Source organism: Vibrio sp. TRT 1302 (assembly GCF_050113875.1).
GTDB lineage: Bacteria > Pseudomonadota > Gammaproteobacteria > Enterobacterales > Vibrionaceae > Vibrio.
On the sequence record NZ_JBNJOF010000004.1, the window covers coordinates 1 to 57,671 of the forward strand.

The window sequence follows — 57,671 nt, forward strand, 5'->3', positions numbered from 1 at the left end:
TTGAGCGAGGAGTGGTTGAACGAGCATGGGGTGAAATTAGATGTGCCTCAGTTACTTGAGGCAACAAAACAACCCATAATCAAACGAACTGAAACGGAAAAACCAGCCAAACCACAACCTCAGCCCGTTAAGCATATCGTTCAAACTGATCTCGAAACGGGTATGCGAGAAACGTGGATGAAGATTGCCACGCAGTATGATCTAGCGCCAAAAGCTTTGTTGGAACTTAATCCACAGTATGATGCAGATCCCATGTCGCTATCGGTAGGGGATTCTCTGAATGTAGAAAAACAGCAACCGCGAAGCATTCAAAAAGAGCCTGTTTACGAGATACCACCGGAGAGCCCAAAGCGATTTAATCAACCTTTAAACACGTTCTATAACTACACAGAGCGATGTTTAGTTGATACGTCGATAGTCTCAATTAATAACGAAAGGTTGGTCGAAAAAGACATCCCTGTGGTAAATATCAAAACAGTCTCTGACGTTGCGACAGAATTTGAACTTGGTTTTACCCAAGTAGATCAAACCCAACCTCTAGAGGATTTTTGGTCAAGCTTTTTCTCTCCAGATACAAGCGAAGATACTCAAAAACTATTAAAAAAATACAACGCACACTTGAACAACCCTGTACGGCAGGGGGAGATTGTAGTTGTCCCGACCAAAGAGCCGATTAATGAAGAGCAGACAAGTAAACTTGATGCTCTTATAGAGGAAGCGAAAACAGCCAGTGTTGAGTTAGCGAAACTGACTGAGGAACAAGTTGCTACCGTTTATCGCCATTTTGAAGTGCTAGATTATTATGCTGATGAAACAATTAAAAAAGTCGGCTCAGATGGCCTTCCAGGTGACTTATACGCTTATGCTTCATTGGGAGTCGGTGCTATAGCCACAGGTGTTGAGCGACATTTAAAAAACATCAATGGTGTGCTTCTTGAAATTAACCAGCTTTACGTCTCTCAAGTTGCGATGGCAAGTCGTGTTGGTGGTGTTAACTATGGTTCTTTTGTTGCAGAACGTGCTGCGCTATTTAAAAAGCTAGATGGTAGCTTTGCTGCATTATCGAAACGTTCTGTTCAAATTCCTATTTACACTCAGATTCGACGTAACTTAAAACTCTCTACTCATTCTGTTATCCATAATGCTGATGAAATTATTGCAAAAGGTATGGTACCGAATTTGGGTAAGCGAATAGCAAATGTGGCGATTGGTATCGCGACATCTCGTGGAGTCGGTTACGTAGGGCTAGTGCTTGGTGCAGCAAGTGGCGTGAAGAATATTTATGAAGCCTGTTCTGTTGATGGTTCAGGAGAATGCGGCAAAGTTACGACTCGTGAAATTGGTGGCTTTCTTGGAGGTTGGCTAATTGGAGCACAAACGGGACAATGGGCAGCTTCAGGAACATTGTTAGCACTTGGTGTTGTCGGGATTACATCTGCCCCTGTCCTTGCTATAGCTTCAATTAGTGCATTCGTCGTTGGAGGAGCTGCCGGAGGTGTTATAGGGGCAACTATTGGTAAAAGCACAGGAGATATTGTGTATGAAAAAGCCATCGAGTATACAGAAGCAACTGAAGCACTAGTAGAGGACTTATTTTGAGTGATTTTCTTAACGTTATAAGTGGAGTTTTTGCAATTTACGCCATAATCTGGGGAATCCCTGGCGTGCTCATGAGTGCTGTGGTTGGTTTAGGTAACGTACAACGCATTGTTTTTATTGATAAGCAACTAGCTAAAGACTTAGACAAGCTTTACGATGAAAAAGGTTATCTAAGATGGCAATTCCAAACCTCTTACTCAATAGTCAGTCGTCTAACAAGGTACTGGATAGCTTACCCTTTTATAAGATATCGAGTTAAGACTGAATCAAAAAAATTTAGATTGTTTATGTGGATTAATAGTATTGGGATATGGAGTTGGCTTCTAGTTCCTTCCCTATCTTTTGTAGAAAAACTCATGTAATTATGGTTTAGAAAGCAGTAACGATTTAAGTTGGCAATGTAGTGGTCAACTAAAATTGGCCACAGTTTTGTAAGTTTCCCAGTAAAGTCTTTCCGACTCATTCGGACTCAATAAACAAAATGGATGTTATTAAATGAGCCACTCTTATGAATACTTAGTAGGAAATACGTATCAAACTTTATTAAAAGATGCATCCTTTCTTTCACTTATAGGGGGGAACGTACCTGAAATTGTTGATGAGAGTTTGAATAGTTTCTATATCGTTTCGGATAGCAGTCAAGCTGAGTTGATCTTCAATAAGCATACTCAGATACTCGAAGTTATTATCTTTAAGAAAAGAGTTGATGGGCGTTTCCCCAAGTCATTGAATAGTCGTATGGAGGCGGATGAAGTTCGTAGTATTCTTGGGGACCCAATTGAAATAGTTCAAACGCGAAAACTACCTGTTTTAGGAATGGTTCCACCTTTTGATAAGTTCGAAGGCAATCTGGAGGTGACTTACTCTATTGATACTGGCTTGGTTGAAGAAGTTCGATTTGGTTCATAGTGATAGTTTTACACCATAGCGCGTTATCCTGAGCAAAAATGGCTAGACTGCGCTTTAATGTAATTAGCATATCCGCTTTTTATAGTGGTTTGCGAATAACTGGCTAAAAGACTTGTCGCCTCAAGGCGTTATCTAGTAAGCTTCTCGCTCCATTCTCACTATCTGTACAGGTTCACCCTAGACTATGACTTTGCCAAAAATTGCTGAAATCAAAAACCAATGGCTTTATCAGCAAGTAGATGTCGAGTTTCCTACCAAAGAGAGCATCGCGGGTATGGAACTGTACAAAGACGCCGTATCTAGCCGTCAATACCAAACGTTGTCAGAGATACCGGTAGCGGATAGCCAGATGGCACCAGAAGATATCTTTCTGGTCGACTTCCATCGTCTTACGGTGATGTTTGCATTATTGCAGTCTAGTCGCTGGAGTAATGAGTCAGATCAGCAACTGATTGTTGAGTTTTTAACCCAAATCATCTATTCAGAACCTTGCTCACTCTATCTTGGTTTTAAAGAAGGTGAGGCGGTAGCTGCGGCGATAGTCACCATAGACCAGCAAACGGTTCTCATTTCTGATGTTGTATTGAAAAGCAGCGGCACTGAGGTGACTGAAGAGGGATTTCTTGCTGCGCTGTACACCAAACTCGATCTGCCACTTGGCGATAGCCACACCTTCATCATTGAGCAGTGATGACTTCATCATTGTGCCAACGATAAAATGGTGACATGGTCTAAAAATCTGACATAAACTTCTATTTATCAAGGGAAGTGTTAAGCACATCATTCCATTTAATACTCACTACCTTATTATTTCTCTTGGCGAATTAACAAGGTAATGAGCATGACAGAGTCCCAAGTTCAGTGTGTAATCTTCGATTGTGACGGCACGTTAGTTGATAGTGAAAGACTTTGCTGCCAAGCACTGTGTGACACGTTTGCTCTATTTGGTGCTACCCTCACTTATGAAGCAGCAGCCAGCCATTTCGAAGGCGGTAAGCTTGCTGATATTCTTGCGGCTACTAAGAAGCGGTTAGATGTCAACGTTTCTATCGACCAACTCGAACCCGTTTACAGAGATATATTGGATCGACTGTTTGAACTACAGCTAAAGCCAATGGACGGGGTCTTTGATTTATTACAGTTCCTCGATGACAAAGGCATTGAGTACTGTGTCGCGTCAAATGGTCCTAAAGATAAAATCGAGCGTTGTCTTGACCTAACTGGTCTGTTGCCTTACTTCAGCGGTAAAATTTTCTCTGCATTTGATACCAATAGTTGGAAGCCAGAGCCCGATCTTATTCAATACTGTGTGATGAATATGGGTTTTACCCGTGAACAATGTCTCTATATCGACGATACGCCTAAAGGTTTAGAGGCCGGTGTAAGAGCAGGCGTCCGTTCTATTCATTTAGCCGGATTAAATGATCGTCAACATGTTTTTGAGCTAAGGAAAATCAACCATCTTACTGAGCTCGAACAGATGCTATAAAGATAGCTTAGTGACTTACTGAAGATATCACGCGACATTGCAGCTTGACTGTAGGCAGAGCGCAGTTTGTTGTGAGTTGTGTGACATCTTCAAAGAATGAACCACACTCCGCACATAACATGCTATCCGATTCGGAAAGCAGGTATTCTTCACTGCCGCATAACGGGCAGCACAGTATTTCGTTGAGCTTGTCATTGTTATCCATAACGGGATCTCTCAGCAGCAAAAATCAGACTGGATACTTTTATTAGTTTATTTCTTATTCACCCACAGAGTAGCGATATAAGATAATGCTTACAATTGGATTTTGGTCTAAAGCGAGACTATGGATGGGATGTGGGCATAGATTTGGTAAAGAATGGGAAGCAATTCATATAATCGAGTAGGTGAGAACCGCCATAAATTGAAAGCCCGTGATATTCACGGGCAAGAATAGATGGCATTAAGTACGATTGGCTAGATACGCTTGGTAGTCGGGAATTTCGATATCGACTTCCTTTTCAATCAAATCTGACTCAATAATAAATTTTGCCGTTGCACGGTTGGTCGCTACTGGAATGTTCCAAACGCTCGCGATACGCAGTAAGGCTTTTACATCTGGATCGTGGGGTACGGCGTTTAGCGGATCCCAAAAGAAGATCAATACGTCGATCTTTCCTTCAGAGATTAGCGCACCAATTTGTTGGTCGCCGCCCATTGGGCCGCTAATCATGCTTTTGATCGCGAGCCCGGTCTCTTTGCTGAGCATTGTGCCGGTGGTGCCTGTTGCATAAAGAAAATGGCGTTGTAGCTTCTCTTTGTTTTCTTTTACCCAGCGTAATAGCTCTGGTTTGCAATTGTCGTGAGCGACAAGCGCCACATGTTTATGTGCAGGCAGGGTACGAGTCGTTTTTTCCATTTAGACTTCCTAATTGTTTTCGTTATAGACGTAAAAAGTGGGTCGATATTCCGAGGGGGAAAGGGATTGTGCAATCACCTTCGGATTGAGTTTGTTTGGTGTCAGTGGTTCTATGATAGGCGCTTGGATCTTTTCGTAAGGTTCGCCTTTCAAATAGTGGACAGCCTGAAGGACAGACAGACGACCTTGTTCGACCATCTTATCTGTTGGGGCAAACTCAACGCGATTTCTCAAAAGACCACGGTAGACTCCATGACTGAGATATGTTGAAACTAATCCAATTTGCCCAACTTGGTCTGTGCTGCGTAATTCACTGATTGCAGCCTCGATGGCTACTGCGCTTCCTACAATGTAATCCAACTCTGTATTGTCTATGGCGTGCTGAACAAGGTTACGTTGTAACTCTTTATCATTGTCTGCCCATAATGTTTCTACGATATGGATATCACTGCCTTTAAGCGCAGAATAGAGGCCTTTAATGACCGGTTTGGTCCCGCCACTCGATTTCGGGCCAGGTAGAAGCGCGACGTTCATTCGACCGGAACCTTGTGGGTGTTTGTTTTTTAAATACTCACCGGTGTAGTAGCCCATCCAGTACCAATCAACACCCACTTCACCCTTCAGAGCGGAGCTGTTTTCTTTGTCCACAATCAGCTGATTTACCGTTGCAAACACAGGGATCGAACCAACACTCTGACGAAGTGAGCTATAAAAGAGATCTGGGGCGACTGTGCCGAGAATGATCGCGTCGGCATTCCAACGCACACACAGAGACATGTGTTCGCGTTGCTTTTCGAGGTTAAGATAGCCTCCCGCTTCCAATACTCTGAGATCGACGTGTTGTTTCTTTGCCTCATCAACCATCCCGTAATTGACCGATAACCAGTATGAATCTTTTAAATGCGGGTAGATGGCACAAATTCGTAGCGGTTGTTCCGCGTGGGCATTAAATGCCGCTGCGAGGAGTAGCATTGAACTTAACAGTGTGGCTCGCTTTTGGATAGCTGAGATCAAAGACATGCAGTATTTCGTTGGTAAAGGCGGATTAAACACTGCAAAATATAGCGCATTATAGAAGACTTAAGAAGTGAAGATTCTCGATGTTACTAGCTAAAGCCAGTATTGGACGCAAACTGCTGTTGGCATTCCTTGCGATGGCGTTATTGGTTTTGATTTCTGCGTTAATCGGGGTATTCGGCTTTAGTTCTGTGGCAAAAACAGAGCGAAATGTGGTTAATTCGGCGATCCCGTCAATGATTGAAGCAAGACAGGTGTCCGAATTAAGTTCACGCATCATTTCTTCAGTACAGACGCTTTCCAATGCGAAGAGCGAAGAGCAGCGTCAACGTTCGGGAAAAGAGTTGTTTTCTCAGCTCGAATCTTTGCTGACTCATATCAAACAGTTAGGTTCTGATTCGTTTGACTCTGGATTACTGACTCGGTTGGAGTCGGATGTTCAGATCGTCATCGATACTCTTGCTAAGTTCGGAATTGTGGTCGAGAAAAGGCTATTTCTCAGTCAAGATATTGTGGTACGAACAGGTGAACTTCGCGACCTTGCTCTAGAGCTGGAACAGCTTACTCGTACTCAAGTCGCCAACACATCTACCATTGCTGTTGCCAATGTAACTCACATCTACGCCCTCCTTGATAAACGCCAGATAGAGCAGGCGTATAACGCGCTCGATGCTCTGGTTGAGGTCGATCTTGATCTATCCGAACGATTACACGAGCTTCATCTACTGGCGTTCAAGCTGCTTAACCACATAGAGGAAGCACGTACGGTATCGGATATCAATCGTATTCAAACCATTAGAGAAGAGTTCAGCAGTAATCTGAATATTATGAAACGAAGGGTACAGGCTGTAGAAGATCCTACTCGATCGCAACAGATGGCGGAACTTCTCAAGAAACTTGAACTTCGTGAGGTGGTCTTTGATGTGCTCACTCAACGATATGAGAACGAACGTTCAGCGCAGCAATTGATGCAAGATACTCTGACTCAGTTTTCTACACTGAATGCTACCGTAAACAAGCTGGTCGACGAGTCTAATGCTTCCACGACACGTGCGGTTGAAGAACTAAAAACGACCCTCGATTACGCTCAGCTAACACTGACGATTATTACGGTTTTGGGTATGGTGATCGTGGTGTTGATCGTATGGAAAGTGGTCTATATATCCGTAGTAAAACGTCTTGCAGAATATTCCTCGGCGTTGCTTTCAATCGCTAAAGGACAGTTGCAAGTCGAACTTACCGTTAAAGGTAACGATGAATTGGCACATATGGGGCAAGCGATCATTACTGCGCGTAACACGGCAAAGGCGTTAAAGGTGGTCGCAGAAAGTGAAGCCAAGGCGAAGCGCGAACTCGAACAGCATAAGGGTCATCTAGAGGAGCTAGTGACTGAGCGTACTCATCAGTTGCAACTCGCCAATGTCAGGTTAAATGAGGAAGTAGAAAATCATGCACGCGCCCGTCAAGAGGCCGAGCAAGCCAGCCGCGCCAAGTCGGCGTTCTTAGCGACGATGAGTCACGAGATTCGCACACCAATGAATGGGGTACTCGGGACGGCTAGGTTATTAAAAGATACCGGATTGGACAGTCAACAGGGCCACTATGTCGATGTTATCAATCGCAGTGGTAACGGCTTGCTTGCCATCCTCAATGACGTGCTCGATTACTCAAAGATTGAGGCGGGGCATTTAGAAATTCGTCCAATCGACTTTAATCTGCACGCAATGGTGGATGACACCAAGCAACTACTAAATGGAAGAGCTCAAGAAAAGTCGCTGCAACTTGAATATTGTATCGAAAGTGATGTGGATAAATTCTGGTTTGGTGACATGACGCGAATCGGTCAAGTTCTTAACAATCTTGTCGGAAATGCTATCAAGTTCACTGACAAAGGCCATGTCGATATCTATGTTGCTCATGACCCTGACAATGATGGACATGTGTTGTTCGAAGTATCGGACACGGGTGTAGGTATCAGCGAACAAGAGCAGCTCAACTTGTTTGATGCGTTTACTCAGGCATCGGGAGGATTGAGCAGTAAAGGTGGCACAGGTTTAGGGCTGGCGATTAGTAAGCGATTGGTTGAGGCGATGGGGGGAGAGATCCACCTTGAGTCTTCACTTGGCGAAGGGAGCCGTTTTTGGTTTTCTGTTCCCCTACAGTTAGGTCAGGAAGTAGAGCAACAAGATACGGTAACCAACTGTAAAGTGACCGCTCGCGTTTTACTGATTGAAGACAATCCGGTGAATTGCATGGTCGCTGAAGGATTCTTGGCGAGTATGGGACATCAAGTCATGACGGCTGTTGATGGAAAGAGCGCTAAGAGTGACTTCGAGCAGCATTCGTTCGATATCGTGCTGATGGATATCAACCTGCCTGATTGTGATGGAATTGCGTTATTGGGTGAGTTGAAACAAATAGAAACTGAGTCGTCCAACCGAATGCCGACGCCAATGATCGCGGTATCGGCGCATGTATACAATGAAGAAGTTGAAAGTTACATCGCGGCGGGTTTTGATGGATATCTGCCTAAGCCGCTCGATAAGGACGCACTTAGCCAGATGATCCAAAATAGTTTAGAGGGCAAGTCGTTATTGTTAGAACAAAACGATTGTCATAAAGAAGACACGTCAGTGCGACAAGTTAATCAAACCATTATCGACCCCAAAATAGTGATTGCGGATATGGCTGTGTTGGGGCAAGCCAAAATGGTGGAAATCTGTGGCTTGTTCAGTGATGGTGCTCAGGAGATTCTAACGCAGTTAGATAGCGCGGCTGGGCAAAATGATCAAAGAGAAATTAAACAACTTGCTCATAAACTCAAAGGTTCTGCGGGCAGTTTAGGCTTGGGGGCACTGTTCGACTTGTGTCTCGAGATAGAAAAAGCTCAGCAACCGTGTGAGATTTATTTGAAGCAGCGAAGTGAGCTTTGGTCATTGGTCGAACAATCAAAGCATGCACTCGATGAGATATTAGGTTAGAGGAATTAAATGTATCCAATAGAATCAAAACAATTATTGATGGATCAAATCACGGAAAATGATTGGCAGCTCTTTGAACGATTGCACCAAGATGATGATGTGATTCGTTATGCGTTTGATAAACCGACGACAGAGCAAATTCGTCAGCGTTTTGAATCTCGTCTTCCCAAGTGGAGTTGGCCTAACAGCCATTGGTTGTGTTTAGTGGTTAAAGAGAAAAAATCGGGTAATGCCATTGGAGTGACGGGGCTATGTTTGTCTGAAGACAATCAACAGCATATTGAGGTTGGCTATTTGCTGTTGCCGGAATTTCATGGACGTGGATACGGGACAGAGTCATTGGTTGCCTTGATCGATCATGCTACTCACAACTATCCAATTCAAACGGTTAATGCGATTGTAACTGATGGAAACGTTGCATCGTGTAAAGTGCTGGAAAAAGCGGGTTTCAGTCTCGCGGAAAGAGAAAAAGACGCTTACCAAATTGGTGGTCAGTTTTACGATGACTTGATCTATCGTTATCAGGTTAAGTAACAGCAGAAAGGGTTAAAAGCGCTTGTGCTGTGTAATAGGTAATCATCACAACATGGCGGGAAAACGCGGAGCTACTTCTGAAACGATCAATGGCTAGAACAATGTCGGAAATGACAAATATGAATGCGCCAAACATCGCATATCCGGCTGAAGGAATGCGCACCAATGTCCAGAATTCGATCGCACTCCATACCATCAATAGTATTGCTATGGTGTAGATGGCAACAGGGAATTTTGAGCCGCCCAATCCTGGTAATAGCAAGAGATAAACGAGCATCCCGAGTGCCATCAATGTAAACAAAGTCCAGTAACTGGAAATGTGTTCAATCGGATATAAAAATGCCACGCTGTAGACGATATGAGCACAAAGGAAGGCGACCAAGCCTGGAATAAACTTGTCTTTTGGGTGCATTAAGAACAAGTCACCAACAGACGAGAGCAGTAAGGCAATACCGATAGCAAATGAGTAGTGGTCTAGAGCGGTTACAGATTGGCTGAAGACAACCAAAGACATAAGTAGGATAGGTGTGGTTTTTGTAAAGTAAAACAGCCATTTATTCGACCGGTCAATACTCCAAATATGAATCGTACATACAACGACGATCAGTAACCACATAAAATCCTTCTTATAAAAAAAAGCAGCGAGCGCTGCTTTTTTAGAGTAAATATTTCGCTAGGGTTAAGCAATAGCTAGATCGAGAATCTTACGGCTCTCATCTAAATTTATCGCTTGATGTTCACCTAAAGCAACCATCCCATGCATTTGGAGCTGACTCAATACTGCATCAACAGCTTCTTGCTTAGTGCCATGATAATCAGTGAATTGTGTCTCAACGCCAAGTGATTGATAAAAGGACTCAATAGCGGTGATGGTCTGTTCTGCCAAGTCTTTGCTTGGAGCAAGGCCAAAAACATTGCTACCCATCTGCTCTAATTTAGCGCGCTTAACTTCAATTTGGTTTCGCAGGAGTGAAGGTTGCACAATGGCCAATGAGCGTGCGTGATCAACACCCCATAGAGCGGTAAATTCGTGGCCAATCATATGCGTAGCCCAATCATGAGGTACACCAGAGCCAATTAAGCCATTCAAGGCTTGGTTAGCGCTCCACATGAGGTTTGCACGCCATGCATCGTTATCACGTGACTTGTACGTTTCACCGAGTTGTTTAAGGTTTTTAAGCAGGGCTTCAGCGTAGCCATCCTGAACCATCGCTTGGTGCTGAACGGTAATATACTGTTCACAGACGTGAACCCACGCATCGACAATACCATTGATGAGTTGTTTCTCTGGCAGAGTCTTCATCACGTCAGGATCCATAACCGCAAATTTCGGTTGGACATGCGGCGTCATGAACGGAAGTTTGTCGTGTGTTTCTGCTTTGGTAATCACAGCACCCATGTTCGATTCTGAACCTGTTGCTGGCAACGTTAAGATAGCGGCAAGAGGAACTGCCGAAGTCACCTTGTGCTTACCAGTAAAAATATCCCAGCCATCACCATCATAATGAGCGGCAGCTGCAACATACTTAGAACCATCGATGACTGAACCACCACCAACGGCAAGAATAAAGTCGATTTGCTGTTCTTTAACGATTGCAACTGCTTTATCCATTGTTTCTTTGGTTGGGTTAGGCTCAACTCCTGAAAACTCGGACCATTGATGACCTTCTAGTGCTTTCACGACTTGATCATATACGCCGTTGCTTTTAATAGAACCGCCACCATAAATAACTAAAACTTTTTGATCTGAAGGGATTGCCGAACTGATGCTTTGAATCTGACCTTGACCAAAGTGAATCTGGGTTGGGTTTACGTAGCTAAATTGCATTGCGACTTGCCTCTTGTTTGCTATGTAATGACATGTTTGCTTCGATTTAATGCATAATAGTCTTGACAAGAGGTCTGTTAAAGACCAGATTCTCTAAAAAAGTTGCCTATTTCTATAAATGTAACGGTTATGGAGAAATTATGACCTTAGCTGAACTAATGAAACAGTATGTGGAGTGTAAACAGTTGCACCATCTTGAAGGGATCATTGAAACGGCGATAAAAGGTGTTCATTTTTATCGCAGTAGCCGTGGTAACGCTAGACAACCCTTTGTCTATCAGTCTGGTGTGATTGTATTGGGGCAAGGTTCTAAGAACATTTATCTGGGTAATGAACCCGTACGCTATGGGCCTGAAGACTATTTAGTTGTTGGGGTACCCATGCCGCTCGAATGTGAAGCATTTGTCGAAAATGGTGAACCATTACTGGGGCTTAGCATCGATATTGATTCTCAACGCCTGCATCGTTTGGTCAATCAGCTTGAACCCCTAAATTGCTTTAAAGCTCGTAGCGACGTCAATGCAAGCACTGGCCTTAAATCGGTATCAATGGATGCAATGATGCTTGATGTGTGTAAAAGATTAGTACAAGCATTATGTAATCCAATAGAGACAGATATCCTTGCTGAAGGGTTGATGGAAGAGTTAGCGTTTCGAGTCTTGATGAGCCAAGAAGGCTATGTGTTGTTTGATTTGGCAAGACACGAGGGTCACTATGCTCGTGTCGCTAAGTCTTTAGATTATTTGCATAAGAATTATACAGACACAGTTACCGTTCAAGAGCTTGCTGAACAAGCCAATATGAGTATTTCCGCATTTCATCAGGCATTTCGTAGCGTAACCCTTGAGACACCAATCCAATATATAAAAAAGGTCAGGCTGAACAAAGCAAGAGAACTGATCCAGCTTGAAGGGCTTAAAGCGGCAGATGCTGCGAGATTGGTTGGATACAATAGTACTTCTCAGTTTTCACGAGAATTTAAGCGCCACTTTAATGAAACCCCGAAGGCAAATGCTGCTTAAAAGGGGAAACTGACGCTTACATCTTTACAGTGTTTTTTGACAGCCAATTGGGCAATACTGTTTTCAGAAAAAGAATTATTCTCTTTCTTCCCTATAGGAGATCTAGTCAATCTTCTGCAATAAACCTCTTCATGCTAAGCGTGGAGAGGTTTATTTTTTTCTGGTGAAATAAATCAAAAATTAGTTATCGATGCAAATTAAGTGTCGCCTTGTTGCACGTACAACATTCCATATTGCGAGTCAATTTGGAGTATTACGATAATCTTCGTGCGAATTTTCCAATCTTATCTAGTGTTATTTTACTGAGGATTTTAAGTCCTTCAGCATTAACTACAAATAAATCTAATTGTGAAACAACAAGTTAAGGATTACGGGAAATGCATACATCTAAACCGAACACAATTAAACGCGTGTTCACGCTTAGCTCGTTAAGTGCGTCATGCTTAATGGCGTTTAACAGCTACGCAGCGATAGATTGTACGACTCTAGTTGGTTGGGACTCTACCGTTGCCTATTCAGGCGGCGACCAAGTTGAGTATCAGGGCAAAGGATATCAGGCTAATTATTGGACGAGGAACAATGACCCCGCGTTAAACTCATCGAGCCAGTGGGACTACTGGAGTGAGTTAGGCAGCTGTACTTCAGGAGGAGATAATCAAGTTCCAACTGTGGAATTAACTCAACCGCAAGCGAGTGATGTGATTACGGAAGGTGACGTTGTCACTCTGTCTGCCAACGCAGCAGATCCAGATGGAACAATCAGCAAAGTTGAGTTTGTCGTCGATGGCGTAGTAGTGGCAGAGGTCAGCGTTGCTCCTTATACATCAACTTGGGTTGCAACATCTGGAGTGCACCAAATTAACGCAGCATCTTATGATGACGCTGGCGTTAAGAGCCAACTTAGCAGCGTTCAAGTTAACGTCAGCTCAACCACGCCAGATAATATTGCACCGACAATAAATATCTCATTGTCGAATGAAGTTGTTGATCAGGGGGCACAAGTTTCCCTTACCGCCAATGCTGCTGACTCAGATGGTACGATCGATAAGGTAGACTTCTTTGTCTCTGGGACACTTGTAGGAACTGTCACTACTGAACCATATGTACTTAACTACACCGCGAGCCAAGCGGGTAGTTTGCCTGTTTATGCTAGGGCGACCGATAACCTAGGCGCCACAACCAATTCAACAACGACTTCGCTGGTGGTCAACGGTGAACCAACGGTAGCGAACTGTCGACCTGACGGTTTGTATCAAACGGAAGGCATCAATGTGCCATATTGTACCAAGTACGACGAGGATGGACGCGAATTAATGGGCGCGGATCATCCACGCCGAGTTATTGGCTACTTTACCAGTTGGCGCGCGGGAGATGATCCTCAATCCGCTTACTTGGTGAAAGATATTCCGTGGGAACAGCTTACTCATATTAACTATGCGTTTGTAGGGATTGGCTCGGATGGAAAAGTCAATCTGGGTGATGTCAACGATCCGAATAATGCCGCGACTGGTAAAGAGTGGGAAGGCGTCGATATTGACCCAACTCTTGGCTTCAAAGGCCACTTTGGTGCACTAGCTACATACAAGGAACGCTATGGCGTTAAAACCTTGATTTCGATTGGTGGTTGGGCAGAAACTGGCGGTCATTTTGGTGCTGATGGAAATCGCGTCGCTGACGGAGGTTTCTACGCGATGACCACGAATGCTGACGGCTCAATTAACCACGCAGGTATAGAAAAGTTTGTCGACTCTGCGGTGGCAATGATGCGTACCTACCGTTTTGATGGCTTAGATATTGATTATGAATATCCAACCTCTATGGCTGGTGCAGGTAACCCATATGATAAAGATTTTATGGAACCACGCCGTCCATACTTATGGGCATCGTACCAAGTATTGATGAAGGTGCTTCGTCAAAAACTCGATGCAGCTTCAGCTCAGGATGGTACGCACTACATGCTCACCATTGCCGCGCCTTCCTCTGGGTACCTGCTACGCGGCATGGAAACATTTGATGTGACCAAGTACCTCGACTACGTCAACATTATGTCTTACGACTTGCACGGGGCATGGAATGATCATGTAGGTCACAATGCCGCACTGTATGACACTGGTGAAGATTCAGAGTTGGCGCAATGGAACGTTTACAACACGGCTCAGTACGGTGGTATAGGCTATCTTAACACCGATTGGGCATACCACTATTTCCGTGGTTCAATGCCCGCTGGCCGAATCAATATCGGCGTACCTTACTATACACGCGGTTGGCAGGGTGTAACTGGTGGGACGAATGGTCTATGGGGCCGAGCAGCACTGCCAAATCAGGCCGAATGTCCTGAAGGTACCGGTGAAGGTGAAAGCAACAATTGCGGTAACGGTGCTATTGGTATCGATAATATGTGGCACGATACTGACCCGAAAGGGAATGAGATGGGGGCAGGCTCAGGTCCAATGTGGCACGCTAAAAACCTAGAAAATGGTATTTTAGGCAGCTACGCATCGGCATACAACCTAGACCCAAATAATCCGCAGCATCAACTGGTTGGTACTTATACACGCAACTATGATTCGGTTGCCGTTGCTCCTTGGTTATGGAACGCAGAGAAAAGTGTCTTCCTCTCAACCGAAGATGAGCAGTCGGTTTCCGTCAAAGCTGACTACGTCATAGATAAAGAGATCGGTGGAATCATGTTCTGGGAATTAGCAGGGGATTACAACTGTTATAACCTAGATGCGAATGGTCAACGTACTACCATCGATCTGACTGAGCAAGCGTGTGCTAACGGTAGTGGTGAGTACCATATGGGTAACACGATGACTAAGGCAATCTACGACAAATTTGCAACAGCGACGCCTTATGGAAATAAAGTTGCGACGAGTTCAATGCCAGCAGAAGCCGTCGATATAGCGGTAACGGTGGGCGGCTTTAAAGTCGGGGATCAAAACTACCCAATTAACCCTAAATTGACCTTTACCAACAATACTGGTCAGGTCATACCTGGGGGAACGGAGTTCCAGTTTGATATTCCTGTCTCAGCGCCGGATAACGCCAAAGATCAATCGGGCGGTGGACTCGCGGTTATCTCTTCTGGACATACCAGAGCGGACAACATTGGGGGGCTTGATGGTACCATGCATCGCGTGTCGTTCTCTTTACCAAGCTGGAAAAACATGGCCAATGGTGAGGTTTATGAATTAGACATGGTTTATTACTTACCAATTTCTGGCCCTGCTAACTACACAGTGAAGATCAACGGGGTTGAATATGCATTGAAGGCTGAATACCCTGATCTACCTCTTGCAGATCTTTCAGCGGGCGGAGACGGTAATGGTGGAACTGGTGGTGACAATGGTGGCACTAACCCAACTGGCCCAGTAGAGCAGTGGGAACCCGGTGTGACCCAAGCTGTAAATGGCAATACATACACCTATAACGATAAATGTTTTATCGCGAAAAACAGCCCTGGAACTTGGGAATCACCAACCCAATCAAACTGGTTCTGGGAAGAGGTGAGTTGCCCACTATAAACAAAAAAAAGGCCTTGGATTATTCCAAGGCCTTATACGATCAATCTAACTAAAATTTGTAACTTTCAGGAACGACCACAATACCCTTGTCTGATATTTGGAAACGCTTCGCGTCTTCTTTTGAATCAACACCAATCTCTGTATTGTCGGGGATCACAACGTGTTTATCGATGATGCAGTTTACTAACCTACAACCCTTGCCGACTTTAACACTGTCAAAAAGAATACTATCGACAATGGTTGCGCTATCATCAATGCGAACATTGGATGAGATGATCGAATGCTGTACTGAACCACCAGAATTGACCACACCATTGGCGATAATCGAATTGATGAAAATGCCTTCATTACCGGTGGCAGATGAGACGGTTCGAGCCGGGGGCAACTGAGGTTCGTAGGTACGAATCCCCCAGCTTGGCTGATACAGGTTCATTGGAGGTATAGGCTCAAGCAAATCCATATTGGCCTGATAAAACGAGTCGATGGTGCCAACGTCACGCCAGTAACAGTCTTTTGCAACACGTCCACGATCAGAGCAGAAATTATAGCTATAGACTTTACGCTCATCGATCAGTTTGGGAATGATGTCCTTACCAAAATCATGGGACGAGTTTTCACTGGCCGCATCTTGCTCTAGAACTCTTTGCAAAGTTTCCATCTCAAAAATGTAAATACCCATAGAGACAAGACTTTTATCAGGATCACCTGGCATTGGATCAGGGTTTGCAGGCTTCTCACTGAATGTGTCAATCAGTCCATCGGGATTCGCCGAGAGGACACCAAAAGCAGACGCATCTTTTCTCGGCACTCCCATACAAGCGATGGTGAGCGCGGCATTGTTTTCAATATGATCTTTAAGCATTTCGGCGTAATCCATGCGATAGATATGATCGCCAGATAGCACAATCACATGCTTTGCATCGCTGCGCTCTAATAACCACAGATTGTGATAAATCGCATCTGCGGTTCCTTCGTACCACTTGCCACCGCCGCGCATTTGAGGGGGAACAACGGTGACAAATTCACCCAGTTCAGGATTAAAAATCGACCATCCATCACGTAGATGTTTATGCAGTGAATGCGATTTGTATTGAGTAAGCACCAAAATTTTACGCAAACCTGAATGGAGGCAGTTAGTCAGCGTGAAATCGATGATACGGTACTTGCCACCAAAAGGAACGGCGGGTTTAGCGCGGTGATCCGTGAGTGGGCTAAGTCGAGAACCCATTCCCCCTGCGAGTATAACGGTGAGAGTGTCTTGCATTCTAATCTCCATATTAGTGCAATAAAGGCGATATAGAGAGTAGTACAAGAATTAAGCCAAGAAGGAGACGCCAGTTAGATCAGTGAGTTAGAGCTGGATTATAAAATCAATGTTGCGAATTGGTGCATCATAGGTCAAATAGATGCACCAAAACTAAGCAATCGTGCTAGCTTCACAAGCAGGGAGTATTGATACACGGTTACGCCCAGAAGACTTAGACTCATAGAGTGCAATGTCGGCTCGTTTGTATGACTGTTCTGAGCTATCAGATATTTCAGTCAAACCAGCACTAACTGTCACCTTGAGTTCATTTTCTAGATGGATCGCAGTACGGAGTCGGTTTACAACCACTTCAGCTTCTCTTAGAGAGGTATGGGGCATGATGATAGCGAATTCCTCACCACCAATTCGAGCAATAATGTCGGTTTGACGCAGATGATGCGTCAGTGACTGTGCAACGGATTTAATGACCTGATCGCCGCGGTCGTGGCCGTAAGTGTCATTAATGCGTTTGAAATGATCGATATCGAGTAGGGCGAGTGCAGTCACTTCATTCTTTTTGTAACGCTTTGTGCGCTGAACTTGTGTCTGCATTTCAGAATCGAATTTACGGCGGTTCCAAAGTGACGTCATCGCGTCTTTTTCACTTAACTCTCTTAGGCGGTTCTCAAGTTCCTTACGGTGCGAAATATCGACGAATGAGGCAACATAGAACTGGATGATGCCGTAGCGATCCTTAACGGTTTGAATACGCAGAATTTCAGTAATTAGCGAGCCATCACGTCGTTTGTTAACCACTTCACCTTCCCAAAGCCCTTTAGTTTCGAGGACTTTCCACATGTTCATGTAGAACTCTTGTTGGTGTTTACCAGACGCAAACAGTGACGGTGGCTGGCCTTTCACATCTTCGAGTTTATAGCCACTAACGCGGGTAAACTCATCGTTGACCTGAATGATTCTATTATTGCGGTCAGTGATGACCATCGCAGACATCCCGTTCATCGCAGCACGAGCGATTTTACTGTCGATACTGTTCTTTTCGTGGTTGTGATTCCAAGTAACGAAAGTAAACGTAAGTAGCAACAGAATTATGGTAATAAACGTGGCCTGTAAGTAAAGATCGTTGCGTTGCTCTGCGGTAAAAGAGTGTGCCTCTGCCAAAGATGTCTTGGTAAAGAAGATTAACGTGTCGATCTTATCAATGCTGTCGAGTTCAACCGTTGTATAAGACAGCCAGACATTCTTGTCTTTGATAGTGCCAATGCTGTTGGACTTTAAACTGTTCCATAGGCGAGGGTATTGAAGCGCGATATTCGAACTGGCGTTAGCTTGAACGAGGTTGCCCAACAACTTATCGTCACCTGACGACATCAGATAATAGCCTTCTGATGTCACGATATTCGGTAGGTTCACTGAATTGCGTTTATACGCGAGTGAACGATAAATACGCTGTAAATCGAGGTTAGCGATAAAGTAACCTTTACGCTCACCATCAAGTGTAAGCGGGTAAATGATTCGGTAAGCAGGAACAAGCGGAGATACAGGTTGACCATTTTCTGACTCTATATCAATGCCATAATGGCCAATGTCATTGTTAGCTAAGTTCTTTGCGTAACGAAAGTAATCGCGGTCGCCTTTATATTGGAGATAATTTTTATCGACAATCTCGGTAAAACGTTCGCCGATGTTGATACGAACAATTTCCATACCTGAATTGTCCATTAGGCGAAGTCGCGAGTAGTAGCTTTGCGTACGTGCGATAAGAAGCCAAAACTGTTCGAGAGAATCAATATTTTCGTTGCTTGGGTCGGTAACGGTCTGGTTGAGCATGCCGTTATTTGACAAGTAACGGAGCGATGATGTCATCTGCTGAAGCGAGGTTTGCAACTCTGCTTTTGCATATTCAAGCTTATTACGGTTTAACTGTTCTACAAACTGTTCAGTTTTGCTATTTAACTGGTTGAATTGCGTGTAGAAATAGAGAAAAGGAACTAACGACATAGCACAAAAAACAAGCGTGAATTGAATAAAGAGTTTGCTACCGAGTTTGTGCATTCAGAAGTACATAAGCTAAGTTAATGGAAAAACCCGTACACTATACAACAAATTAGCACTGCGTACTGTGCACAGGTCAAAATATGCATGCAATTAGTATGTAATTGCATATGGCTATGTTATTGAATTGTAGATTGTTAACTCAATCCATAACAAAAAAAGCACCTCGCATGAGGTGCTTATGCCTAGTATGGGGGAGGCAATGAATCGAGTTAAGCCGTTGCTGATGTCGCTTGCTTTGATTCTGAGCGATTCTTGAGGAAAGCGTAACCTAGGCCTGTAACCGCAGTACCTGCTGCAATCGCCACAAGATACATCACAACCGGAGAAATCGCGTTAGGGATTAGCAATACGAATAGACCGCCATGTGGTGCCATTAACTTTGCGCCAAACAGCATAGATAGGGCACCTGTTAATGCGCCGCCAGCCATACATGCTGGGATAACACGCATCGGATCCTTCGCCGCGAATGGGATCGCACCTTCAGAAATAAAGCATAGACCGAGTACGAATGAGGCTCTACCAGCTTCACGTTCACTTTGATCAAACTTATTCTTAGCAACGAAAGTCGCAAGTCCCATGCCTAGAGCCGGAACCATGCCCGCTGCCATAATCGCCGCCATTGGCGCATAAGTTTGTGAGGCAAGCAGACCAACACCAAACGCGTAAGCCGCTTTATTCACTGGACCACCTAGGTCAAAACACATCATTGCGCCAAGTAGAACACCAAGCAGAACGGCACTGTCTGAGCCCATGTTGTTGAGGAAATCAGTCAGACTGTTCATGATGCCGGCAACTGGGCCTCCGACGATGTAAATCATCACCAAGCCAGTAAATAGCGTCGCAACGAATGGGATGATCAAAATCGGTTTAAGTGCTTCCATCGACTGAGGAAGTGATACTTTATCGGCTAGGAACTTAGCGGCATAGCCTGCAATAAAACCTGCTGCAATACCGCCTAAGAAGCCTGCACCAGTAGAGCTTGCCAACATACCACCGACTAGGCCTGGGGCGAGTCCCGGACGGTCAGCAATAGAGAAGGCGATATAACCCGCTAAAACAGGGATCATCAGTGCAAATGCTGAGCCACCACCGATTGTCATTAGGGCAGCGGCAAGAGTGCCTTCCTCTTTAAATGCTTCGATACCAAATACGAACGATAGGGCGATGATCAAACCGCCAGCAACCACGACAGGCAACATATGTGATACGCCGGTCATCAAATGCTTGTACGCCCCTTTTTTCTCATCAGTAGCAGAAGAAGTTGCATTACCAGAATGGTGGTAGATAGATGCTTGCTCAAATGCATTATCCATTTCTTGCGCGGTTTTCTTCAGTGCAGGTCCCGTTTTGGTGCGGTACATCATTTTACCGTTAAAGCGATCAAGGGGAACCTCAATATCCGCAGCGATAATAACCAAATCGGCTTCAGCAATTTCTTGGTCGGTTAATTGGTTCTTTGCACCCACTGAACCACGAGTTTCGACTTTAATTTGGTGACCACGACGTTTGCCTTCTTCTTCGAGTGCTTCTGCGGCCATGAAAGTGTGCGCGACACCCGTTGGGCAAGCGGTAATAGCGACGATCTTTTTGCCAGCCGAAACATAGTCTGAACTCTCGACCACTGTTGTAGGCTGAGAAAGGGTTTGCGCATTGTTGAGTGCGGTTTGCAAAAATGCAGTTGCGTCTTTAACAACAGAGCTTATTTCGGCTTGGTAAACTTTTTTACCTACAAAGCGCGAAGTATCAACAGGCGTATTCGACGCGATGATAATGGCATCGGCGTGAGCAATATCATCACTGCTAAGTAAGGTTGGCTCAATCACGCTTGACTGGCATTCAATTTTTGCTTTCCAGCCCAATTTCGCTGCAGCTTGTTCTAATAGTCCTGCCGCGAGGATGCTGTTTGCAACACCGCTCGGACAAGCTGTAATAATAGCAATATTCATACTGATAACCTTCTGTTCCTTAGTGTTTGTCTAAGTGCGTATTAGGGTAAAGTTCGCTGACTTCAGTTTGCAGCTTGATGTTTTCCAGTTGTTCCTCACTGGTTAGTCCTACGCCCACCTGGCTAACTGCCAAAGCTGATAGCGCAGTTGCGAAGCGAAGTAATTCTTGTTTTTCCATTGATTGCATATGTCCCCAACACAAGCCAGCCACAAGCGTATCGCCTGCACCGACGGTGCTAATCACGTCCATTTTGGGAGGTTGAGCTCGAAGCCACTGGCCCTGATTGAGCCACATCACACCATCGGCCCCCATTGAGACGACGATGTTTTCGATGCCCTTATCGCTTAGAGTGTGAGCGGCATTTTGGCATTGCTCCGGTGTAGTGAGGTGCTGGCCGATGAAATCACCTAACTCCTCATCGTTTGGTTTGATTAGCCAAGGGCGCGCATTGATACCGGCGCGAAGTGCAGATTTACTGCTATCAAATAGAACTTTCTTACCTTTTTGTCGCAATTGTTCGATCCAAGTAGCGCATTGCTCTGCACTTACACCACCCGGCAAACTACCCGCTAACACAAAGTAGTCATGGGTCTCAGCGAGCGAGAAAAGTGTTTGCTCAAAACGCATCACATCGGCAGGGGTAACTTGTACGCCAGGAAAATTGATGTCGCTGACTTGACCATTGGATTCAACAAGTTTTACGTTGATACGCGTAGCGCCTTCGACTTCAATGAACTGATTGTCCACACCGATCTGATCAAAAAGTTGTTGAAAGAGTTCAGGATTGTCTTTGCCGAGGAAGCCGGTAACAGTGACATGAGCTCCGAGGTCGCTAAGTACTTTTGCGACATTGACACCTTTACCAGCCGCATGGAGGTTGCTTTTTTCAACAAGACTTACCGAACCAGTATTTAATCTGTCTAGTGTGCCAGTCAGATCTAGGGCAGGGTTTAGCGTGATAGTTACCACTCGGTTAGTTTTCACTTGATTCATACCGTTTCCTTAGCCTTCACCTAGGCCAGAAGCGATTGCTTTACCGATGGATTCCAATGCGACTGATGCGTCAGCACCTTCAGCCGAAAACTTGAGCTGATGACCGTGTTTAACACCTAAAGCGATAACTTTCATCAGACTCTTGGCGTTGACTTCTTTACCATCACCATCAAGGTTTGCGACACGAATGTTTGACTCAAATTTCTTAGCTTCCGCAACCAACATAGCGCCTGGACGTGCATGTAGACCGTGGGTATTTTTGATCTTAAATACCGCACTATTTGTCTCTTCGACATGCGATGAAGCCTGAGATTCACCAGTTAGCAGCGACAGCACTTGTTCAACAGAAGCGTCGATAAGCTGACTTTGTTGCTGGTTGAATACGATTTGTGAAAGCTGGTTAAGGATAGGTCTATGGGCGCTATTACATGCACTAAAAGCAACCAGTGCGCGGACCTTTAGCCCTTCAAACTCACAGTCATTTGCCGTCGAAACAAACGATACGCCAGTTCGTGTGACTTGCTTATTGCTACCTACTAACCATAAACCTTGGCCAAGGTGCGTAGGCTGTTTTGATACGATGTCTGCAACAAACTCAGGACCCGCGCAGCCGGTGTTTTTTAGTAGACCCGCAGCAACAGCGCTCATCTGAACCATGTCGCTAGCAGGGAACTGCAGTTGTACTAATGAAGCGTCGAAGTCGGCCTCAAGTTGAACATCACCATTGAGTAACGCGATAATTTCTTGTGCGCTTTTAGCATCGCGTAGACGTTCTTCGACACCATCCGAGGATAGTACTTTAGTCAGCTGTTTAAGAATGCCGAGATGTTCGTCTGATTTAGCAGCAATACCAATCGCTAGGTAAACTTTGTTACCGTCTCCCCATTCAACGCCTTGAGGGAAGTGGTGTACAGCAACGCCTGTTGTTTTGACCATTGATCGTGTGTCAGTCGTCCCGTGAGGAATCGCGATGCCGTTACCTAAAAATGTCGAGTTCTGGTTCTCTCGGTTCAACATGCCTTCAACATAGCCTTGTTCTACAAGACCTGCTTGAGTGAGGCTTGCTGCGATGTTTTGAATCGCTTGAAATTTGTCACTTGCTACTTGAGCCAGTGTGATGTCGCTATTTGCTAACTTAAGCATGGTGCTTCTCCAGCCTTAAGGATTTTAAAAGGGTCAATCGTGCCCAAAAAGTCACTCGCTTTTTGCTGATATTAGCTGAATCGATTCAGCAAAAAGGCAAAAATATGTGGATTCAGCATTATTTAACTCTAACTCATTGAGCTATAAGGAACCTATTACATTCACTATCGATATATTTGAGTGATTTGGCTCACTTTATGAGTGTTGCTGAATCCTTTCAGCTTTTATACTGAATCGTTTCAGCATATAATTCAACTCATCGAGGGATCCTTTATGAAGTATTATGATCTCGCGCACAGAACAAAGGTTGGTGATATGACACTGGATGAGATAGCCAAATTGGCAGGGGTTTCGAAAACCACCGCTAGCTATGTAATCAATGGTAAGGCTCAAAAATACAGAATTAGTGAGAAAACACAGCGTAAAGTCATGGCTGTGGTCGATGAGCATAACTATCGTCCAGATCTGGCGGCCAGCACGCTTAGAGCAGGGCAAAGCCGTTCGTTTGGCCTGATAATTCCTGATTTAGAAAACACCAGTTATGCACGTTTAGCCAAACTCTTGGAGCAAAACTCTCGCTCAGCGGGCTATCAGATTTTAATCGCATGTTCTGATGATGATCCAGAAACTGAAAAAAGTGTTGTCCATGCGTTAGTCAGTCGAAAAGTGGACGCGTTGTTTGTTGCTAGTGTCATACCAGAAGCAAGCGATTATTACATCGACTTGCAGAACCGAGGGACTCCCGTTATTGCACTTGACCGTCCTTTAGACGACGAACATTTTTCTTGCGTGATCAGTGAGGACTTTGGTGGAGCTTTCGAATTGACGAAGTCTGTCTTAAGTGACGGCGTAACTAACGTCGGCCTTATTGGCGCGTTACCTGAGTTGAATATATCTCGTGAACGTGAACTTGGATTCAAAAAGGCGATTAAACAACATCAGGCTCAGTACACCATTGGCTATGGTGAGCACTTTAATCGTGCGGATGGCAAAAAGGTGTTGAGTGATTGGTGTGATAGTGGTCAGTTGCCAGATGCGATTGTTACTACGTCATATACCCTGCTTGAAGGGGTTCTTGATGTACTGTTAGAGCGACCGGAACTTGCAAGTAAGCTTAAAATCGCTACGTTTGGTGACAATCGTCTCCTTGATTTTCTTCCAATGCCAATTAACTCATTGCCGCAGCAATTTGAACTAATTGCTGACAGCGCGATGGCACTTGCCCTTAATGCCGCGTCAAAGCGTTATCAGCCAGGGGTTGAGCTGGTGCCAAGAAAGATTGTGGTTCGCTAACGTTGAGACTCGAAATAGAACGCCCAGCATTAAGCTGGGCGTTGTTATTCTGGCAATTGTATCGAAAGGTTAGTACTGGAAACGCACTGACATCGTGATTTGTGGGCCATATAAGCCGTTATTGCGCGTTTCAGCAGAAAGCGAAAGTTGCTGAGTCGAATGGAAACGAACACCAGCGTGCGCAACGGATGAATCGTCGTTACGGCCAAGTCTTGCCGTTGCTTCGACTTGATCAGTTAGCCAAAGACGAACACCAATATTCACTTCAGCTTGAGTTTCACTTTCACCGCCAGCTTCTTTAGTGAACTTTACTTGGTGAAGTAATAGCTGACCGTAAACATCGGCAAACTGACTAATTGGACCGTTGAAGCCAATACCGCCAGCTAAGTCATAGTCCTTATCGAATTGGGAATCGGCACGGAGTATAAAATGCGAGTTTTCAGTGAAGAAGGTACTGAATTCTGCACCTGTCATTTCAGGCCCAATCGCAGTACGGACTTCGAAGAAGTTGTAGTTGAAATTATTTGCTTGGGCGCTTCCACTGATACCTGCGAATGCTAAGGCACTGGCCAAAATGATCTTTTTCAAATGTAGTCTCCGACTAACAACAATAAATTGACTAAAAAAAATGGCTTGCAATAAGCAAGCCAAATAATAACTTAATCGAGAGACTAATTCATTTAATTATAGAATTTGGATATGATCCACTTCAATTTCTGGAGTTCTACCACCTTCATATTCACCAAATAGACGAACTTTTGTGGTTTCGTTAATTGGCTGGGTCATGATGATGTCATCATCGAGTTCCACTTGAATCTCACCTTTACCGTCGGAGAAGATAAACGTATCGCCTTTAACTTGACGTAACAATGTACCTTCTACGACCACGTTTCTCTCAGTAAACATGCTCGTGTCAGCAAGCAAGGTATCAACGCTGGTGATTTCTACAGGCCCAGTGTATGAGAGGCGGTTTGATTGTTTTTGGTGTCCGTCGTTTGCCATTGCAAAAGTAGGAGCAAGGATTAGAGTGGCTGCCGTTGCTAGAATCATTTTTTTCATTTTTGTGTTCCTTGTTTAACTAGTAAGTATCAAATCGATGATGCTATTAAAGCAGGCGCTTCTTGAACCATTGCTGAGTATGAGATTCATATTCCGTTCATTTTTTTGAGGAAATAGTTAAAAAACGTTTATTATGACTCCACGCTAAACCACGATTGATAAAACAAATGCAGTCCAATTCAAAAGCTCTTATGGTTCAGGGAACCACCTCAGATGCCGGTAAAAGTGTCCTTGTGGCAGGTCTATGCCGAGTGCTCGCCAGAAAGGGCGTCAACGTCGCCCCATTCAAACCACAAAACATGGCACTAAATAGTGCAGTAACGCCGGACGGCGGTGAAATTGGTCGTGCACAGGCGGTTCAAGCGTTGGCGTCAAATATTGAATCAAGCGTGCATATGAACCCAGTGTTACTCAAACCTCAAAGCGATACTGGGGCGCAAGTCATTTTTCAGGGTAAAGCGACGACCACTGTCGATGCGATCGGTTATCAGAGCTATAAGAAAACGGCTTTACCGATTGTTATGGAGTCTTTTGCCATTCTCCAGCAACAATACGACACAGTGCTTATTGAGGGAGCAGGGAGCCCTGCTGAAATTAATCTTCGAGAAAACGACATTGCTAATATGGGATTTGCTGAGGAAGCGGATGTCCCTGTCATCATTGTCGCTGATATTGATCGTGGTGGCGTCTTCGCTCACCTATACGGAACGTTGGCACTGCTATCGGAATCAGAGCAACAACGGGTGAAAGGCTTTGTGATTAACCGCTTTAGGGGTGATATTTCATTATTACAATCAGGTTTAGACTGGCTAGAACAGAAAACGGGTAAACCTGTTATCGGTGTCTTGCCATATTTGCACGGCTTTGATCTTGAGGCTGAAGATGCGATTAATGTGGAACAAGTGATTGGAGAAACGAGCCGCTTAAATGTTGTTGTCCCGATCCTGCCGCGCATTAGCAACCATACTGATTTCGATGCGTTAAGGGTAAACCCTGATATTAACTTCCGCTACGTGGCAAATGGTCAGCGGATAGACAATGCCGACTTAGTCATATTACCCGGTTCAAAAGCGGTACGTAGCGATTTGGAATACTTGCGTAGCCAAGGCTGGGATACTGATATTCAGCGCCATATACGTCTTGGTGGTAAAGTCATGGGGATCTGTGGTGGTTATCAGATGTTGGGTGAGTGGATACACGACCCACTTGGTATCGAGAGTACGGCAGGCTCAAGTGTTGGGCTTGGCTATTTGCAGGTAGATACAGAGCTAAAGCCACATAAGACGTTAACGAATGTCCAAGGAACGCTGACTTTAGGTGATCAAACATCGACGGTTAGCGGTTATGAAATTCATGCAGGCATCACTTCTACGTGTGGTTCAGCACCAATCGTATTGGACTCATCGACAGTTGATGGAGCGATTAGTGATTGCAATCAAGTGTTTGGTAGCTATTTGCATGGTATCTTTGATGACCCGCAAGCGGCCAACACCATATTCCGTTGGGCAGGAGCTGGCAATGTGGCACAGGTCGATCACAAAGCGAATCAGCAACGCGCGATTGACCGAATTGCGGATGCAATTGAACAACATCTCGATCTCAAACAACTTTGGCCTGAACTGTATAAGTAATGACAATAAAGAACCTCCTAACAACATTTGGCGTGAGTTTGCTTCTATCCGCGAGTGTGTCAGTACAAGCGCAAGACAAACTCCGCATCTATGCGGCTTCATCTATGACCAACGCGGTGAACGAATTAGTCAGTGAGTTTGAAAAACAGTCGTCGTTTTCGGCTACCTCTGTTTACGCCGGCACCTCGTCTCTCGCTCGACAAATCCATCAAGGAGCTCCCGCTGATGTGTTTATAGCGGCAAATGAAAAATGGATGAATTACCTGACAGAACAGAAAGTTATATCAGGTGACGCTGTAACTAACATCGCCCGAAATCAGCTCGTCGTCGTGACGCCGGTTGACCACCAAGGTTCACTGAACATCAATGATAGCGCCTCATGGTTAAACTATCTTCAAAAAGGGCGTATCGCCATAGGGCAGACCAACGCGGTTCCAGCAGGAATCTATGCTAAAGAGTCTCTAGAGAGTCTAGGTATCTGGACCGCCGTAGAGCGATCCCTTGCACCGACCAATAACGTTCGCATTGCACTTGCTCTGGTTGAGCGTAATGAAGTGCCTTTGGGAATCGTCTATAAAACGGATGCGTTAATGAGTGAGGGAGTTAAAATTATTGCTCGCCTCCCTGAATCGAGTCACTCGCCGATTGTCTACCCTATGGCTCAACTTAATACTAAGCCGCAAGTAGAGGCATTCGTGAAGTTTATGAGAACACAACAGGCGCGAAAGGTTTTGGAACGCTATGGATTCGAAGTCGATAATCAATAGGAACTGAATGTGCTAACAGAATACGAATATCAGGCACTTTTACTCAGCCTCAAGGTGGCACTTTTTGCCATTATCTGGCTCATCCCAATGGGTATTGGTATAGCATGGGTTCTTGCTCGCAAACAATTCGTTGGTAAAAGCGTTGTCGATAGCTTAGTTCACCTGCCGCTGGTTTTGCCGCCCGTTGTGATCGGTTATCTGTTACTGATCTCTATGGGTAGGCAAGGGTTTATCGGTCAGTGGCTATATCAACAGTTTGATATTGTCTTTTCATTCAGTTGGAAAGGGGCGGTATTGGCGTGTATCGTTGTCTCGTTACCATTAATGGTGCGCTCCATTCGTTTGAGTTTGGAGAGTGTCGATGTCAAGTTGGAGCAAGCTGCGGCAACGCTGGGAGCTTCGCCAGTGAGAATCTTCTTTACCATCACTCTTCCGTTAACGATTCCTGGGATTATTACAGGGACGATGCTTTCCTTTGCGCGCAGTCTTGGTGAATTTGGCGCTACCATCAGTTTTGTATCGAACATACCCGGCGAAACGCAAACTATCCCGCTGGCGATGTACAACTTTATCGAGACTCCCGGCTCTGAAACGGAAGCGATGCGCTTATGCATTATTTCTATTGCGATCGCGTTGAGTTCTCTGATGGTCTCCGAGTGGTTAAGCCGAATCGGTGCTAAGCGCTTAGGGGGCAACTTATGAGTTTGGAAATTTGCTACCAGCAGTCATTGGGTGATACCAATTTTGATATCGATATCGATTTACCAGAGAAAGGTATCATCGCAGTGTTTGGCCGTTCTGGAGCGGGTAAAACGTCATTAATTAATGTCATTGCAGGGCTAACCACGCCTTCGCAAGGTCGCATAGTGATAAATGGTGAAACACTATTTGACTCCTCAAAGGGGTTGAATAAGCCGGTACACAAACGCAACATCGGTTATGTATTTCAAGATGCTCGGTTGTTTCCACATTTTAAAGTCAGCCGCAATCTTACCTACGGAGTTAAGTCGGCAGACCCCGCGCATTTTGATGACGTTGTGGAACTATTAGCGCTCAGAACCTTGCTTGACCGTTATCCTCACCAGCTTTCGGGGGGCGAGAAGCAGCGCGTTGCCATAGGCCGTGCGTTATTGTCTAAACCGAGCATTCTATTGATGGATGAGCCACTCGCATCCCTTGATTTACCGCGCAAACGCGAGGTGTTGCCATATTTGGAACAGTTAGCCCACAGTATTGAGATCCCGATTATCTATGTCTCGCATAGCTTGAACGAGGTTTTGCGTTTAGCGCACCATCTGGTTGTGGTAGAACAGGGGACAATTGCGGTAGCGGGTCCAATTGATCAAGTCTGGTCTTCAAAGGCAATGAAGCCATGGCAGTCCTTTTCAGAGCAAAGCTCATTGTTCGAGGGGCGCCTTATTGAGCACAATGCCAAATACGCTCTATCTAAGGTAGAACTTGCTCCAAGTATCAATTTGTGGGTGCAAAAGGTTGATGGAACCATTGGCGCGCCTGTTCGCCTACAAGTTAGGGCAAATGACGTGTCATTGATGCTTGAAGAGCCGAAACGAACGTCAATCCGCAATATCTTTTTGGCGACGATATCCAGCATTGAAACATACTCAAGTGGGCAAGATCGTCAGAGTGTCTCTATCCAGTTAAAGTTAGCTGAAAACTGTTATTTAGGTGCAACAATCACCGCTTGGGCGAGAGATGAACTCGCGTTGACCGTAGGTATGAGCGTTTATGCGCAAATCAAAGGTGTCAGTGTTACGCAGAGAGACATTGTGTTATCGAACTAAAAAACGCCGCATTTAGCGGCGTTTTTTTAACTCTATTATTTCGCGAATACGTCAGTAAAGTCGCGTTTTAGAATAGGGTCACGGCGTGCTTTCTTAATTTGCTTCACCATATCTTTCACGCAGTTGTGAAGGACTTGATCAAGCAGCTGAGCACGGTACTCTTCTTTTTGCTCTTCAGTCATCTCTTTCGGTAGGTTTAATGAAGGAAACTCTTCCATTACATTAAGACCAGCAAATGCCTGACTTACTGAAACAAGTGCATGAAACTGTTCAAAGTTATCCAAAACGTTTTGTGCGCTGTTTGGTAGCTCATTCCAAGATTCACGAACGGCTTCTTCAGAAACTTCATGGATTGACGTCACCATGTAGTGCATCGCTTCCGGAACTTGGTCAAACTCAATTACTTGACGAAGTTCTGCTGATACTTCTGCTAAGTCTACTTTTGGTTGTTCTGTTTGATTAACGTCAGACATGTATGATTTCTCTTAAAATGTATTTAGTAACCGCGCTATCGTAAAAAAATGGCGCTAAAAGTCAACCTTCAATGGATGAATAACCCGTGGTAGAGTATGCTTTTATTAAGCGTGTGATTTCTTGATTGTTTTTCCGGCGTAAACGAAGATTTGACGATTTATTAGCGGATCCCAGCACTAGGATATTGATAGAGTGGAAATAACCGGTTCTTCCATGAAGATATTGTTGGTTGATGATGTTCAGATGGAACGTATTCAACTGGCAATTCGTCTCAAGCAACTTGGCCATACGGTTGAAATGGCTGACTCTGGTACCCGTGCACTTGAGCTCTATCCAGAGTTTGAACCTGAATTGATCCTTTTAGACATCTCCATGCCTGACATGAACGGCTTTCAGGTATCTCGGAAAATCCGCGAACTCTATCCTGACTGGGTTCCCATCATCTTTCTTAGTGGGCATGATGAGCCGAGCATGGTGGCCAATGCCATTGAGGCTGGTGGTGATGACTATCTAGTTAAGCCCGTTGATAAAATTGTCCTAAATTCTAAGCTTGTTGCGATGCAACGCATTGCCTTTATGCGACGTGAACTGAAACAGAAAACCGCAGCTCTCGCCAAAGCCAACGAAGAACTCGCCAAACTCGCTCAAGAAGATGGTTTGACCAAAGTGAAAAATCGCCGCTGTATCGATGAAAAGCTTCAAGAAATGATCACGTTACATGGACGCCATGAACTGCCATTGAGCTTGATATTACTCGATGTTGATCGCTTTAAGCTTTACAACGATAACTACGGTCACTTAGAAGGGGATCGTTGCTTAATCGCTATTGCTTCGATCCTTAACGGTTTGTTCGAAAGAAGTGGTGAAGTCGTAGGTCGTTATGGTGGTGAGGAATTTGTTGTAATTCTCGGCCATAGCGATAAAAACAAAGCGCACACCGATGCTCAAAGAATAAAAGATGCGTTGGAAAATGCCCATATAGCGCATGAATACAGTGACATTGCCAGCTACGTGACGGTGTCACAGGGTGTGTTCAGCAAAGTTCCTACCGGTCGTGAAAGTATCGACGAATTTTATGACTCTGTCGACAAGTTACTCTACCAAGCTAAAGTGTCAGGGCGTAATCAATTTAAGTGTTCAGAATAGTCAAATTTTCGTATTGCCTAACCGGAACTTTGACGTTAACTTATTCTTATTATTGATCTAATTGAGTTCAGGTCTCGATGTCTGTTTCACGGCTATCTCGCTATGTATCCTTGCCTTTAGTGCTTGTGTCACCATTCGCGTGTGCGAAGGGAAGCCAAGCGTATCAGGCCTATCTGGAACAAGCTTTTTCAGCGGCAATCGTGCTAACTGATAGTGACGTATTTACCTTTGGTGTCCACGATTTTGACCCAAACGAGTGGTTCAATCTCGACAACGAAGATATAGGATCACAGGAGTCGGTTCTTTTGCGTCAGCAAATTGCGGTTTCGGCGCTACCATACACCTTTGATCTCAGTGATGATGAAGCGGTTCATAAACACCAAATCTTTACACGGTTCTCAGTACTTGGTTCGAGACAAGACTACGAAATCCGCGAACAGGATCGAGATGATTATCAGCACGAGTTTGTGTTAGGTGCGTTTACGGCCTACCGCTATAGATACCAGCTGACAGACTTTTGGACAGTGACCCCAGGCGTTGGGGTTCATCTTCAATATTTTAGAAATAATCATGATTACCGCAGTGATTTCTCAAATAATGTCGTAAAACCCGCATTAGATAATGTCATTTTTAACACCGATGCATGGGCACTATCGGTTGAGCCACATGTTGAATTTAAGTACAACAAACCCACCACATGGGGAAGTTGGAATTTGTCGTCATCTTTCCACTATTTTTATGGACAAGGCTGGGGAGAGGCGAACTATGGAGAAGTCGGAAATCCAGAAGGGTGGTATAGCGCGAATGGGATTGAAGCCTATTACAACGTCAGCCGTTTCGGGCGATCAGTTCAATCTATCTACAGTAGCTTTCGACGAATAGATATTGGTGGTGATACCAGCAAACCACTTGGCACCGCATACTATTACGAAGGATCTGTTGGTTGGTTAATGACGCCACCGTTTGAATCGGATTGGATTGATAACGTTGGAATCGGCCTGAATATCAATTACGGAAGTAATCTCAAAGGGGGCAGTATTGTACTGTTCTTTAATCAGGCAGATTGAAGGCTAGGCGAGACAGACCTGATTTCGTCCAGACTTTTTGGCCTTGTATAAAGCCGCGTCTGCACTCTTCATTACCGTGTAGACGTCCTTGGTTTCGCTGCTGTCTGCGACTCCAATACTGATGGTCACATTCACGCTGTCTTGGTTCTTTTTCGGCCCACGTTTTTTAGACCCTAATTTGTCACTCTTTGGACGAGAATCCTGATTGCGCAGGGTCATTTCGTAAGACTCAATTGAGGCTCTGAGCAATTCAAGATGGTCTTGTGCTTCGTCAGCCAGCTTTCCTTTGAAGAGGACAGTGAACTCTTCACCACCATAGCGATAAACCTTGGCACGTCCACCAACGAGCTGTAAGCGACTCGCAACAAGTTTAAGCACATCATCGCCGGTATCATGCCCGTAGGTATCATTGAATGATTTAAAATGGTCGATGTCGAGCATGGCAATGGTGTAACGCCTGCCCAGATGACGTAAATCAGACTCAAGCGCTAGGCGACCAGGAATATCGGTCAAGGTATCTTTAAACGCCAATTCGTAACTGGCAGACAACAAGTAGACCAATAGCAAGATGCCAGCGAGCGAGAACATGGTGCTTGAGATATGCGGAATATGGAAAAATACAAATGTGGTCGACGCGAGCAAAGCTGACGAATAGAGCACGACGTCGATTATCCGATTTTGACTCAGCACACAGATAGCAAATATCAGCACCATAGCCAGTAGATAGACTACGAGAATAAACGGCAGCTTTGAAACGGTTGGGATCACAAACAAAAAAGTCTCATTAATGTCGTCGAAGCCGCCGTCGTAGAAATGCGTCAGAATGAGATAACACCACAGTACGAAAAGACCGAGCTTAACCAAGTAGATGGCAAAAGAGCGTGAGAACAGATTGCTGTCCTTGTAACTGAACACTAAAACTAAGGCGATAGGTAGCAGTGCAGCCAGCAGAGAAAGCTCTAAGATTGTGGTGCCAGAAGACAGAGGTGACTGTAAACGGTTTTGGATCAACCAGTAAGCCACTGCTAGGGCGCTCGCCGTCATAGCGATTCGACTTTGTTTAAATGGATTGGCAAGCAAAATAGCCGTTGCGAACAAAACAAAAGGCATTTTGGTGACGAAACCGAGGTTCGCTTGAGTAAGTCTCACTACATTGTCCATGCCGAAGGCGATAAACGTCAGCAATAGCAGAGGTAACGCAATTCGGAACCAATTTGTAGTGACGACGGAAAACGACATGAAACCTAGCCTGAATAGAAACAATTGTTGATTAATAACTCGTTAAGAATACTTTTATTTGATGAATTTCCAAGCTTTTTACTAAACTTATCTATGAAAACCTAAGGCGTGTATGAATTGTGTTCAAAAAATGGTGTTTGATTACTCATCACTATGAAAACCACATGCCGCGATGAAGTAAGCAATGTTAGGATAGGTAACTCTTAAAGGGAGTTGAGTTATATGCAGATTAGTGTTGACGTACATAACTATATGGAAACCTTGGTCGGGCAAGTTTTAGCCCAGCCAGATTATATTGAAAACTTTGATCATGAACAGTTGGCTGATCTAGCGTGCTTAGCATTGAGTCAATTGAGGCCTGTATATATTCGCCATGACATCGATTTTTTGTCTGCGTTGCCTGAAGAACGTTTAGTTACCTTAAAGCAATACGCGACAGTGGCTGTTGAAGCCGCCAAGACAATGATTGTTGACGACCGACGTAAAAATAGGAAAGATGAAGTGCCTGTAGTATTCAGCAAGCAGGTATTTGATGATGACATTGAACTTGAGTGGTTCGAAAAACCACTTTTGCACAAGGCGAAGTAATTAACCAAGGAGTAGTGTGTGGGACTTTTTTCTCGCTTGTTTGGGGGCCAGAAAGCGCAACCAGAAGTTGCCGTAGAACCTGTTGAATATAAGGGGTATTTGATCTATCAAGAAGCACAGTCAGAGGGTGGTCAATACCGGATAGCAGGGCGAATCACCAAGCAGTTTGGTGAAGAGATAAAATCACATCGCTTTATTCGCTCGGACGTTTTGCCAAGTGCGAACGATGCCAACGAATTTATGTTGAAGAAAGCACAAATGTTCATTGATCAAATGGGCGACAACATTTTCCAATAAGATCCTATCGCAAATTGATAAGCATCATAAACTTGAGAGTCATTAGTCGTTATGCTGATGGCTCTTTTTAGTATTTAGATGCTACATAATCGGTTGTTTTCATGGTAATTTTTCCCAACTGGTTAGACCTTTTCTGACCTAATTTGTGGCATATTGCTGAACGATCTAACCAGCTGGTTTATTCATTCCCAACGGTTATATGTAATGATATTTTGTGTTTTTGTTACAAAATGCTTGAAGTATCTAAATTCGTTGGATAAAAACAGAACAATCATTGTTGCTGATAGTCAAGGAATAGCTAATGCAAATTGGTGTGCCAAAAGAAATACTCGCGGGTGAAACGCGAGTGGCTGCCTCGCCGAAATCGGTCGAGCAGTTATTAAAATTAGGCTTCGAAGTTAACGTAGAGGCTGGGGCAGGTGAACTAGCGAGTTTCGATGACGCTTCTTTTGAAGCGGCGGGAGCGAAAATCGTTTCTACCGAGCAGGTTTGGGAGTCGGATTTGATCTTAAAGGTCAATGCGCCTCTTTCAGATGAAAAGAATGATGAAATTGCGCTGCTAAAAGATGGTGCAAGCTTGATCAGTTTTATCTGGCCAGCACAGAACCCAGAATTAATGGAAAAGCTTTCAAGCAAAAACATTAACGTAATGGCGATGGACGCTGTACCGCGTATCTCAAGAGCACAAGCCCTTGATGCGCTCTCTTCCATGGCTAACATTGCTGGTTACCGCGCGGTCGTTGAAGCAGCCCATGAGTTTGGTCGATTCTTTACCGGTCAGATCACTGCCGCAGGTAAGGTTCCACCAGCGAAAGTACTCGTCGCGGGGGCGGGTGTTGCTGGTCTTGCGGCTATCGGTGCGGCTGGCAGTCTCGGCGCGATTGTTCGTGCTTTTGATGTTCGTCCTGAAGTTAAAGAGCAAGTCCAATCAATGGGCGCTGAGTTCCTAGAAGTCGACTTTAAAGAGGACTCGGGGTCTGGCGATGGTTACGCCAAAGAAATGTCGGATGAATTCAACAAGAAAGCGGCTGAGCTTTACGCTGAACAGGCGAAAGATGTTGATATCATCATTACTACAGCCCTTATTCCTGGTCGTCCTGCACCTAAGCTAATTACCAAAGAGATGGTAGATAGCATGAAAGCAGGTAGCGTGATCGTGGATTTAGCGGCAGCTAACGGTGGTAACTGTGAATACACAGTTGCAGACAAAGTCATCACCACAGCAAATGGCGTTAAGGTCGTAGGCTACACTGACATGGTCGGTCGTCTTCCTACTCAGTCTTCGCAACTTTACGCAACCAACATCGTAAACCTGCTTAAACTGTTGGCTAAAGAAAAAGATGGCAACATCAATATCGATTTTGAAGATGTTGTACTTCGTGGTGTCACTGTTATTAAGGAAGGTGAAGTTACTTGGCCTGCACCACCAATTCAAGTTTCAGCGCAACCTGAGCAAAAAGCAGCGCAACCGAAAGCGAAACCACAACCAAAAGTAGAAGAGCCAGTTTCACCAGTTAAGAAAATTGCAGGCTTGGTTGCTGCAGTTGGTGCATTTGCTTGGATCGCGTCTGTTGCTCCAGCGGCGTTTCTATCTCACTTTACCGTGTTTGTTCTTGCGTGCGTCGTAGGTTACTACGTGGTATGGAACGTTACCCATGCACTACACACTCCGCTTATGTCAGTAACGAATGCCATTTCCGGCATTATCGTTGTTGGCGCGTTACTGCAAATCGGTCAGGGCAATGGTGTCGTATCATTCCTTTCGTTTATCGCAGTACTGATCGCGAGTATCAACATCTTCGGTGGATTCACCGTTACCAAGCGCATGCTTGAAATGTTCCGTAAAGATTAAGGAGTAACAGGGAATGTCTGCAGGATTAGTACAAGCAGCTTATATTGTTGCTGCATTATTCTTTATTTTGAGCTTAGCAGGATTGTCTAAGCAGGAGTCTGCGAGATCAGGTAACTACTATGGTATCGCAGGTATGACGATCGCGTTGATCGCGACGATCTTCGGTCCAGACTCTCAAGGTCTAGTTTGGATCATCATCGCTATGGTAATTGGTGGTGGCATTGGTATCCATTTCGCCAAGAAAGTTGAAATGACCGAGATGCCAGAATTGGTTGCGATTCTACACAGCTTTGTAGGTATGGCTGCGGTTCTTGTTGGTTTTAACAGCTATCTTGATGCGCCGGAGTCAGCAACTCACGCTGAGCATGTGATTCACCTTGTGGAAGTGTTCCTAGGTGTGTTTATCGGTGCGGTTACCTTTACTGGTTCGGTGGTTGCGTTTGGTAAGCTACGTGGCATTATCTCCTCTTCGCCTCTAAATCTGCCTCATAAACACAAAATGAATCTTGCAGCGATCGTTGTTTCAACGTTGCTTTTGGTTCATTTCGTTAATGCTGATGGCAGCATGTTTGCGCTTATCGTGATGACTCTAATTGCGTTTGCATTTGGTTATCACTTGGTCGCATCAATCGGTGGTGCCGATATGCCAGTTGTTGTTTCAATGCTGAACTCTTACTCAGGTTGGGCAGCGGCGGCAGCGGGCTTTATGTTAGCTAACGACCTTTTGATTGTAACAGGTGCTCTTGTCGGCTCATCGGGTGCCATTCTGTCTTACATCATGTGTAAAGCAATGAACCGTTCATTTATCAGCGTTATTGCTGGTGGTTTCGGTCAAGAAGTGGTTATCTCTTCTGATGAAGAGCAGGGCGAGCACCGTGAAACGTCGGCTGAAGAAGTGGCGGATATGCTGAAGAACTCGAAGTCAGTAATCATCACTCCTGGATATGGTATGGCGGTAGCACAAGCACAGTACCCAGTGCACGAAATCACTGAGAAGCTACGTGCGCAAGGCGTCGAAGTTCGCTTCGGTATCCACCCAGTTGCCGGTCGTCTGCCTGGTCATATGAACGTGTTACTTGCGGAAGCAAAAGTGCCTTACGACATCGTGTTAGAGATGGACGAAATCAATGATGACTTCCCTCAAACAGATACAGTATTGGTAATTGGTGCAAACGATACGGTAAACCCTGCCGCGCTTGAAGATCCAAACAGTCCGATTGCAGGTATGCCTGTACTGGAAGTATGGAATGCGCAAAACGTTATCGTATTCAAACGCTCTATGAACACAGGTTATGCAGGCGTTCAAAACCCGCTGTTCTTCAAAGAAAATACGCAGATGTTGTTTGGTGATGCGAAAGAGAGTGTAGACGCAATCTCTAAAGCTCTATAAGCTCAACACTTCAATATAAAAGCCAGCTATATGCTGGCTTTTGTTATTTATGAGCATTATTTCTGACATGGATATCACATTTCGATTTTGTATTTTTGTCATAATGTTTTACTCTAAATCTAACCTACTGATTTATTGAATTTTTGCATTGATAAAGACGATACTAAAAGCAGCGATAATTGGCCTGACATTACAGTCGGGTGGCGTATACGCTGAGTCGCTGCCAGAGCGCATTGACAGATTTGTGGATTTATTTGATGAGTCGCAGGCGACGGTGTCTTACGATATTCGTAGTTTGCAGTCTGACTATCCAACACGTTTGCTCACGCCTGAATCTATGCTGCCTCAGACCGCCACGTATCCGCTGCGAGATGTTCAACGTCTCTATAACCTTGCACAAAACTGTACAGGTAAACTTCCACTCAGCCCTTTGATCACCGAACCACTGGTGTTTACAAGAGCGATGTGTAAGGGAACTCAGTTGAGCGAAAAATGGTTTGCTCGCAGTGCGTTAATTCATCCGGGCGGTGGCACATATGCCAGTCGCTATGTGTTAGGGCATCCTGACCAGTTGGAGAATTTGCAACAGTACATGCATATTCAGGAGCGTGAACTCGCTTCAGATACGACGTTACTGGGACGTTTACAGCGTATGAACGAAGATGCTGTTCTTGCTTTGATTTCCGGATCGAGCATGTTCGTTGAGCGTAACGAGCTATGGTTACGCCAAAATGATAATTATCTCGTGTTCCCAGAGAGCGTATGGCGAAAGAACATCGAGACAGCAGGGGTTACCTTTAATTTAAGAGACTCGAGTGCAAGTTGTTTTGTTCAACGCGGCAATTTGTGTTGGGAAGTTGAAGACCACTCTGATGTTTTACGCATTAGTATGGTGGTTTTGGTTATTGCCAATATTTTGTTGGTGATGGGCTGGTCTCTTTATCGCTGGAATACAAAGCGACAAGAGATGAAGAGCCGAATGCTGATTTTACAAATTCTGACTCATGAGCTGCGTACACCGATCGCCAGTTTGTCGTTGACGGTCGAAGGCTTTCGCCGTGAGTTTGAAAAGCTACCCGAAACTGTCTATGACGAGTTTCGCCGGTTATGTGAAGATTCACGACGTTTACGTCAGCTTGCTGAAGCGAGTAAAGATTACTTGCAATCTGATAACAAACCTCTTGCAACAGACTGGGTACCATCGGTTGAAGAGTGGTTAGAATTTAAAGTTGAAGAAGAGTTTAATAGCAACGTCAAATTTGTCATAAACCAAGACGTCGCGGCCAAACTCAATGTATATTGGTTAGGAACCTGTATAGACAATTTAATACGCAATGCGGTTAAGTATGGTGTTGCACCCGTTGTTGTTGATGTGACAACAGCGAAACAAAAAATTACGGTTAAAGTGATGGATCAGGGCGAGTTGTCTGCTAAAGATTGGCGTCAACTTCGAAAGCCGTTTGTAAGTAAAAGTGGCCTAGGATTAGGCTTAACCATCGTAGAATCTATGGTTGGAAGGATGGGCGGAAAAATGTCGCTAGTTGGTCCACCAACAACGTTTATTTTGGAGATACCTTGTGAAACAGACACTGCTTCTCGTTGAAGATGACAAAAACTTAGCTGATGGCCTGCTAGTCAGCCTTGAACAAGCGGGATACGAATGTTTCCACTCAGAAACAATTGCTGACGTAACGCAGTACTGGGAAAAAGCGGATCTTGTCATTCTTGATCGTCAGTTACCTGATGGTGACTCAGTTGACCACCTTGTAGAGTGGAAAAAGCTGAAAGATGTGCCAGTTATCCTACTGACTGCACTAGTGACGGTTAAAGACAAGGTGATGGGTTTAGACGCAGGTGCGAACGACTATTTGACCAAACCTTTTGCCGAAGCGGAATTATTTGCCCGCATTCGAGCTCAACTGCGTGCACCTGAAGGTGATTCTTTTGACGACACTAAAGTGGTTACTGAGCATCTGATCATCGATAAGGCAACTCGTGAAGTTTTCTACCGAGACGAATCGATTACGTTAACGCGTACTGAGTTCGATTTGCTGCTCTTTTTGGCAAGTAACTTAGGCCGAGTGTTTACTCGTGATGAACTACTAGACCATGTTTGGGGATACAACCATTTCCCAACGACTCGTACTGTAGACACACACGTGTTGCAGCTTCGTCAAAAGTTACCTGGTTTAGAGATTGAAACGCTTCGTGGCGTTGGATACAAAATGAAAGCCTAATGGTTAAACCAAGCCTATTACTCGGTGCACTGTTGGTCAGTGCACCGCTTTCAGCCATACAAGTACCTTGGTTCGAAAGCAATTCACCATTAACACAGGCGCATAAGCATCTGCTCAATGACGATCTTCCGTCTATGTTTTCGTCTCTAGTAGAAGTTTGGCAACTGGAACAAAATCGGTCTATCACACCTCATCTCAATGACCTTTTACTCCAGTCACTTGAAATAGATTGCGGTAAAACACTCGACAATAAATCGTTACCTCAATGGATCAGCAATGTCATCGTACGTCGGACAGATATTCAAAGTCCTGGCCGTGATGCATACCGTGCCATCGTTGAAGTCGAGGCCAGCAAAGAGATAAAAGACATTTCTTTAACGCGCTGGGTGTCTAAGACAATTTCGACAGACAATACCTTTACTGAGACGACCCCAAAAGACAATGAAGTCGGAACTAAGGTCTACACCAAACGATATAATCTAAATAGTCGCGTCACCATGGGATTATATCGAATTGATGTCACAGCCGCAGATCAGACATCTTGGAGTTCATGGCTAATTTTAGGGGAACCGAAAGCATCAGTCTCAGTGCGCTGGAATGCAAAAGCCCAATGGAAAGTAGAGCGTAACGCTTTACTCAATCCACATTGCCCACTGCCTAAGCTGGATACATCGGTCTATGACTATGTCGATGGCAATTATGTTCGTGTCTGGGGTCAAACTGTTGATGCAGATTATCCAACGTCACTCGGCAACATTGGTATCGAGCCAGGACGCTATGTTTTAGCGGTTGCGATTAACCATCAACGTTGGCAAGGGCCGATAATTGTTGAACAATCACAAATAATTAGTAAAACGTATGATGTTTCAGTAGAGGAATAATTAAAGTTGATAGACAATAGGTCGATATAAACACATGGAATAAAAAAAGTTTATACCGATATGAAAAAACAACTAACACTCTTATCGTTGTCTATCGCTTTGGCTTCGGGAACGGCCTCAGCAGCTAACTACGCGATTGAAGCTCGCGGAGACGCAATGGGTGGCGTTGGCGTTGTCTCTGCAAATTTTCTAACTGCTCCTTTCTACAACCCAGCACTAACTGCAATCTATCGTCGTAATGATGACGTTGGCATGATCACACCAAGTTTTGGTTTATCGTATAGCGATGAACATATGATGGTTGATGATCTCGACAAGGCCGCAGGCTTAATCGACAAAGCGATTGGTGGTGACTATTCAAACATATCAGAACTAGAAACGACCTTAAATGCACTTGAAGGTGACATTGCAAAACTAGAATTTGGCGGCGTCGTTGCATTCGCAATACCAAACCGATACATAGCGGCGAATGTGTTCGGCAAAGCGTATGCAGAGTCATTTGCGCAAACAGATATTTACAAAGGCGCTAACAGTGGTATCGACCCAGCACTTAACCCTGCGATCAATGCAGAACTAAGTGCAGTAAATGCTGTTGGTGTCGGCGTGACGGAAGTCGGTATTTCATTAGCTAAATATCAGACATTCTTAGGCCAACACATTTCATTCGGTATTACGCCAAAGCTTCAGCGGATCTACACGTATGTATATTCAGCGAACTTGAACAACTACGACATTAAAGACATTCGCGATAACGGCACTGGTGAAACCATGTTCAATATGGACGCCGGCTTTCTCTGGTTTTATGGTCCGCTTAGAGTTGGTTTTGCTGCAACAAACTTAGTCTCTCGTGACATTAATACTCAGGAGTTGGCTGGTTCTACTGTAACTTCTAGAATCGATGCAACGCAAAGTCGCACATTTGATCCTGTCAGTTACTCTTACCAAATGAGACCACTTTATACCGTGGGTGTTGGATTGGTTGCAGATTACGCGACTATTAGTGTTGACTACGATTTAAATGAAGAAGAGCGCTACACCAACTTTAACGACAACACTCAGATGCTAAGAGTCGGTGGTGAGATCGACATCATGCGTCAGTTAAAACTGCGTGCAGGTTGGAACCGCAATCTGGCTTACGACAACCTAGATGATACGGTTACTGCTGGTATTGGCTTGTCTCCACTAAATCTATTCCAACTTGATATTGGCGCGAGTTACACCAACGAAAATTCTATGGGAGCCTACATTAACTTCCTGACAAGTTACTAACTAAATCGCTGGGGTAGGTTACTAGCCTTTCACTGTAATTCGTAATATAGTCGGCTCCTAAAATATTAGGAGCCTTTTTTATGTTTGACGATTTGCCACCACTGACACACGAACAACAACAAAAAGCAGTCGAAGAAATTCAAAAACTAATGGCAGAGGGCATGAGTACAGCACAAGCGATTAAAGTTGTCGCTGAACAGATTCGAGAAAAAGCTGCCAAACAGTAATCGACGAGAAAACACTAAACTTGATAAAGAGAGCAGGGAACTGCTCTTTTTTTATACCTCCAATTCAAGACGCACTATAACTAAATCTACGCATTAACAAACAATAACCCGAATCCTCCAGTCCAACGTACGTAACTCCATTGACTCCAAAATCGTCAATTCTGTAAGTGGTTGAAAGTCAGAGCGCCAACTGCTGAACGACCTTTCTTTTTAATTAATTTCAATAACTTAGCTTGGTATTTTATACTGCCGGTAGTTTTAAGCAAACAGGGGTTGTAATTAAATTACACAATTGAAAGTGCAGTGTGCAAGCACTTACTGTCGGCTAGTGCATTATTCTGCGGTGTTGCGGCGTAACGATTCCCCAATCGCTATATCATGGCATCTATGTGCTGTTTGTTTGGGGGAAGTTTGGTGTTGTGGTTTGAAAGTACTGAAAACACGTCACACTAGTTGATGAATTGGATTCCATTTTGTGATGTGTCTGATAGGCTTAGAAATATAGTGAATCACAGGAACACAGAATGAACCTACGGACTAAATTCAGCCTAGCTGCTGTTTTTTTGGCTATAACTGCCTCGCCTGCAATCGCGAAACAACAAGACGTTATCGCACAGTCTATTGCTTTGCCCACACTAGAAGTGGCTAAACACAAGCAACTTTCGATGACCCTTCAAGGAGTAGAGTGCGGAAGCAGTGAGTATTTCGTCGATAGTGAAAGTGTTAGTATTCTTGCGAACGGAACGCCTCTGGAGTTTGCAAGAACTTGTCATGGCGACGTTCTGAGGTTTACGCCCGTTAGCCGTAGTGAAAACGATCTATTCGTCGAAATACTGCTTTCAAATCGCAATTTGAACCTACGCTATATGGCTAGCGCACGCTCATATGCTTACAACGATTGGCAATTAGAGCCAGTTAAACAAGCCCTCAAGTAGTGACACTGTGACAAAAGTAGATGGGTATTAGGGTTAATAGCCCATTTTGTTGATTCTAATACATAGGCAGCAACAAGCTGGGTTACGGCGTAACAATGCGTAGTGAGCGCATATCCGGTATGTTTGTTTAATTCCTGTCCCGCATCTGCGTGATTTAATTAGCCCATTGGATGAATTGTGACACCGTCACTGCGTTGTGAAATCTTCTAATTCTGTTAGCTATACGAACAATAGAAGGCTCTAAATGGTAACAATTGACTCATACACTTAGCCCACAGATGTGGGCCGTTTTGTATCTAAAGCAAGCGGATTATTGCCCGGCGTGATATGTGTTCATGAACGTTGGCGTTTTGGATGTGTTTTCTTGAACCGATCACAATTTGTTTGGTAGGTTTAATGAAGATATACAACCATTTGGGTATCAACTATGCCACAACCTTGTTATTTACGTATCATCGGAACTAATCAAGGGTTTATCACCCAAAAAGCAGGTTCGCACGATTCGATCGGAGATAAGGCCGTAGAGGCTCATCAAAATGAAATCTTAGTTCAGAGCATCGGACATTCGGTTGTCACTCCGACAGACCGTCAAAGTGGTCAGCCAAGCGGACAACGGATTCATGGCCCATTGAAAGTAACTTGTGAAATCAACAGCGCATTACCACTTTTGTACAACGCACTTTGCCAAGGTGAAGCCTTAGAATCGGTTTCACTCGATTGGTATCGGATGTCGATAAGTGGAAAGCAGGAGCATTTTTTTTCCACATCTTTGACCAACGCTCGATTGAGTGAGATTCAGTTGCTATTGCCTGACTCCAGAGAGGATAAAGCAAGCAATACAAACCAATTTGTAAACCTGTTTTTCAACTACCGCAAAATAGAGTGGGTGCACCATATGGCGAGTACTTATGGTGTAGACGACTGGCGAAGACCTGTAGAGGCTTGATGATGATAAATATTGCACAGTGTGAAATGGATCCGGATCGTTTATCCGTGTCGGGCATTAAAGCGGTCGAAGAGATTATCGATACGATAGAAAGCGCGAACCTGTTAGCGAAAGTGGTCGCCGTGATCCCGTTTTTTGATATTTTTCTAAAGGGTCAACCTCATGAAAAGCTGACAAATGTTGCGGTGTATGATTGGGAGGGATTTGCTAGCATAATGACTTCTATTAACAAGGTTAACAGAAAGAAAATTGAAAAAATCGCATATAATCAATGGCTAAAATCTCAAGGAGCAGAGCATGAGTTTTGGAAGTGTGTGTATCAGGCTATGTAGTATTTTTGCACTCATAGGATGTCCTTTGACCTATGCTCAAGTCGAAGTTCCAGCACATTTGGGACTTAAATCCATAATTGCAATAGAAGCATATACAAGCTTTATACAAAAGTTTGATGAGTGTGGAGACAAAGAAAACCGCAAAAATAACCCATATCCAGTCAATGATTGGCTACTTTCTTTACCACGAGAAAAACAAGCTAGCGTTGTGGTCTATTTATATAGCTTGGCAGAGTCTAGATGTTTGGATTCTGAACGAGATAAGCTCATCCAAACCCTTGAAAGTGAAAATGAACAACACGCTTTAACGATATTGAAAAAAGAAGGCTGGTTGAGTCTTCCTGTTTACGGGGAGCTAACCAGAAGCAAAGAAAATAAAGTGTTAATTGAATTAACCGAAGACGATAAGAGAGCACTGACGCAACTTACTGAGCAACGCTATTTACCTTTTGACGGCATAGGTATGGGAGAATTACTCTTCAAGTTCAGATATGACTAAACGACAAGCCCACAAGCGTAGGCTTTTTTGCGTCTGATGAAAGAAACCTCTAATTGTGGGCGCAACTAATTAGGGGAGATTTACAGAATATATAAACATTCTGAGCGTAAAGACACGCTTAGTAAATTGCTCCTTACGTCCTCTGGACTAAAGTGATAGAATAGTATCACTTCAAGTTATCCTAAGGAGCCACACACATGAAAGTAGAACTGGTTACCTCTCTAAAACGTCAGGCCACAAAAATATTGGCCGATCTGCACGATACTAAAGAGCCGGTGTTGATCACTGAGCACGGCAAACCGTCTGCATATCTGGTCGATGTTGAAGACTATGAGTTCATGCAAAACCGTTTGGCGATCTTGGAAGGCATCGCACGCGGAGAACGCTCTCTGGCCAACGGCGATACATACAGTCATGAAGAAGCCAAGGAAAAGCTGGCAAAATGGCTGAAATAGTCTGGACGGGGGCTGCCTTAGCGGATCTCAACGACATCGCCGAGTACATCGCACTCGACAATGTCGTCGCCGCTAAGCAATTGGTGAACACCGTCTACACCAAAGTTGACCGCCTCAAGACCTTTCCTGAATCAGGCCGCATACCGCCCGAGCTCGAATATCTCAGTTACCGCGAGGTCATCGTCGAGCCGTGCCGTATCTTTTACAAAGTAGAAAATGATAAAGCGATCATTTTGAATGTGATGCGTGCCGAGCAAGACTTGCGCCGATTTCTGTTAAGCAAACAGTAACCTTATAAAACTTTCCAGGCATCACTTAAACTTCTCCGGCACCCAGGGCTTAGGCTCAACACGTCGGCCGCCACGAAACGGCGGCAAATTGGGCACCGGTGGCGTAGGGCACGGATCCTTCAATCGGCCATACAACTTCACCAGTTGGCGATGTTCATCGCGCCACAAAGCAAAATTCTCTAGCTCTTTGGGACTGAACTCGCGTCTATCCGGCGTGAGCAACGTGGCGCGCTCTTCATGAACCCGAAAACCTTCCCAGCGAATATCGAGAGGCAAATAGCCGCGAGCTTTAATATTGAGCAGTTTCTCAGCCATCGGATTGACCGGGATCGTGCCATTAAGCCAACGTTTGACCGTGACGGGTTGAACATGAAAAAACGCCGCAGCCTGGTTAAGATCCATAAATTGTTGCTGAACTAACTGACGAAAATTGGGTGTGAGCATGTGATTTTCCTCCAGAAAACGTTTTGCGAAACGATTGTTTATTTCTTTATTTGTTTTGTTATTGATAGACATTGCCAATCAAACCACACAAAAAGCGGGAATTGCGCTTTTTGTATTTATTAACTCATTAGTTCAGTTTCAAACCCAACGTTCTCATTAATCCTATAAATAATTGATTAAATGGAATCGGAACAAAGAGTTAGTGAAATGGAATGACCGTAAAGACGTGCGGTTTACAAGGGATTGATTTGGTGGGACTTTTTGATATCTAAGTGCGTATTATGTACGTTATGTTAAATGAATTATTGATACAGCTAAGCAATTGCCCCCAACATAATTGATTTACCATAAAATACCTAATAATCAGTAAGATAATCAAAGATTCACTTACTGATTATTAGGATCGTTACTTATGGATGGCTCTAGGCTATCTGAAACCTTATCCACTTCGGTAATTTACATCTATTGTCGTTCATACAAATCTCACCACTATTTATACTGCTAATGCAGCCTGACATTGATTAGACGTAAATTCTTCTTGTAAACCTGCTTAACGTAAATTCATTCCTAAGAGATTTACTAAGATACCAAAGATAATTAGATTGTGGTTATAAATAATATGCTAGTTGGCCTTTTATAAACCTTTATAGCGATGACTCGATTAAAGTAAAGCTTGGTTGTAATTGATTTATTATCTTAGAACTATCACCGCCATGTTGATTATCACCCCAAGTTACAAGCGTGCCATCATTTTTAATCGCGGCAAATGCATATTCATTTGAGTAAAACTTACGAATACCACCAGATAAATCAACATTACCCTTATTCCCGCCTTTATTGCGGTCACCCCAGGTTAAAACCGTTCCATCATCTTTAAGTGCAGCGAATGCGGCGCCAGTTGAATACAATTCCTTTACGCCCGATGACAAATCTAAATCTTGTGGGATCTCACCGCCACTGTCTGGATCGCCCCAAGCAACGACTGAACCGTCATTTTTGACAGCTGCGAATGCATATCTTGTGGAGTAAACTTTGTTTATTCCACCAGAAAAGTCCACTTGCGAGCTATCACCACCATAATTGGTACCCCAAGCATCTGTTCCCCAAGTTACAACGTTGCCGTTGTGCTTAATCGCTGTAAAGGCATAGTCGTTAACATAGACCTCTTTTACTCCGCCAGTAAAATCATAATTTAGGGCCGTATTGCTACCCCATGTAACTGCCGAATTATCATTTTTTATTGCGATAAATGAGTTGTTGTTCCCGTAAACTTCTTTGATACCACCAGAAAAATCAACCATTGAGGTGTCGCCACTTTCATCTTCACCCCAACTCACGACTGAGCCATCTTCTTTTACAGCAACAAATGCGACCTGGTTGTTGTATATGCGCACAACGCCTGACGAAAGGTCAACTGTCGAACTATCACCACCCAAATCGCGATCTCCCCACGTGACAACGGAACCATCATTCTTTAGCGCAGCGTACGCACCAGACGTTACGAATACTTCTTTTACTCCACTTGAGAGATCAACAACAGAATTTGGTACAAGCCCCCAAGAAACTAACATATTATTGTTTTTAACAGCTGAGAAAGATATTTCATTGGTATAGATTTCTTTGACGCCACCAGTAAAATCGAAATTGTTTGCATTGTTCGCAAATAGGTTATGTCCCCAAACAGCGATGGCCCCGTCTTTTTTAAGTGCGGCAAACGCGTATCCTGTTGAATAAACTTGAGTAACATCGGTTGAAACGTCCACATTTGAAGTGTTACCACCAGACTCAGTCGCTCCCCAAGCAACGACCTCACCTAATGTAGTCCTCGCTGCGAATGCAGAATGACTCGCATAGATTTCCGCAATTTCCCTAATTTGATATACAACAGATTCGGTGGTTGTTTTGTTACTAACCCCACGTGCGCTCACCTCTAATTTAATCAAACCATCGGTAGCTATATTAGGGTCAAAAACGTAGGTTGGAGAATTACTTACGATAGTGTCATCAGCTATCCACTTAAATTCAAGCGCATCAGGATCACAACTGGTACATTCTATAGTCGGGCTCAACAGTCCGTTGCTATAGTCCACATCTAATGAAGTGATTTGAGGAGTAGCCTCGACAATTGGTCGTTTATTTGAACCATTATTGATGATGGTATCTGAATCTCCACCCCCACAACCGAACAGTGACCCAGCTGATATTAACGCACCCAGACAATATAATGTTTTTACTTCTTTCATATTACTACCTTCTGATATATTAGACTAAATCACAATGCTCAATATGCATTTATTCTTATTTAATGAAATATTAAATCGTGAAGTCTTATATGTTTATTAAACAACATAGCGAAGGTAGGTTATTATATGTTGAGCAAATTAAAAGTAAGAAGAGTCCGAAATTAAATGAGTATTTTTCCACAACAATATGAAGGCAACACATTCTAATATAATAATCAAACATCAATTAATAAACTTAAATATAATATATATGCATTGATTTATATATTAGAAATTAGTTAAATCTAAATTTAATACAGTTTTATTGAATGGTAAGATTCAAGTTATTCGATAAATTATTGAATAACTAAAAGGAGACTTGCGCATTAACCAAGCTTAATAATATAAACGGGTGACTAGTGAGAGGAAGAATGATTCATGAATGTAAGTAGAGCAGCCAGCCTGCCCTACGAAAGAAGGAATTGAGGCTAATTAACCACCAGCCAATTTTACTGTGTAGCCTTTCTTTTCAAGGAACACTTTGATTTTTTCGCGAGCGTCACCTTGAATTTCAATTTTTCCATCTTTAATGGAACCACCACAGCCACAAACTTTTTTTAACTCTGCAGCGAGTAGTTTTAACGGAGCATCGTCTAGATCTAGACCGGTTACGATTGAAACCCCTTTTCCTTTGCGACCTTTAGTTTGGCGCTCTATTCGAACGATACCATCGCCCTTTTCTCTTTCGGGCTTTTGAACTTCTGGTTTGATACGACCAACGTCAGTACTATATACAAGAGTCATATTATTTCTTCTGTTGCTGTTCTGCTTTCTGTTTGGCCAGCAAGTATGCCTCTATATGCTTCTGAATAGCAAGTTTTCCGCCTTTGATTAGACGGCCATTGAAGAAGCAATACCATGCGTTGGGTTCACCAGTATCATTCTTGATGGTGAAACCGTGGAAATTTTCTTGGGATGGTTTACCTGAACCTGCCTTTTTATTGGCGAGAGAACTGAACTCTTTTGGATCAATGATCGTTGCAGTATCGCAAAACCAATCAATACTTTTCTTCACTGCAGCCATGCTTCCTGACAGCAGGTGATTTTTAATTTGAACTTGCCAAATTTCTGTAGAGTTTCCAGCAGTTTTGAGGGTAAAGCCTCGATAAGTTGCAGCAGCCATAATCATTATTATCATCTTATACGGTAAGTTTAATAATAATTGTAAATTGCTCATTTTCAAGTATATTTAGTACAAGTTTATTGGTTATAGTGCGTGATTATGAGGAAAACTGTTCGTGTCATCACAGATGAAGCATTAAAAAAGAACCTTGTTTCAAAGTTCTCTTCATGCATTAGTTTAGACGATGTCGATGAGTTAACAGAAGGTAACTACGCACGTAACTCACTGTTAGCCATGCGCAAAGACTGGAACTTGTTTGTAGAATTCTGTGTCAATAAGCATGTTTGTCCTCTGCCTGCTTCTGCCACCGCGGTCAGGTTATTTCTAGAGAAAGAATCACAGCACCGAAAATTAGCAACGATAAAACGCTACAGTGTAACAATAAGTCTTATTCACCGAGTTCTTGCAGACAGCGACCCAACCTCTAGCGTCGCCGTTAGAACGGTTCTATCGCAACTCCGCATCAATAAGAAGCAAGACGCTAAATCTACGACACCTTTTACACGCTCGCATCTAGACGATCTTGCAGAGAAGTTGGCGAACTCTACTCAGCTAAGCCATATTCGCAATCTCGCTATCTATTTCGTGATGTTTGAGTGCATGTTAAAGCGTTCAGAGTTAAAGAAGCTCAGTTTCCAAGATTTAGAATGCGGGGAAGAAAATATATGCGTGATCTTGGGTCAAAACCAGTATCCGTTATCATCTCAAGCAACACAGTATATGAATAAGTGGCTGGCATACCGAGGCATTCATCAAGGCGCATTATTCAGCGCAATTGATAAACACGGCAATCTAAACTCGTCATCACTCGATGACTCTTCCATCTATCGCATACTGAGGGCTGCCAGCGATAAGCTGGGATTGGATCTACAATTTTCGGGGCAGTCGCTGCGGGTCGGTGCTGTCGCAGAAATGGCCGACCAAGGTGTTAAAGTAAAAGACATTCAACACTTTGGTCGATGGCAAAGCGCTGCTATGCCCTATCAATATCTTGGCAACAGGACACAAGCAGCGGCTGAACGGTTAGCTTTTAAAAGCTTCAAACCTTGGAATTAAAGTGAACGACGCACACAATCGGCTAAGAAATTGGCGAACTTATGACCATTGTTTTCAAGCATTTTAGGGAACATCGAAATCGGCGTCATTCCCGGGAAAGTATTAACCTCATTTAAGTAGATATTACCTTCCGGTGTAAGGAAAAAGTCGATACGTGATAAATGTCTTAGTCGCATCTGAGTAAATACTTTTTCTGAGCTAGAGCGAATCATTTCGAGCTGTTGTGAAGTTAAGTTAGATGCTTCAACTTCTGTTTTCGAATGACTAGAAGCGCTGTACTTCTCTTCATAGCTGTAGAAAGCATCTTCCGGAGCAATGACTTCACCTGGTTTAGAAATATAAAGCTTGCCTTGATATTCATATGCAGCAACTTCAAGTTCACGAGGTTTAACTGCTTGTTCCACCAACACTTGATCTGAATAGCTAAAGGCGTCATTAATCGCTTGCTGTAATTGCTCTATATTCGTTACCTTGTAACAACCAACCGAAGAACCTTGACGGGCCGCCTTAACAAATACGCTGCCCCACTTTTCAAATGCTTCCTTACTCGCTTGGAATGCTTGTTCATTGTTATCTGATAAAAAGATGTAAGGTGTGTTTGGGATACCTAGCGCGTCATACCATAGTTTTGAAGTGATTTTATTAAAGCTGTTCGAACTTGCTTCAGGACCGCAACCTAGATACGGAATGCCCGCCAACTCTAACATAGATTGGATATCGCCCGTCTCTCCAGGAAAACCGTGGATGCACGGAACAATGAAATCAAGCTTTACTGATTCATTATCCGTATTAATCGTTCCTGAGTTCGTGTCTAGATACGCAAGTTGACCGCTCTCGGTATACCATCCATCTGTTTTCATCTCGACACGAATAACCTTGAACTCTGGCGTAAGCTCTAGCTGAGATTGAATAAAGTTAGCGGAAACGAGTGACACTTCGTGCTCTGATGAGCCACCGCCACAAAGAAGTAAAATTGTCGTATTAGTCATTTAGTAGATCTTTCCGTGATACAACAGAGGGATTAGTTTGGCCATGATAATAAAAAGTACGCTAACTTACACGGTTTTAGGCCGTAAAAAGCAACAATACCGTTTGAATGACCATTAATTAAGCATGAAAAAAGGGGCTAAATGCCCCTTCTTCATTAATTTAGCTTGTTCAGCGTTGGATATTGCGAGTTCTTGATTTCGTCAATGCTCTTAACAAAAGGCTGAAGCGTGCGGAATTCTTCAGGTAGTTCAGCTATTGCCGCTTTAGCATCGGTACGTGTTGCGTAATCACCGTAGAGCACAGTGTACCATTTGGTACCATTGACCACTTTGTAGTTTTCCCAAATCGGCTGATTATCGCGAGGAAGTTTGCGTGCAAAGTGATCCACTTTTGTTTGAGAACCGACCGCAACAACCTGAATAGTGAAACCATAGCGTGGGTTCATTGCTTGCTGTTTTGCTGTCGGCGGGATAATTGCTACGGCTGGCTTAGTTTGTGGTTTAGTTTGAACCACTGGCTTCTCCATAGCCACGACATTGCTCTCAGTAATGTCGGCAGTCGCTCCTTGCTGTGTCACAACAGGCTGTTCAACCTTCGCTGCTTTGTATTCTTCACGATAGCTTTCTGAACTGACGTCAGTAACGTATTTGTTCGACACACATGCAGAAAGCACCATTGATAAGCCAACAATCGCAATTTTTTTCATGAAATTTTCAAATGCCTTAACTAGAAATTACTGTAAATCATGCCGTTAGAAACGCTGAGAATCAACCCAACATTCTAATTATATATCAATAGTCTGTGACATAAGGCACAAACTGAGCTGGAACCCCAGTGATCTGATTAAAACAACATCAAATCTTCCAAGCAATCGCAAGCAAGGTTAGATAGGATATTCTTCATCGCCCGCTTTGGAGCATCCGCAATGAGTCACTTGAATCATCTTTTGAAACCTCGTTCTGTTGCCGTTATCGGCGCGTCAATTAAGCCGATGCGCGCTGGCAATATCGTGATGAAAAATCTTTTACACGGTGGATTTGAAGGCGCAATCATGCCTGTTACACCGAAATACTCATCGGTTTGTGGTGTTCTCGCCTACCCCACGATAGATGATCTGCCAATCGTGCCTGATGTCGCGATTCTATGTACCCATGCTCGCTATAATCAGCAGCTTTTTGAGCAAATGGCGCACAAAAGGGTAAAAACGGTCATTGTCCTCTCTGCCGATATGCATTTTGCCAACGACGAGGGCGTAAGTATCCAAGATGCCTGTTTGGAAATAGCAAAACAGAGTGGCATGCGAATCCTTGGCCCTAATAGTCTTGGACTAATCTTACCTTGGGCCAATTTTAATGCTTCCTTTTCGCCCGTTACCGCTAAACAAGGCAAAATTGCTTTTATTTCTCAGTCCGCGGCTATGTGCACAACCATACTGGATTGGGCTAATGACAAAAACATCGGATTTTCAGCGTTCATTTCACTTGGCAATGCGCTTGATATTGATTTTGCCGCTTTACTCGATCATTTGAGTACCGACACACATACAGAAGCAATCTTGCTTTATGTCGATACCATCAAAGATGCTCGGCGTTTTATGTCTGCCGCTCGCGCCGCATCTCGCAACCGCAGGATCTTAGTGCTTAAAGGAGGAAAAACATTAGCCGGACGTATCGCTGCAAGGGCGCATACTGGTGGCGACGATACTCTCGATATTATTTATGATTCAGCCATAAGGCGCACTGGTATGTTGCGAGTTAACAATTCGCATGAGTTGTTCGCAGCGGTTGAAACTCTCACTCACTCTGTACCGCTACGGGGTGAACGTCTGGCCATTATCACTAACGGTGGCGGGCCCGCTATCATGGCGGTCGATACATTACTAGAGCGTGGCGGCCAACTTGCTGAACTGTCTGAGGAAACCATAGAGAAACTCAGCACGATCTTGCCAGCCAGCTGGAGCCATAACAACCCCATTGATATGGTTGGTGATTCCGATCATACGCGCTACGTTGATACTCTCAATGCTCTTATGGATACCGACTGTGCAGATGCGATCTTAATCATGCACAGTCCGTCCGCTGTCGCGCAATCAGAGCAAACCGCCCTCGCTTTAGTCGAGGCGATTAAATCCCATCCAAGGCATAAACGCTTTAACTTCCTCACTAACTGGTCAGGCGAACTCACCGCAAAACCAGCAAGAGATATTTTTACTCAGGCGGGCATTCCCACATACCGCACTCCTGAAAGCGCGGTGGTTGCATTCATGCACCTTGTGGAATATAGGCGTAACCAAAAGCAGTTGATGGAAACTCCCACAACCGCTGAGCCAGTGCACGTGACTGAGATAAATGAAGCGAAAAAGTGGATTGAAGAAAAGTTACTGGACAAAGATACAGTATCTCTAGATACACACCAAATAGGGCCATTTTTACGCCACTTTAATTTTAACGTCCTGCCAACTTGGATAGCGTCAGATTCAAGCGAAGCCGTCCATGTCGCCGAGCAAATTGGTTACCCAGTTGCCGTCAAGCTTCGTTCTCCTGATATCGCACATAAGTCTGACGTTCAGGGGGTAATGCTCAATTTGCGTAACAGTGCCGAGGTAGCCAGTGCCGCTGAAGCCATACTAGATCGGACTAAGCTCTCGTACCCTTCAGCGAATATCCATGGTCTGTTAGTACAGGGGATGGCTAAACTCGCCGGCGGAGAAGAGATTCGAATTAAAGTCAAAACAGACGAAACCTTTGGCCCGGTCATTTTAATTGGTCAAGGCGGTTCCGAATGGGATGAGTCGATAGACGCAGCCAGTGCCCTTCCTCCACTCAACATGGCACTCGCACGCTATTTAATCATCCGAGCGATCAAAAATGGCAAGATTCGACCGCAGAAACTTCCAGAGCCAATGGATATTCACGGATTGTCAGAGTTATTGGTAAGAATCTCTCAAATGGTGGTCGATTGCCCGCAAGTTCACGAGCTGGATATACATCCAGTACTGGCTAACGGTTCCAATTTTACGATCTTAGATGCAGACCTTATACTAGAGCGCTATGAAGGTGATGCTCAAGAGAGACTCGCTATCCGTCCTTATCCTGTAGAGTCGGAAGAACTCATCACCCTAAAAGATGGCGAAGAAGTATTACTACGACCAATACTTCCTGAAGATGAGCCTCATCATGCCGATTTTATTCACAACGTCTCTAAAGAAGATCTCTACAAACGATTTTTCAGTGACGTCGGAGAGTTTAATCACGAGGCATTAGCAAATTTAACTCAAATTGATTACGACAGAGAAATGGCATTTGTAGCCGTCAGTCAGTCTCGTGAAGGTTGCCCTATTATCGGCGTTTCTCGAGCGCTGATTAACCCAGAAAATACAGATGCTGAGTTCGCCATTTTGATTCGCTCAGATCTCAAAGGAAATGGTTTGGGCAAAGTACTGATGACCAAAGTGATAGAGTACTGCCGCAACAAAGGCACCAAGCAGATGTCTGGGATGACGATGCCAACCAACCGCGGAATGCTAATGCTGGCACAAAAACTCGGCTTTAAACTCGATGTTCAGTTTGAGGACGGCATCGCCGACATGGTGTTACCACTCAATGATTAATACGAAGGGAGCGATTCAGCTCCCTTTGTTTTACATCTTTGCGTTTGCTTTCCAGTGTTTCATTAAGTATTGAATACACCAAGATTTTGCTTCGCCAATTTTATTGCGTTTCCATGCAAGGATAATGTCGATCGGTTGAGATTCAACATCGGTAATTGCCTTGAGTTCACCGCGTTCAATCATTGCTGTCGCAAGGACTTTAGGTAAGGTACCTATGCCTAAGCCGGCTTTAAGCGCATCAACCTTGGCTGCGAAATTGGTCACCGTCAAACGGGGTTGCCTCTGGATAATGTTCACGCTGATCGCCGGTTGTTCGCGAGCCGTATCGGCGATGGCGATCACGCGATATTTTTCACGCGCTTTATCATCAAAATGGCCACTACGTTTATGGACGTAATGATCCGTCGCAGCAACCCAAACCATTTCCATGCTCCCAATCACCTCTGCTTTAACATCCTGAGGCAAGGTATCCATCTTTGGGCAAACGAGCAGATCGGCTCGACCTGTATTAAGAGACTCCCAACAGCCCGCAAGGATCTCCTCTTGTAACTTGATACGAGTAGAGCTTACGTTGCCAAGGTCGTTGACCATTTGGAAAAAGTTATTAACCGGAATAATACCATCATAGGCGAGAGTGATATCGAGCTCCCAGCCGTTTGCAAGCACGCTAGCATCATTGACAAGTTTTTCTGTTGCCGCAAGTATCGCACGACCACGTTCAAGGATCAGTTTACCTGCTTCGGTGAAGTTCGCTTTATGACCAGAACGGTCAAAGATCATAATGTCGAGATCTTGTTCCAACTTTTGGATCTGGTAGCTCAGTGATGACGGGGCGCGGTCTAGCTCGTTGGCGGCAGCCGCAAAACTGCCACGTCGTTCGATAGCATCTAGTATATGCAATGCTTCAAGTGTTATTGGACTTTGCATGTTGTTGTGTGTCGCCTTTAAACTTGTTACCGACAAAGATTGCCTGATACGTTAGCACGATAAGGTTCTAGTATGCGCATTTAGATTAAAAAAGCCACCTCAAGAGGTGGCTGGTATGTCATTAGTTTTGCTAGAAATTGTATTGACCGGAAATTCGGAATGAACGACCTGGTTGATACACTTGTGTCCAAGCTTGTCGATAGTTTTCATCCGTTGCATTAATTACTGCAAAATCAACCTTTAGCCCCGTAAGTCGCTCACTTGGCTCCCAAGACGCGTAGAGGTCAACTAAGGCGTAATCTTGGTAAGGCCCTGTCGTATCGTCGTTTGGTAGGCGCTCTTGATCGGCAACCAAGGTTACTTTGGTGCCAAGTTTGGTGTCATAGTCCCACAGTCCGTATTCAGCACTCGCGACCCATTTATCTGCTGGCATCGAAGATAGCCACTCTTGAGTATCGCTATCTTTACCACGAGTCTGTCCATAAGAAAGTCCCAATTCAAGATTTGATACTGCATAGCTGGCCATTAACTCAAAACCTTCAATACGTGCATTTTCGATGTTTTTCTGAGTACTGGTACCACCACACGAGGTGCCTGACGCCATGATACATGAGATCATGCTTGCACGGTCAGGTACCGTCACATCAAGATTGATCAAATCTTTCACATTATTTCTAAATGCCGCCGCAGTAAATGACAGTGTGTCCTCGGCAAAAACATTTTCAAAGTCGAACTGACCCTTAAGTTCAATGTTATGAGATTTTTCAGGATTTAGCTCAGGGTTAGGTACGAAGTCATTGGACGCTGGCCCCATAGAGAAGTGGGTACCAGTCATATACAGTTCTGATGTATTCGCAGCTCGGAACGCTTCATCATAACGTAACGACCATAGCATCCACTCCTGAGCTTGCCATGCCAATCCCACTGAAGGTGATACAGAATCTTTGGTAGTGTTGTCATAGCCCTTAGCTTCAGATTCAAAGCGGTCGTATCTCATACCCGCATCTAGCATCAGCGTCGGTAAAATATCGTAGTTAATATAGGCAAACGCACCAAGATTCGTTGTCTCAGCGTCTTGAGGAAGATCTGGTCGACCTGACACAGACGCTGCACGAGTAGCATCAAGCTGATCTCGATAGGCGTCCAGTCCAGTAAGGACTTTCCACTTCCCTAGCTCAGACTGGTTATTTAGGTTAAACCCTATTGTATCAATCTCTGAAATATCATCAGACGTGTATCTCGGGTCACGCTCAGAGATCTTGGAGCTGTTTTTATACAAAGACGACTCTAAGTTGATAAGTTCCGAGTCTGGGTTATAGGCGTATTTTAGTGCGATAGATGAATCTTTCACTTT

The 57,671-nt window shown here is 44.2% G+C and carries 55 protein-coding genes (1 of these 55 running past the window's edge); 33 read left to right on the forward strand and 22 right to left on the reverse strand.

Annotated elements, in window-relative coordinates; genetic code table 11:
• The 5 genes from ACQEXP_RS07115 to ACQEXP_RS07135 all read left to right on the forward strand — a co-directional run bounded on the left by ACQEXP_RS07115 (position 1) and on the right by ACQEXP_RS07135 (position 3,997).
• Complete coding sequence (locus tag ACQEXP_RS07115) at positions 1-1,599, forward strand: hypothetical protein (RefSeq protein WP_426969068.1); 1,599 nt, start codon at positions 1-3, stop codon at positions 1,597-1,599.
• Entirely contained in the window at positions 1,596-1,961 is a 366-nt protein-coding gene (locus ACQEXP_RS07120) for a hypothetical protein (RefSeq protein WP_426969070.1), read from the forward strand. Before ACQEXP_RS07115 ends, ACQEXP_RS07120 begins: the two co-directional genes overlap by 4 nt.
• 133 nt (positions 1,962-2,094) lie before the next feature.
• A complete protein-coding gene (locus ACQEXP_RS07125; protein WP_426969072.1) occupies positions 2,095-2,508 on the forward strand; it encodes a hypothetical protein in 414 nt (137 codons plus the stop codon).
• A 184-nt stretch (positions 2,509-2,692) separates the two neighbouring features.
• Positions 2,693-3,199 carry a flavodoxin gene (locus tag ACQEXP_RS07130; protein WP_426969073.1) on the forward strand — a complete coding sequence of 169 codons (507 nt, stop codon included), beginning with the start codon at positions 2,693-2,695 and terminating at the stop codon, positions 3,197-3,199.
• A gap of 150 nt (positions 3,200-3,349) precedes the next feature.
• Entirely contained in the window at positions 3,350-3,997 is a 648-nt protein-coding gene (locus tag ACQEXP_RS07135; protein ID WP_426969075.1) for an HAD-IA family hydrolase, read from the forward strand.
• Between the two features lie 7 nt (positions 3,998-4,004).
• On the opposite strand, the gene ACQEXP_RS07140 is transcribed toward ACQEXP_RS07135, so the two are convergent.
• The 3 genes from ACQEXP_RS07140 to torT form a co-directional block, all read right to left on the reverse strand.
• The gene (locus ACQEXP_RS07140) at positions 4,005-4,202 is read right to left on the reverse strand and encodes a hypothetical protein (protein ID WP_269378439.1); all 198 of its coding nucleotides are present in this window, start codon (positions 4,200-4,202) and stop codon (positions 4,005-4,007) included.
• A gap of 237 nt (positions 4,203-4,439) precedes the next feature.
• Positions 4,440-4,895 carry a methylglyoxal synthase gene (locus tag ACQEXP_RS07145; RefSeq protein ID WP_269378440.1) on the reverse strand — a complete coding sequence of 152 codons (456 nt, stop codon included), beginning with the start codon at positions 4,893-4,895 and terminating at the stop codon, positions 4,440-4,442.
• Positions 4,896-4,904: 9 nt separating this feature from the next.
• Positions 4,905-5,915 (reverse strand): TMAO reductase system periplasmic protein TorT, encoded by a 1,011-nt coding sequence (gene torT, locus ACQEXP_RS07150; RefSeq protein WP_419723662.1) that lies wholly within the window; start codon positions 5,913-5,915, stop codon positions 4,905-4,907.
• Positions 5,916-5,995: 80 nt separating this feature from the next.
• Between torT and torS the strand changes: the two genes are divergently transcribed.
• Together torS and ACQEXP_RS07160 are read left to right on the forward strand one after the other, a co-directional pair.
• Positions 5,996-8,893, forward strand: coding sequence for a TMAO reductase system sensor histidine kinase/response regulator TorS (torS, locus tag ACQEXP_RS07155; RefSeq protein ID WP_426969078.1), 2,898 nt, complete (start codon positions 5,996-5,998; stop codon positions 8,891-8,893).
• Positions 8,894-8,902: 9 nt separating this feature from the next.
• Positions 8,903-9,427: a GNAT family N-acetyltransferase gene (locus ACQEXP_RS07160; RefSeq protein ID WP_426969080.1), complete on the forward strand. Its 525-nt coding sequence runs from the start codon at positions 8,903-8,905 to the stop codon at positions 9,425-9,427.
• On the opposite strand, the gene ACQEXP_RS07165 is transcribed toward ACQEXP_RS07160, so the two are convergent.
• Both ACQEXP_RS07165 and ACQEXP_RS07170 read right to left on the reverse strand, forming a co-directional pair.
• The gene (locus ACQEXP_RS07165) at positions 9,420-10,043 is read right to left on the reverse strand and encodes a lysoplasmalogenase (RefSeq protein ID WP_426969082.1); all 624 of its coding nucleotides are present in this window, start codon (positions 10,041-10,043) and stop codon (positions 9,420-9,422) included. The two genes, ACQEXP_RS07160 and ACQEXP_RS07165, sit on opposite strands and share 8 nt — an antisense overlap.
• 63 nt (positions 10,044-10,106) lie before the next feature.
• Complete coding sequence (locus ACQEXP_RS07170; protein WP_426969083.1) at positions 10,107-11,255, reverse strand: iron-containing alcohol dehydrogenase; 1,149 nt, start codon at positions 11,253-11,255, stop codon at positions 10,107-10,109.
• A 140-nt stretch (positions 11,256-11,395) separates the two neighbouring features.
• On the opposite strand from ACQEXP_RS07170, the gene ACQEXP_RS07175 reads away from it, so the two are divergent.
• Both ACQEXP_RS07175 and ACQEXP_RS07180 read left to right on the forward strand, forming a co-directional pair.
• Positions 11,396-12,277: an AraC family transcriptional regulator gene (locus ACQEXP_RS07175; protein ID WP_426969085.1), complete on the forward strand. Its 882-nt coding sequence runs from the start codon at positions 11,396-11,398 to the stop codon at positions 12,275-12,277.
• A 377-nt stretch (positions 12,278-12,654) separates the two neighbouring features.
• Entirely contained in the window at positions 12,655-15,804 is a 3,150-nt protein-coding gene (locus ACQEXP_RS07180) for a chitinase C-terminal domain-containing protein (protein WP_426969087.1), read from the forward strand.
• A 49-nt stretch (positions 15,805-15,853) separates the two neighbouring features.
• On the opposite strand, the gene glgC is transcribed toward ACQEXP_RS07180, so the two are convergent.
• The 5 genes from glgC to fruB all read right to left on the reverse strand — a co-directional run bounded on the left by glgC (position 15,854) and on the right by fruB (position 23,209).
• Positions 15,854-17,068 carry a glucose-1-phosphate adenylyltransferase gene (glgC, locus tag ACQEXP_RS07185; RefSeq protein ID WP_269378447.1) on the reverse strand — a complete coding sequence of 405 codons (1,215 nt, stop codon included), beginning with the start codon at positions 17,066-17,068 and terminating at the stop codon, positions 15,854-15,856.
• Between the two features lie 153 nt (positions 17,069-17,221).
• The gene (locus ACQEXP_RS07190) at positions 17,222-19,123 is read right to left on the reverse strand and encodes a sensor domain-containing diguanylate cyclase (protein ID WP_426969088.1); all 1,902 of its coding nucleotides are present in this window, start codon (positions 19,121-19,123) and stop codon (positions 17,222-17,224) included.
• 212 nt (positions 19,124-19,335) lie between these two features.
• Entirely contained in the window at positions 19,336-21,072 is a 1,737-nt protein-coding gene (gene fruA, locus ACQEXP_RS07195) for a PTS fructose transporter subunit IIBC (protein WP_426969090.1), read from the reverse strand.
• Positions 21,073-21,091: 19 nt separating this feature from the next.
• Positions 21,092-22,066 carry a 1-phosphofructokinase gene (gene pfkB, locus ACQEXP_RS07200; protein ID WP_269378450.1) on the reverse strand — a complete coding sequence of 325 codons (975 nt, stop codon included), beginning with the start codon at positions 22,064-22,066 and terminating at the stop codon, positions 21,092-21,094.
• A gap of 9 nt (positions 22,067-22,075) precedes the next feature.
• Positions 22,076-23,209 (reverse strand): fused PTS fructose transporter subunit IIA/HPr protein, encoded by a 1,134-nt coding sequence (gene fruB, locus ACQEXP_RS07205; protein ID WP_426969091.1) that lies wholly within the window; start codon positions 23,207-23,209, stop codon positions 22,076-22,078.
• A gap of 315 nt (positions 23,210-23,524) precedes the next feature.
• Here fruB and cra point away from each other — a divergent pair, with 315 nt between their 5' ends.
• On the forward strand, positions 23,525-24,502 hold the full coding sequence (gene cra, locus ACQEXP_RS07210; RefSeq protein ID WP_426969468.1) for a catabolite repressor/activator: 978 nt from the start codon (positions 23,525-23,527) through the stop codon (positions 24,500-24,502).
• A 69-nt stretch (positions 24,503-24,571) separates the two neighbouring features.
• On the opposite strand, the gene ACQEXP_RS07215 is transcribed toward cra, so the two are convergent.
• Entirely contained in the window at positions 24,572-25,090 is a 519-nt protein-coding gene (locus ACQEXP_RS07215; RefSeq protein WP_269378452.1) for a hypothetical protein, read from the reverse strand.
• Positions 25,091-25,186: 96 nt separating this feature from the next.
• Positions 25,187-25,561 (reverse strand): YgiW/YdeI family stress tolerance OB fold protein, encoded by a 375-nt coding sequence (locus ACQEXP_RS07220; RefSeq protein WP_426969092.1) that lies wholly within the window; start codon positions 25,559-25,561, stop codon positions 25,187-25,189.
• A gap of 167 nt (positions 25,562-25,728) precedes the next feature.
• On the opposite strand from ACQEXP_RS07220, the gene ACQEXP_RS07225 reads away from it, so the two are divergent.
• Genes ACQEXP_RS07225 through modC form a run of 4 tightly spaced genes read left to right on the forward strand, consistent with a single transcriptional unit; the run spans position 25,729 to position 29,761 of the window.
• Positions 25,729-27,192 carry a cobyric acid synthase gene (locus ACQEXP_RS07225; protein WP_426969094.1) on the forward strand — a complete coding sequence of 488 codons (1,464 nt, stop codon included), beginning with the start codon at positions 25,729-25,731 and terminating at the stop codon, positions 27,190-27,192.
• A complete protein-coding gene (gene modA / locus ACQEXP_RS07230; RefSeq protein WP_426969096.1) occupies positions 27,192-27,959 on the forward strand; it encodes a molybdate ABC transporter substrate-binding protein in 768 nt (255 codons plus the stop codon). Before ACQEXP_RS07225 ends, modA begins: the two co-directional genes overlap by 1 nt.
• A gap of 3 nt (positions 27,960-27,962) precedes the next feature.
• Positions 27,963-28,661 carry a molybdate ABC transporter permease subunit gene (gene modB / locus ACQEXP_RS07235; RefSeq protein ID WP_426969470.1) on the forward strand — a complete coding sequence of 233 codons (699 nt, stop codon included), beginning with the start codon at positions 27,963-27,965 and terminating at the stop codon, positions 28,659-28,661.
• A complete protein-coding gene (gene modC, locus ACQEXP_RS07240) occupies positions 28,658-29,761 on the forward strand; it encodes a molybdenum ABC transporter ATP-binding protein ModC (RefSeq protein ID WP_426969098.1) in 1,104 nt (367 codons plus the stop codon). Before modB ends, modC begins: the two co-directional genes overlap by 4 nt.
• Positions 29,762-29,796: 35 nt before the next feature.
• On the opposite strand, the gene ACQEXP_RS07245 is transcribed toward modC, so the two are convergent.
• Positions 29,797-30,234: a DUF3069 domain-containing protein gene (locus tag ACQEXP_RS07245; protein WP_138970615.1), complete on the reverse strand. Its 438-nt coding sequence runs from the start codon at positions 30,232-30,234 to the stop codon at positions 29,797-29,799.
• Between the two features lie 214 nt (positions 30,235-30,448).
• On the opposite strand from ACQEXP_RS07245, the gene ACQEXP_RS07250 reads away from it, so the two are divergent.
• Both ACQEXP_RS07250 and ACQEXP_RS07255 read left to right on the forward strand, forming a co-directional pair.
• Positions 30,449-31,381, forward strand: coding sequence for a GGDEF domain-containing response regulator (locus ACQEXP_RS07250; RefSeq protein ID WP_426969472.1), 933 nt, complete (start codon positions 30,449-30,451; stop codon positions 31,379-31,381).
• A 77-nt stretch (positions 31,382-31,458) separates the two neighbouring features.
• Positions 31,459-32,448 carry a Solitary outer membrane autotransporter beta-barrel domain gene (locus ACQEXP_RS07255; protein WP_426969099.1) on the forward strand — a complete coding sequence of 330 codons (990 nt, stop codon included), beginning with the start codon at positions 31,459-31,461 and terminating at the stop codon, positions 32,446-32,448.
• A 3-nt stretch (positions 32,449-32,451) separates the two neighbouring features.
• Here ACQEXP_RS07255 and ACQEXP_RS07260 read toward each other — a convergent pair whose 3' ends face one another.
• Positions 32,452-33,687, reverse strand: a complete 1,236-nt coding sequence (locus ACQEXP_RS07260; RefSeq protein WP_426969101.1) for a GGDEF domain-containing protein — start codon at positions 33,685-33,687, stop codon at positions 32,452-32,454.
• Positions 33,688-33,909: 222 nt separating this feature from the next.
• Here ACQEXP_RS07260 and ACQEXP_RS07265 point away from each other — a divergent pair, with 222 nt between their 5' ends.
• The 15 genes from ACQEXP_RS07265 (at position 33,910) to ACQEXP_RS07335 (ending at position 45,885) form a co-directional block, all read left to right on the forward strand.
• Positions 33,910-34,275 (forward strand): late competence development ComFB family protein, encoded by a 366-nt coding sequence (locus ACQEXP_RS07265; protein ID WP_269378459.1) that lies wholly within the window; start codon positions 33,910-33,912, stop codon positions 34,273-34,275.
• A gap of 18 nt (positions 34,276-34,293) precedes the next feature.
• Positions 34,294-34,572: an HlyU family transcriptional regulator gene (locus ACQEXP_RS07270; protein WP_269378460.1), complete on the forward strand. Its 279-nt coding sequence runs from the start codon at positions 34,294-34,296 to the stop codon at positions 34,570-34,572.
• Positions 34,573-34,873: 301 nt separating this feature from the next.
• A complete protein-coding gene (locus ACQEXP_RS07275) occupies positions 34,874-36,424 on the forward strand; it encodes a Re/Si-specific NAD(P)(+) transhydrogenase subunit alpha (protein WP_426969102.1) in 1,551 nt (516 codons plus the stop codon).
• A 13-nt stretch (positions 36,425-36,437) separates the two neighbouring features.
• The gene (gene pntB, locus ACQEXP_RS07280) at positions 36,438-37,814 is read left to right on the forward strand and encodes a Re/Si-specific NAD(P)(+) transhydrogenase subunit beta (RefSeq protein WP_138970609.1); all 1,377 of its coding nucleotides are present in this window, start codon (positions 36,438-36,440) and stop codon (positions 37,812-37,814) included.
• A 139-nt stretch (positions 37,815-37,953) separates the two neighbouring features.
• A complete protein-coding gene (gene vxrA / locus ACQEXP_RS07285; protein WP_426969474.1) occupies positions 37,954-39,417 on the forward strand; it encodes a sensor histidine kinase VxrA in 1,464 nt (487 codons plus the stop codon).
• Positions 39,392-40,051: a response regulator transcription factor VxrB gene (vxrB, locus tag ACQEXP_RS07290; RefSeq protein ID WP_138970607.1), complete on the forward strand. Its 660-nt coding sequence runs from the start codon at positions 39,392-39,394 to the stop codon at positions 40,049-40,051. The genes vxrA and vxrB overlap by 26 nt, the downstream gene beginning before the upstream one ends.
• Positions 40,051-40,932: a DUF2861 family protein gene (locus ACQEXP_RS07295; RefSeq protein ID WP_269378462.1), complete on the forward strand. Its 882-nt coding sequence runs from the start codon at positions 40,051-40,053 to the stop codon at positions 40,930-40,932. Before vxrB ends, ACQEXP_RS07295 begins: the two co-directional genes overlap by 1 nt.
• A 60-nt stretch (positions 40,933-40,992) precedes the next feature.
• Complete coding sequence (locus ACQEXP_RS07300) at positions 40,993-42,201, forward strand: conjugal transfer protein TraF (protein WP_426969105.1); 1,209 nt, start codon at positions 40,993-40,995, stop codon at positions 42,199-42,201.
• Between the two features lie 80 nt (positions 42,202-42,281).
• A complete protein-coding gene (locus ACQEXP_RS07305; RefSeq protein ID WP_006880120.1) occupies positions 42,282-42,428 on the forward strand; it encodes a YoaH family protein in 147 nt (48 codons plus the stop codon).
• 524 nt (positions 42,429-42,952) lie between these two features.
• On the forward strand, positions 42,953-43,363 hold the full coding sequence (locus ACQEXP_RS07310) for a hypothetical protein (protein WP_426969107.1): 411 nt from the start codon (positions 42,953-42,955) through the stop codon (positions 43,361-43,363).
• Between the two features lie 427 nt (positions 43,364-43,790).
• On the forward strand, positions 43,791-44,309 hold the full coding sequence (locus tag ACQEXP_RS07315; protein WP_426969108.1) for an Hcp family type VI secretion system effector: 519 nt from the start codon (positions 43,791-43,793) through the stop codon (positions 44,307-44,309).
• Positions 44,309-44,641, forward strand: a complete 333-nt coding sequence (locus ACQEXP_RS07320) for a hypothetical protein (protein WP_426969110.1) — start codon at positions 44,309-44,311, stop codon at positions 44,639-44,641. The genes ACQEXP_RS07315 and ACQEXP_RS07320 overlap by 1 nt, the downstream gene beginning before the upstream one ends.
• Positions 44,607-45,140, forward strand: coding sequence for a hypothetical protein (locus ACQEXP_RS07325; RefSeq protein ID WP_426969111.1), 534 nt, complete (start codon positions 44,607-44,609; stop codon positions 45,138-45,140). Before ACQEXP_RS07320 ends, ACQEXP_RS07325 begins: the two co-directional genes overlap by 35 nt.
• 197 nt (positions 45,141-45,337) lie before the next feature.
• Positions 45,338-45,595 carry a type II toxin-antitoxin system Phd/YefM family antitoxin gene (locus ACQEXP_RS07330; RefSeq protein ID WP_239926897.1) on the forward strand — a complete coding sequence of 86 codons (258 nt, stop codon included), beginning with the start codon at positions 45,338-45,340 and terminating at the stop codon, positions 45,593-45,595.
• Positions 45,583-45,885 (forward strand): type II toxin-antitoxin system RelE/ParE family toxin, encoded by a 303-nt coding sequence (locus ACQEXP_RS07335; protein ID WP_426969114.1) that lies wholly within the window; start codon positions 45,583-45,585, stop codon positions 45,883-45,885. The genes ACQEXP_RS07330 and ACQEXP_RS07335 overlap by 13 nt, the downstream gene beginning before the upstream one ends.
• Positions 45,886-45,906: 21 nt before the next feature.
• Here the strand turns inward: ACQEXP_RS07335 and ACQEXP_RS07340 are convergent, their stop codons facing one another.
• The 4 genes from ACQEXP_RS07340 to ACQEXP_RS07355 form a co-directional block, all read right to left on the reverse strand.
• Positions 45,907-46,329: a phage protein gene (locus ACQEXP_RS07340; RefSeq protein WP_426969476.1), complete on the reverse strand. Its 423-nt coding sequence runs from the start codon at positions 46,327-46,329 to the stop codon at positions 45,907-45,909.
• Positions 46,330-46,973: 644 nt separating this feature from the next.
• The gene (locus ACQEXP_RS07345; RefSeq protein WP_426969116.1) at positions 46,974-48,572 is read right to left on the reverse strand and encodes a hypothetical protein; all 1,599 of its coding nucleotides are present in this window, start codon (positions 48,570-48,572) and stop codon (positions 46,974-46,976) included.
• 471 nt (positions 48,573-49,043) lie between these two features.
• Positions 49,044-49,355 (reverse strand): stress response translation initiation inhibitor YciH, encoded by a 312-nt coding sequence (gene yciH, locus ACQEXP_RS07350; RefSeq protein WP_426969117.1) that lies wholly within the window; start codon positions 49,353-49,355, stop codon positions 49,044-49,046.
• A gap of 1 nt (position 49,356) precedes the next feature.
• A complete protein-coding gene (locus ACQEXP_RS07355; protein ID WP_269375430.1) occupies positions 49,357-49,734 on the reverse strand; it encodes a DUF3319 domain-containing protein in 378 nt (125 codons plus the stop codon).
• Positions 49,735-49,833: 99 nt separating this feature from the next.
• Between ACQEXP_RS07355 and ACQEXP_RS07360 the strand changes: the two genes are divergently transcribed.
• Positions 49,834-50,790, forward strand: coding sequence for a tyrosine-type recombinase/integrase (locus ACQEXP_RS07360; protein ID WP_426969119.1), 957 nt, complete (start codon positions 49,834-49,836; stop codon positions 50,788-50,790).
• Here ACQEXP_RS07360 and ACQEXP_RS07365 read toward each other — a convergent pair.
• Complete coding sequence (locus tag ACQEXP_RS07365; protein ID WP_426969121.1) at positions 50,787-51,779, reverse strand: D-alanine--D-alanine ligase; 993 nt, start codon at positions 51,777-51,779, stop codon at positions 50,787-50,789. The genes ACQEXP_RS07360 and ACQEXP_RS07365 overlap by 4 nt on opposite strands.
• A gap of 155 nt (positions 51,780-51,934) precedes the next feature.
• Positions 51,935-52,486: an SPOR domain-containing protein gene (locus tag ACQEXP_RS07370; protein ID WP_426969122.1), complete on the reverse strand. Its 552-nt coding sequence runs from the start codon at positions 52,484-52,486 to the stop codon at positions 51,935-51,937.
• 219 nt (positions 52,487-52,705) lie between these two features.
• Between ACQEXP_RS07370 and ACQEXP_RS07375 the strand changes: the two genes are divergently transcribed.
• Complete coding sequence (locus ACQEXP_RS07375; RefSeq protein ID WP_426969124.1) at positions 52,706-55,390, forward strand: bifunctional acetate--CoA ligase family protein/GNAT family N-acetyltransferase; 2,685 nt, start codon at positions 52,706-52,708, stop codon at positions 55,388-55,390.
• Positions 55,391-55,420: 30 nt separating this feature from the next.
• Here ACQEXP_RS07375 and ACQEXP_RS07380 read toward each other — a convergent pair whose 3' ends face one another.
• Together ACQEXP_RS07380 and ACQEXP_RS07385 are read right to left on the reverse strand one after the other, a co-directional pair.
• The gene (locus ACQEXP_RS07380; protein WP_269374778.1) at positions 55,421-56,317 is read right to left on the reverse strand and encodes a LysR family transcriptional regulator; all 897 of its coding nucleotides are present in this window, start codon (positions 56,315-56,317) and stop codon (positions 55,421-55,423) included.
• A 130-nt stretch (positions 56,318-56,447) separates the two neighbouring features.
• A protein-coding gene (locus tag ACQEXP_RS07385) for a TonB-dependent hemoglobin/transferrin/lactoferrin family receptor (RefSeq protein ID WP_426969126.1) crosses the window boundary here: on the reverse strand, positions 56,448-57,671 show its 3' portion. Its footprint extends 810 nt past the window's final position; 1,224 of the gene's 2,034 nt are visible here — the last part of the coding sequence; its start codon lies beyond the right edge, outside the window; the stop codon is at positions 56,448-56,450.

Excerpts from the sequence above, each read along its gene's own strand:
- ACQEXP_RS07300 (WP_426969105.1), top strand. The coding sequence starts at position 40,993 with ATGAAAAAACAACTAACACTCTTATCGTTGTCTATCGCTTTGGCTTCG.
- ACQEXP_RS07190 (WP_426969088.1), bottom strand. The coding sequence starts at position 19,123 with ATGCACAAACTCGGTAGCAAACTCTTTATTCAATTCACGCTTGTTTTT.
- ACQEXP_RS07295 (WP_269378462.1), top strand. The coding sequence starts at position 40,051 with ATGGTTAAACCAAGCCTATTACTCGGTGCACTGTTGGTCAGTGCACCG.
- ACQEXP_RS07355 (WP_269375430.1), bottom strand. The coding sequence starts at position 49,734 with ATGGCTGCTGCAACTTATCGAGGCTTTACCCTCAAAACTGCTGGAAAC.
- ACQEXP_RS07380 (WP_269374778.1), bottom strand. The coding sequence starts at position 56,317 with ATGCAAAGTCCAATAACACTTGAAGCATTGCATATACTAGATGCTATC.
- torS (WP_426969078.1), top strand. The coding sequence starts at position 5,996 with ATGTTACTAGCTAAAGCCAGTATTGGACGCAAACTGCTGTTGGCATTC.
- torT (WP_419723662.1), bottom strand. The coding sequence starts at position 5,915 with ATGTCTTTGATCTCAGCTATCCAAAAGCGAGCCACACTGTTAAGTTCA.
- ACQEXP_RS07320 (WP_426969110.1), top strand. The coding sequence starts at position 44,309 with ATGATGATAAATATTGCACAGTGTGAAATGGATCCGGATCGTTTATCC.
- ACQEXP_RS07345 (WP_426969116.1), bottom strand. The coding sequence starts at position 48,572 with ATGAAAGAAGTAAAAACATTATATTGTCTGGGTGCGTTAATATCAGCT.
- ACQEXP_RS07335 (WP_426969114.1), top strand. The coding sequence starts at position 45,583 with ATGGCTGAAATAGTCTGGACGGGGGCTGCCTTAGCGGATCTCAACGAC.
- ACQEXP_RS07180 (WP_426969087.1), top strand. The coding sequence starts at position 12,655 with ATGCATACATCTAAACCGAACACAATTAAACGCGTGTTCACGCTTAGC.
- ACQEXP_RS07165 (WP_426969082.1), bottom strand. The coding sequence starts at position 10,043 with ATGTGGTTACTGATCGTCGTTGTATGTACGATTCATATTTGGAGTATT.
- fruB (WP_426969091.1), bottom strand. The coding sequence starts at position 23,209 with ATGCTTAAGTTAGCAAATAGCGACATCACACTGGCTCAAGTAGCAAGT.
- fruA (WP_426969090.1), bottom strand. The coding sequence starts at position 21,072 with ATGAATATTGCTATTATTACAGCTTGTCCGAGCGGTGTTGCAAACAGC.
- ACQEXP_RS07175 (WP_426969085.1), top strand. The coding sequence starts at position 11,396 with ATGACCTTAGCTGAACTAATGAAACAGTATGTGGAGTGTAAACAGTTG.
- ACQEXP_RS07340 (WP_426969476.1), bottom strand. The coding sequence starts at position 46,329 with ATGCTCACACCCAATTTTCGTCAGTTAGTTCAGCAACAATTTATGGAT.
- ACQEXP_RS07245 (WP_138970615.1), bottom strand. The coding sequence starts at position 30,234 with ATGTCTGACGTTAATCAAACAGAACAACCAAAAGTAGACTTAGCAGAA.
- ACQEXP_RS07145 (WP_269378440.1), bottom strand. The coding sequence starts at position 4,895 with ATGGAAAAAACGACTCGTACCCTGCCTGCACATAAACATGTGGCGCTT.
- modA (WP_426969096.1), top strand. The coding sequence starts at position 27,192 with ATGACAATAAAGAACCTCCTAACAACATTTGGCGTGAGTTTGCTTCTA.
- ACQEXP_RS07310 (WP_426969107.1), top strand. The coding sequence starts at position 42,953 with ATGAACCTACGGACTAAATTCAGCCTAGCTGCTGTTTTTTTGGCTATA.
- ACQEXP_RS07220 (WP_426969092.1), bottom strand. The coding sequence starts at position 25,561 with ATGAAAAAAATGATTCTAGCAACGGCAGCCACTCTAATCCTTGCTCCT.
- ACQEXP_RS07170 (WP_426969083.1), bottom strand. The coding sequence starts at position 11,255 with ATGCAATTTAGCTACGTAAACCCAACCCAGATTCACTTTGGTCAAGGT.
- pfkB (WP_269378450.1), bottom strand. The coding sequence starts at position 22,066 with ATGAATCAAGTGAAAACTAACCGAGTGGTAACTATCACGCTAAACCCT.
- glgC (WP_269378447.1), bottom strand. The coding sequence starts at position 17,068 with ATGCAAGACACTCTCACCGTTATACTCGCAGGGGGAATGGGTTCTCGA.
- ACQEXP_RS07130 (WP_426969073.1), top strand. The coding sequence starts at position 2,693 with ATGACTTTGCCAAAAATTGCTGAAATCAAAAACCAATGGCTTTATCAG.
- ACQEXP_RS07255 (WP_426969099.1), top strand. The coding sequence starts at position 31,459 with ATGTCTGTTTCACGGCTATCTCGCTATGTATCCTTGCCTTTAGTGCTT.
- ACQEXP_RS07135 (WP_426969075.1), top strand. The coding sequence starts at position 3,350 with ATGACAGAGTCCCAAGTTCAGTGTGTAATCTTCGATTGTGACGGCACG.
- ACQEXP_RS07265 (WP_269378459.1), top strand. The coding sequence starts at position 33,910 with ATGCAGATTAGTGTTGACGTACATAACTATATGGAAACCTTGGTCGGG.
- ACQEXP_RS07370 (WP_426969122.1), bottom strand. The coding sequence starts at position 52,486 with ATGAAAAAAATTGCGATTGTTGGCTTATCAATGGTGCTTTCTGCATGT.
- ACQEXP_RS07225 (WP_426969094.1), top strand. The coding sequence starts at position 25,729 with ATGCAGTCCAATTCAAAAGCTCTTATGGTTCAGGGAACCACCTCAGAT.
- ACQEXP_RS07260 (WP_426969101.1), bottom strand. The coding sequence starts at position 33,687 with ATGTCGTTTTCCGTCGTCACTACAAATTGGTTCCGAATTGCGTTACCT.
- ACQEXP_RS07375 (WP_426969124.1), top strand. The coding sequence starts at position 52,706 with ATGAGTCACTTGAATCATCTTTTGAAACCTCGTTCTGTTGCCGTTATC.
- ACQEXP_RS07160 (WP_426969080.1), top strand. The coding sequence starts at position 8,903 with ATGTATCCAATAGAATCAAAACAATTATTGATGGATCAAATCACGGAA.
- ACQEXP_RS07325 (WP_426969111.1), top strand. The coding sequence starts at position 44,607 with ATGAGTTTTGGAAGTGTGTGTATCAGGCTATGTAGTATTTTTGCACTC.
- ACQEXP_RS07250 (WP_426969472.1), top strand. The coding sequence starts at position 30,449 with ATGAAGATATTGTTGGTTGATGATGTTCAGATGGAACGTATTCAACTG.
- ACQEXP_RS07140 (WP_269378439.1), bottom strand. The coding sequence starts at position 4,202 with ATGGATAACAATGACAAGCTCAACGAAATACTGTGCTGCCCGTTATGC.
- ACQEXP_RS07125 (WP_426969072.1), top strand. The coding sequence starts at position 2,095 with ATGAGCCACTCTTATGAATACTTAGTAGGAAATACGTATCAAACTTTA.
- ACQEXP_RS07365 (WP_426969121.1), bottom strand. The coding sequence starts at position 51,779 with ATGACTAATACGACAATTTTACTTCTTTGTGGCGGTGGCTCATCAGAG.
- ACQEXP_RS07330 (WP_239926897.1), top strand. The coding sequence starts at position 45,338 with ATGAAAGTAGAACTGGTTACCTCTCTAAAACGTCAGGCCACAAAAATA.
- ACQEXP_RS07315 (WP_426969108.1), top strand. The coding sequence starts at position 43,791 with ATGCCACAACCTTGTTATTTACGTATCATCGGAACTAATCAAGGGTTT.
- ACQEXP_RS07360 (WP_426969119.1), top strand. The coding sequence starts at position 49,834 with ATGAGGAAAACTGTTCGTGTCATCACAGATGAAGCATTAAAAAAGAAC.
- ACQEXP_RS07305 (WP_006880120.1), top strand. The coding sequence starts at position 42,282 with ATGTTTGACGATTTGCCACCACTGACACACGAACAACAACAAAAAGCA.
- cra (WP_426969468.1), top strand. The coding sequence starts at position 23,525 with ATGACACTGGATGAGATAGCCAAATTGGCAGGGGTTTCGAAAACCACC.
- yciH (WP_426969117.1), bottom strand. The coding sequence starts at position 49,355 with ATGACTCTTGTATATAGTACTGACGTTGGTCGTATCAAACCAGAAGTT.
- modC (WP_426969098.1), top strand. The coding sequence starts at position 28,658 with ATGAGTTTGGAAATTTGCTACCAGCAGTCATTGGGTGATACCAATTTT.
- pntB (WP_138970609.1), top strand. The coding sequence starts at position 36,438 with ATGTCTGCAGGATTAGTACAAGCAGCTTATATTGTTGCTGCATTATTC.
- ACQEXP_RS07275 (WP_426969102.1), top strand. The coding sequence starts at position 34,874 with ATGCAAATTGGTGTGCCAAAAGAAATACTCGCGGGTGAAACGCGAGTG.